Raw genomic sequence first — 55,500 nt, 5'->3', positions numbered from 1 at the left:
ATGCGGAGCTTACATTGTTTTTCTCTTTGCAGAAATCCTTCCGTCCACCAGCTGTTGATAAACCGGCAGGACGCTTCATAGATTTCTTTTTGTTCAACGGAAGAATATTGCTCATGCGTCCAATTGCAAAGATATTCAAAAAAATCGACCGTCAGTTCTTCCTCTTCTTCAGCCGAACGGGCGTTTGCCCTCTGCAAGGACTCACCATAATAGCCAAAGACGCCGAACCGGCCGCCTAATAAATACGCTTCAATTGCAAAATCTATGCATCCTTCACTCAGAATGCCGTTTTCGTCTTGAAGAAAGGGAAACAAAGGGGTAAGACATGCTTTTACGGACTGAATGATCTGCGTCAGTGACAGCTCCTTTAGTAAACTCTTCTCAAGCTCAAAATCCTTCTGCCGTTTCACGTCTGAAAAAGATAATACTTCTGCCATTGCCAGCCACGCTCCTTTTTACTGTTATTTTGAAAGGAAAAGGGAAAAAGCATGCTTTGTTGATAGTGGAAATCCTCCCAAATGAAGGAGTTTTATGTTAACTGGAAGAAGAAAGAGCTGAGGTGACGTGATGAAAAAGCTGTTTCAATACAATTGGACGGTGCGTGACGAGTGGTTTATGATATGTGAAAAGCTGAGCCGGGAGGAACTGACGAAAACCCGGACGGGCGGAATGGAGAGCATCTTGCGGACTTTATTTCATATCATTGATGTCGAGATCAGCTGGGCTCGTGCCATTTTAGGTAAAGATGATGTTTTACCTGCTGAGTCTGACTATACAAGCATTCAGGATCTCAGAAAGCTGTCTGAACAGTATCGGGAGGATGTCATTCATGCGGTCTCCCTCAAAGGACCGGATCTTGTTAAGCCGGACTGGATGGACCAAACCTTTCCTAAAGAAGATATTCTCCGCCACATCCTTGCGCATGAGATTCACCATATGGGACAACTGTCGGTTTGGGCCAGAGACATTGGAATAGAACCGGTTTCGGCTAATGTGATCAGCCGTCCGCAGGAAAAAGCCGCAAAAAAACAGCACCTCTGACGGGATGCCGTTTTTATATTTTAATGCTTCTTGTTACGGAGTATGTATTAATGTATTCATCCAGCACGAGGCCGCCTTTGTCCTCGTAAAAACCGGCAACCATGAAGCCTGCGTCAATCTGACCTTTAATTTGATCCTCCAGCGTATGGCCGAATTCAAGCGCTTCATGATTATCAATAAGTTCCTTTACCTTTTTCTTACTCAGATCTTTTTCATCCGAAAACGGAATGGAATACTTTACTTTTAGTACGCCTTCCTGCTCTAAATCCATATCAAATAAGAACACGACGGGATTTACAAAACCGGAGACTAAAGACCCGCCTTTTTTCAATACGCGATGAGCTTCTTTCCATACCGGAAGAACCGTATCAACAAAGCAATTCGATACCGGGTGCACGATAAAATCAAATGACTCATCATCAAAACAGCTCAGATCATTCATGCTGCCTTTTACAGTCCGAAGCGTAAGATCGTCCCGCTCGGCAACCATTCTGTCTTGCGCAAGCTGTTTTTCCGAATTGTCAAAGATGGTCACGTCCGCTCCTGCAGCAGCAAGGACCGGCCCTTGCTGTCCTCCTCCTGAAGCGAGACAAAGAACCTTCAGACCGTCTATGGGCGGAAACCAATCCGCCGGCACATCTTTTCCGGGGGTCATTCTGATGCTCCAATTGCCTTTTTTCGCTTCACCAATCGTATGAGAATCAACCGCAACCGTCCATTCATTGCCTGTTTCGACTTTTTTATCCCATGCCTTGCTGTTATGTATGACTAACTTATTCATTATAACTGCGCTCCTTATTGGTAATGAATAGAGTATAACAAACAATTCTAGAAAAACATCGGATAACCTCTTGAATATGAGAAAAAAATACAAAAAAACCACAACCAAGAAGTTGTGGTTTTTGCCATCCAAAACGATTAACGTTTTGAGAACTGAGGTGCACGACGAGCGCCTTTAAGACCGTATTTTTTACGTTCTTTCATACGAGCGTCACGAGTCAGAAGACCAGCACGTTTAAGTGTTGCACGGTATTCTGGATCTGCTTCAAGCAAAGCACGAGCGATACCATGACGGATTGCTCCAGCTTGACCAGATAAGCCGCCTCCATGTACGTTTACTAAAACATCATAAGTACCAGCTGTTTCAGTTAAAGTTAATGGTTGTTTGATATCTTCGATTAGAGCTGGAGATGGAATGTGCTCGCTGATTTCACGATTATTAACGACGATACGACCTTCACCTGGAACTAAGCGCACACGCGCTACAGAACTTTTACGACGGCCAGTACCGTAATATTGAACCTGTGCCAAATTGGTAACCTCCTTTTTAATTAACCGCGAAGTTCGTAAACTTCAGGTTTTTGTGCTTCATGTGGATGCTCAGAACCACGGTATACGTTCAATTTCTTGAACATTTGACGACCTAGAGAACCTTTTGGAAGCATGCCTTTGATAGCAAGCTCAAGCATTTTCTCAGGGTAGTTTGTACGCATTTCAAGAGCAGTTCTTGATTTTAATCCGCCTGGATGTTGAGTGTGACGGTAGTAGATTTTGTCAGTTAACTTTTTACCAGTTAACTCGATTTTTTCAGCGTTGATGATGATCACATGATCTCCAGTATCAACGTGCGGTGTGTAAGTCGGTTTGTGTTTCCCGCGAAGGATAGATGCAACTTCTGTAGAAAGACGTCCTAAAGTCTTGCCTGCTGCATCAACAACTAACCACTTGCGTTCAATAGTACTTGCGTTAGCCATAGGTGTTGTACGCATTGAATTTCCCTCCTAAATGATCTGTCATTTTCAATAATCTTCGATTACGTTCTATTTCACAACACAATAAGTTCCGGGGCTTATCGTGGGGTTGAAATACATACCATATGATATCTTATAACTTTATGCAGACTCTGTCAAGAAAATGTTACACCTGGTTTAGTTGTCATAGCAAACGCTCCATAAATACAGCCCGTGCCCCGGTGCGGTGCGCCCCGCGGCTTCACGATCCTTCGCTTCGAGCATTGCTTTTACATCATCGGGAGAAAATTTTCCAGCTCCTGTATCCAATAACGTTCCGGCAATGATTCTGACCATATTATAGAGAAAACCGTTTCCGGTGATCCGCATCTGCAGGCCGTCTCCGGTCTCAGTCCAATCCAGCTCGTAAATCGTTCTGACTTTATCCTGAACCGCGGTATCAGCCGCGCAAAAGCTTGTGAAATCATGTGTCCCGACGAGGTGCCTTGAAGCTTCCCTCATTTTCTGCACATTAAGCTGATATGCAAAATGGTAAGCGTAATGTCGTTTAAATACGTCCGGGTGTTTCTCCGTATATACAAAGTAGCGATATTCCTTTTGGACCGCGCTAAATCGTGCATGGAACCCATCATCCGCAATCTCTGCTGTTTTGACGGCAATATCATCAGGCAGCAGGGCATTGAGCGCAAACGGCCATTTCTCAGCCGGGATGGACAGCGGCGTATCAAAATGAATGACCTGTCCGGCAGCATGAACATCGCTGTCCGTGCGGCCGGATGAGTACACAGGCACTCTGCCGTCCGTTTTATGGATGACGGCCAGCGCTTTTTCCAATTCACTTTGAACGGTCCGTTTTCCAGGCTGAACCTGATATCCGTTAAATAAATGCCCGTCATAAGCAATGGTACATTTCACTCTCATTCAGCAGCACCTCTAACTTCTTAAGAAAAACAATAACACGGCTAATACCATGATGAGCAGAATAGCTCCGGTATCCTTTCCGGTCCAGACGAGCTTTCTGTATTTCGTTCTCCCCTCACCGCCCTGGTAGCCTCTCGCCTCCATGGCGACCGCGAGCTCTTCCGCGCGTTTAAAGGCGCTGACAAACAGCGGGACAAGCAGCGGAACAACCGCTTTGATTCTGTCTTTCACCGGGCCGCTTGTAAAGTCCGCACCCCTCGCCATTTGCGCCTTCATGATTTTATCTGTCTCTTCCATCAATGTCGGGATAAATCGCAATGATATCGACATCATCAATGCGAGTTCGTGTACGGGCAGCTTCACCTTTTTAAAAGGATTCAGGAGCTGCTCCATTCCATCCGTTATTTCAATCGGCGTTGTTGTCAGCGTCAGCAGCGTCGTCATAAAGATAAGGTAAACGAAACGGAGGGAGATAAAAATACCCTGTATAAGTCCGCCCTCATACACTTTAAACCAGCCAAGCTGAAAAATGACAGATCCTTCATGCGTCATGAAAATGTGTAATAAAAAGGTAAACGCCACAATCCAGATAATCGGCTTAAGCCCCTTCAGCAAAAAGCTGAACGGCACGCGAGTCAAGGCGATCACCCCGAATGTAAACAAACCGAGCAAAGCATACGTCTGTACGTTGTTTGCCAAAAAGACGATACATACAAAAAGAAAAATGCTGACAAGTTTTGTTCGCGGGTCCAATCGGTGAATAAGCGATGATCCGGGAACATACTTTCCGATAATCATGCTGTCCATCATTGGTCCTTTTCCTCCTGAAAGAAAGCCTTAATTTCACTGGCGGCATCCTGCAGGGTCAGCATGGGTTTTTCATACTTGACTCCGAGAGCCTTCTCAAGCCGTCTCTGAAACTTCACCGATTCAGGAAGATCCAGTCCCATTTCGGCCATCTCTTCACCTTTTACAAACAAGTCACGCGGACTCCCCGTCGCTTTAATGGTTCCTTTGTGCATGACGATCATTTCGTCAGCGTAGCGGGCGGCGTCCTCCATGCTGTGGGTGACGAGAACGGTAGTCAGGTTTCCCCGCTGATGAAGCGCATAGAACATGTCCATAATGTCCTGGCGCCCTCTCGGATCAAGACCGGCCGTCGGTTCATCCAAAACCAGCACTTCCGGCTCCATCGCGAGAACGCCGGCAATCGCCACTCTGCGCATCTGGCCGCCGCTGAGCTCAAATGGTGAACGATCCAAAATGTCTTCCGGAAGGCCCACAAGCCCCAGCATTTCTTTTGCTTTCCGTTCAGCGTCTTCTTTTTTTACACCGAAATTCATCGGTCCGAATGCGATGTCCTTCAGCACAGTCTCTTCAAACAGCTGATGTTCGGGAAATTGGAAAACGATTCCGACTTTTTTTCGCAAAGTCTTAAGGTCTTTATTCTTTTTACCGACTGCCAGAATCGTGCTCCCGAGTTCAAGCTGTCCTTTAGTCGGTTTCAGCAAACCGTTTAAATGCTGCAGGAGCGTCGATTTGCCCGACCCTGTATGCCCGATGACGGCAACGTAGCTGCCCTCTTTTATCACGGCATTGATATCATACAGAGCCAGCCGTTCAAACGGTGTCTTCATTTGATAGCGGTGTTCTACATCTTTGATTTTAATGTCCACAGCTCATTCACCAGCCCTTCCTGAGTCAGATGGTTTTTCGTTAACGCCAGTCCGCTTTCTTTCAAAAGCAGGCTGAGCTGGAATGAGAAAGGCAAATCAAGACCGATGCGAACCAAGTCTTCGTTTAATTTAAAAATCTCTTCAGGCGTGCCCTCTGCATATTTCCTGCCGCCGTTCATCACAATGATCCTGTCCGCCCTTGCGGCTTCTTCCAGGTCATGTGTTATCGAAATGACGGTGGCCATGCCCTGATCTTTTAAGCGTCTGACAGTATCAAGGACTTCTTCTCTCCCAATCGGGTCAAGCATGGATGTCGCTTCATCCAAAATCATAATATCAGGACGCGCGGCAATAATCCCCGCGATCGCCACTCTTTGTTTTTGACCTCCGGAGAGATGGTGCGGCTCTTGATCAAGAAAATCCTGCATATTGACTTGTGTGACAGCCCAATCTACTCTCTCAATCATTTCTTCGCGCGGAACACCATTGTTTTCTAAACCAAAAGCCACATCATCGCGAACAGTCGTTCCGACAAATTGGTTATCGGGATTCTGAAAGACCATCCCTATTTTTTTTCGCACATCCCACACGGTATCCTCAGTCAGTTTGATGCCGCCGACTTCAATTTCTCCGGCCTCGGGCAAAATCAGCCCGTTCAGCGCTCTGGCCAAAGTCGACTTCCCTGAACCGTTGTGGCCTACGATAGAAAGCCATTCTCCTTCGTATACCTCCAGACTCACACCGTCCAGCGCCGGTCTTTCTGCATCTTTGCGGTAACGGAATAGAATGTCTTTTACGGATATAAGCTGTTTTTGATCCACGGGCGCCTGACCTCCTCTCAGCTATAGCTCTGCTTTTCTGTCTCATGATAAAAAGTTCTGATATCTAAAAAAAGGGCATAGATCCAGTTAGAAACTGTCCCGCCCTTCTTTAGATACACAAAAATATGTGATTAAACCAATTCGATGATTGCCATTGGTGCACCGTCACCACGGCGAGGACCAAGCTTCATAATACGTGTGTATCCGCCTTGGCGCTCCTCGTAACGAGTTGCAATGTCAGAGAATAATTTTTGAAGTGCATCTTGGTTATTTTCTTCATTAGCAACCTCGTTGCGAATGTATGCAGCTGCTTGACGACGAGCATGCAAGTCACCGCGCTTACCAAGAGTGATCATCTTTTCAACAACAGAGCGAAGTTCTTTCGCACGTGTTTCAGTTGTTTCAATTCTTTCGTTGATGATCAAATCTGTTGTAAGATCACGAAGCATAGCTTTACGCTGTGAACTCGTACGTCCTAGTTTTCTGTATGACATGTGATGTCCCCTCCTTTAATGGAATGCTGTTTCTAAATAAAAAACACACGAAAATCCTAGTTCACATGGAAACTAGATCAATCGTCTTTGCGAAGGCCGAGTCCAAGTTCTTCTAGTTTCGCTTTCACTTCTTCAAGTGATTTGCGTCCCAGGTTGCGAACTTTCATCATATCTTCTTCCGTCTTGTTCGCAAGTTCTTGAACCGTGTTAATGCCCGCACGCTTCAAGCAGTTGTAAGAACGGACAGAAAGATCAAGTTCCTCAATCGTCATTTCAAGAACTTTTTCTTTTTGATCCTCTTCTTTTTCAACCATGATTTCAGCATGCTGAGCTTCGTCAGTTAAACCGACGAATATATTAAGGTGTTCAGTTAAAATCTTTGAACCGAGAGCAATTGCTTCCTTCGGTCCAGTGCTTCCGTCAGTCCAAACATCAAGTGTAAGTTTGTCATAGTTTGCAACCTGGCCTACACGAGTGTTTTCTACCTGATAAGATAAACGAGAAACTGGCGTAAAGATTGAATCGATCGGAATCACGCCGATTGGCTGATCGTCTCTTTTGTTCGAATCAGCAGGTGTATACCCACGCCCTCTTTGTGCAGTAAGGCGAACTCGGAAACTCGCATTCTCACCAAGAGTCGCAATATGAAGATCCGGATTAAGGATTTCAACATCGCTGTCGTGTGTAATATCAGCTGCTGTGACAGTTCCTTCGCCCTGTACATCAATTTCAAGCGTCTTCTCTTCATCAGAGTAGATTTTCAATGCAAGCTTTTTAATGTGCAAGATTATCGTTGTAACATCTTCCACAACGCCTTCGATTGTCGAGAATTCGTGCAGTACACCATCTATCTGGATCGATGTTACAGCGGCACCAGGGAGTGAGGATAAGAGGATACGACGTAAGGAGTTACCCAGAGTTGTACCATATCCACGCTCAAGCGGCTCTACGACAAACTTACCAAATTTGGCATCGTCGCTGATTTCAACCGTTTCGATTTTTGGTTTTTCAATCTCGATCATTACTTAAAACCCTCCTTCAAAACGTCGAAACCTCGAATAGAATCATATGAGATTCCATCCGAAATTCCCCATTGTTTAGTCCCGTATGTGCTCAGGCAACGAGTCGGTGCATTCGTTTCATAAATAACTGTATCATAACCCATTATTGACAGGGACACAAAATCTATACAAACAAATTACACGCGGCGACGTTTTGGTGGACGGCATCCATTATGAGGAACAGGAGTTACGTCTCTGATAGCTGTAACTTCAAGTCCGGCAGCTTGTAAAGCACGGATTGCAGCTTCACGGCCAGAACCTGGTCCTTTAACAGTTACTTCAAGAGTTTTAAGTCCGTGTTCGATTGAACCTTTAGCAGCTGTTTCAGCAGCCATTTGCGCAGCAAAAGGAGTAGATTTACGAGAACCTCTGAATCCTAGAGCTCCGGCACTTGACCAAGAAAGAGCATTACCATGAGTATCAGTGATCGTAACGATCGTGTTGTTGAAAGTTGAACGAATATGAGCGATTCCTGACTCAATATTCTTTTTCACGCGACGTTTACGCGTGTTTTGTTTACGAGCAGCAGCCATTGTTTAGGTACCTCCCTTACTTATTTTTTCTTGTTAGCTACAGTACGACGCGGACCTTTACGAGTACGCGCATTGTTTTTAGAGTTTTGTCCGCGAACAGGCAAACCTCTGCGATGGCGGATTCCGCGGTAGCTTCCGATTTCGATCAGACGCTTGATGTTAAGAGAAACTTCACGGCGAAGGTCACCTTCTACTTTCAGTTTGTCAATAACATCACGGATTTTACCAAGTTCTTCTTCAGTAAGATCACGCACACGAGTATCTTCAGAAACACCAGCCTCTTTCAAGACTTGCTGAGCCGTTGTGCGGCCAATTCCGAAGACATATGTTAAAGAAATAACAACACGTTTGTCACGTGGGATATCTACACCAGCAATACGAGCCATTCTCTGGGCACCTCCTTATTAATTATCCTTGTTTTTGTTTATGCTTTGGATTTTCACAGATCACCATTACTTTTCCTTTTCTGCGAATAACTTTACATTTCTCGCAGATTGGTTTAACTGATGGTCTCACTTTCATGTGTTTCCAACCTCCTTCAGTTTCCGGAGTGCTTTATTTGTAACGGTACGTAATCCTGCCACGAGTTAAGTCATATGGAGATAATTCTACCGTAACTTTGTCTCCAGGTAAAATGCGAATGAAGTGCATGCGGATTTTACCAGATACGTGAGCCAAAACCGTATGGCCATTTTCGAGTTCAACTTTGAACATCGCGTTTGGCAGTGTTTCGACAATCGTACCTTCCACTTCAATTACATCGTCTTTCGCCATTCAAGTGTTCTCCCTTCTTCAAATCAGTAACTTGCTCTCTGACAAATTTCAAAAGAGAAAATCTCAGTTATCCGTTTGTCACACGCCCTGTTTCGTTTATACTGTTCTGAACTTCCGGAGATACGCAATCATAAAGGGTGAATGATTGATATTCTTTTTCTAAGGAGAATGAAATGTACGCTTTTCTCCGTCTGCTTTAGTACACGATGATGAATCTTCATTCCGATGACAGCAGCTAGCCGGTTCTTCTTCCGACCAATTGTAAACCTACAATCTGCCCAGGTGCGGAATGAAAAACATATGTCATGGAATTCATTTCATCATCTAGACTTTTGTCAGTATATCAAAACCCGTTTCCGTAATCGCAATCGTATGTTCAAAATGAGCACACTTTTTCCCATCTACCGTTACAACCGTCCAGTTATCAGCCAATGTTTTCACATATCGGCTGCCAGCGTTAACCATCGGTTCTATAGCGAGAACCATACCAGGCTTCAGCCTAGGTCCTTTGTTTGGCGGACCGTAATGAGGAATTTGCGGATCCTCATGCAAGTCTTGACCAACACCATGTCCGACATACTCCCTAACAACTGAAAACTGCTCATTTTCGACATACGTTTGTATTGCGTGGGAAATATTCGACAAACGTTCACCTGGTTTTGCTTCCTTCAAGCCTTTATATAAAGACTCCTCTGTCACTTCCAGCAGTCGTTTATCATCATCACTGATGTTTCCTACCGGATATGTCCAAGCAGAGTCACCATGATAACCATTTAATTTAGCACCGATATCAATGCTGATAATGTCACCGTCACGCAAAACCCTTTTACCGGGAATTCCGTGAACGAGTTCTTCATTAACTGATACACAGATGCTCCCGCGAAACCCATTATACCCCTTAAAAGATGGGATTGCACCCTGCTTCTCAATAAAACGTTCGGCAATTTGATCCAATTCTTTTGTCGAGATTCCTGGTTTAATGTGCTTTTTCATCTCTTCATGAGTCAAAGCCACGATTCGCCCTGCTTCCCGCATGATGCCAAGCTCACGAGGGGTCTTACAGATAATCATTTGCTCAATCCTCCAAGAAGCTCTTTCACATCTTTGTACACGTCGTTAATGTCCTGCTGGCCATTGACGTTGACAAGATACCCTTTCTCAGAATAAAAATCGAGTAAAGGCTGAGTCTGCTTCATGTTGACCTCAAGCCGTTTTGAGACGGTTTCCTCATTATCATCTGCCCGTTGATAAAGGTCTCCTCCGTCTTTATCACAAACACCCGGCGTTTTCGGCGGATTGAAAACCAAATGGTAGGTTGTGCCGCAAACACTGCAAATTCTGCGTCCAGTCAAACGTTCCATTAAAGAGTCTTTGTCTACTTTAATGTTAATGACATAATCAATCGGCTTGCCGTATTCCTCAAGAATGTTTTCAAGAGCTTCAGCCTGAGCGACTGTTCGCGGAAATCCGTCCAGAAGAAAACCTCTTTCACAATCATCTTTGCCGAGTCTTTCTTTGACAATGCCGATTGTGACTTCGTCCGGTACGAGCTCGCCTTTATCAATATAAGACTTTGCTTCGAGTCCGAGTGGTGTTTCTTCTTTCATAGCAGCACGGAACATATCTCCCGTTGAGATATGAGGTATCCCATAATCCTCAACAATTCGTTCTCCCTGTGTGCCTTTACCGGCTCCAGGAAGTCCCATTAAGACTAAGTTCATTCGGATTTCCCCCGTCCTCTCTTATTTAGAGGAATGGTTAAAACCAGTCCTCTAATTTTTCATAAATCCTCGGTAATTACGTTTCACTAACTGGCTCTCCAGCTGCTTCATTGTCTCCAAGGCTACCCCGACGACAATTAACAATGATGTTCCGCCAATCTGTGCACTTTGAGGCAATCCAGCGAATTGAATGAAAAAGATAGGAAGAATGGAAATCACGGCTAAGAATATAGAACCCACAAACGTAAGTCGATACAAAATGCTCGTAATTCTATCTTGAGTCATTTTCCCTGGACGAACCCCCGGGATATAGCCACCCTGTTTTTTAAGGTTATCAGCCATTTGTTCAGGGTTTACCTGCACAAAAGCATAGAAGTACGTAAAGGCGATAATTAATGCGACATAAACCGCCATGCCCACCGGATGTGTATTGTCAAAGTTGGCTTGAATCCACTTTGTCACATCGTTCTCTCCGAAAAATGACGCGATAGTACGCGGCGTAATAAGAAACGCAACCGCAAAGATTACCGGAATAACCCCTGCCGGATTCACTTTAAGCGGAAGGTGAGTTGACTGGCCTCCGCCAACAGGTGAACGACCTTGCCCTTTTGCATATTGAATCGCGATTTTGCGTACGGCCTGCTGAATGAAAATAACACCAACAATAACGGCCAAAATCGCAATCACCAGTAAAGCGATTTTCACAATATGAATAAACAGCTGATCGCTGCTGCCGACAAATTGAGTCTCATAAATCTGCCCAACAGTTTTCGGAATACTAGCCACAATCCCCGCGAAGATGATGATCGAAATTCCGTTACCTACTCCATTGGAAGTAATTTGTTCTCCCAGCCACATTAAAAAAGCAGTTCCTCCAGTGAGTACTAAAGCAATAATCAGATATGTCGATATGCCGGATTTTTCAATCAGCATACCGTTTGCCAGGTTGTTAAACCCGTAAGACATACCTAATGCCTGGATAAAACCAAGCACAATCGTAAAATATCTCGTGAACTGAGCTAATTTACGGCGGCCGACTTCACCTTGCTTAGACCACTCGGTAAACTTCGGCACAACATCCATCTGAAGCAGCTGAATGATGATTGAAGCAGTGATGTAAGGCGTAATTCCCATCGCAAAAATGGAGAACTGATAAAGCGCACCGCCGCCAAATGTGTTAAGGAGATCAAAAACCCCCATCGAACTTTGTGTCTGCAACGCCTGAGCATTTACATATGGCACAGGGATAAACGCACCTATGCGAAAGACGATAAGCATGAGTAATGTAAAAATGATTTTATTCCGAATATCACTCACACGCATAAAGTTGGAGATTGTCTTAAACAAGTTAGATCACCTCAGCTGTACCGCCAGCAGCTTCAACAGCTTCTTTCGCAGAAGCAGAGAATTTATTGGCTTTTACAGTTAATTTTTTCTCTAATTTACCGTTGCCAAGAATCTTTACTCCTGCATTAAGTTTGCTAATAACACCAGTCTCAAGAAGAAGTTCAGGAGTGACTTCCGTTCCTTCCGCAAAACCGTTCAATTTGTCTACGTTCACAATAGCGTAATCCTTACGGTTGATGTTTGTAAAACCGCGTTTAGGAAGACGTTGGAATAAAGGCATTTGTCCCCCCTCGAATCCAGGGCGTACACCGCCGCCAGAACGAGCGTTTTGACCTTTGTGACCTTTACCAGCTGTTTTACCGTTACCAGAACCAATACCACGACCTACGCGATTGCGTACTTTACGTGAACCTTCTGAAGGCTTTAATTCATGAAGTTTCATTAGGACACCTCCTTAGCCTATAATTTATTTTTATTGTTCTTTAACAGAAACTAGATGAGATACTTTATTAATCATACCGCGGATCGCAGCGTTATCTTCATGAACGACAGTTTGGTTTGTTTTCTTTAAACCAAGTGTTCTTACAGTAACGCGCTGATCTTCCGGGCGACCGATTACACTGCGTTTGAGGGTAATTTCTAATTTAGCCATTAATGTTCCCTCCTTATCCTAACAGTTCTTCTACAGATTTTCCACGAAGCTTCGCAACCTCTTCGGCACGTTTAAGCTCACTTAAACCTTGAAGTGTTGCACGGATCATGTTGATCGGTGTGTTAGAACCTAAAGACTTAGAAAGGATATCAGCAACGCCAGCAAGCTCAAGTACCGCACGTACAGGGCCTCCAGCGATAACTCCAGTACCTTCAGAAGCAGGTTTCAACAAGATATTGCCTGCACCGAAACGTCCGATGATTTCGTGTGGAATCGTAGTTCCAACCATTGGTACTTCAATCAAATTCTTTTTCGCATCTTCAACAGCTTTGCGGATTGCTTCAGGTACTTCTTGTGCTTTACCAGTACCGAAACCTACGTGACCGTTTTTGTCACCGACAACGACTAGAGCTGCGAAACGGAAACGACGACCACCTTTAACAACTTTCGCTACGCGGTTAACCGTAACTAAGCGTTCTTCTAACTCTAATTTGCTTGGGTCAATACGACGCATAATCATGTGTCCCTCCTTTTTTTATTAAAATTTCAGTCCGGCTTCACGAGCTGCATCGGCCAGAGCTTTTACACGTCCATGGTATAAGTATCCGCCGCGGTCAAATACTACGTCAGAAACACCTTTCTCAGAAGCGCGTTTCGCAACGAGTTCACCGACTTTAGCAGCAGCAGCGCTGTCACCAGTGCTTTCCACGTTCAAATCTTTATCGAGAGTAGAGGCACTAGCAAGTGTAACGCCATTTACATCATCGATGATTTGAGCATAAATGTGTTTGTTTGAACGGAACACATTCAGACGAGGTCTTTCAGCTGTGCCTGAAAGTTTAGCACGAACACGGGCATGTCTTTTTTGACGAGCAGCATTTTTGCTAGTTTTCGTAATCATCCTTAGGTCACTCCTTTCTTCACTTTAAGCGGTCTTACTTAGCAGATTTACCTTCTTTACGGCGAACAACTTCACCTTCGTAGCGGATTCCTTTACCTTTGTAAGGCTCTGGAGAACGTACAGCGCGGATGTTAGCAGCGATAGCTCCTACACGCTCTTTGTCTGTACCTTTTACAACTACTTTAGTTTGAGAAGGAACTTCGATTTCGATGCCCTCTTCAGGAACGATCTCAACAGGGTGAGAGTATCCAACGTTTAAAACAAGTTTGTTTCCGGATTTAGCCGCACGATAACCGACACCGACTAATTCCAAACCTCTTTCAAATCCTTTAGATACGCCTTCAACCATGTTTCCAAGCAGACTGCGAGTCGTACCATGCAGCGCACGGTGCTCTTTGTGATCAGAAGGACGAGTAACTGTAAGCACGTTGTCCTCAATTTTGATTTCCATATCAGGATGGAAAGTACGAGTTAATTCTCCTTTTGGTCCTTTTACAGCTACAGTGTTGCCTTCGTTCAGCGTTACTGTAACTCCAGAAGGGATCTCAAGCAGTTTTTTACCTACACGAGACATACTAAAACACCTCCATTCTTGTTAAACTTCTTACCAAACGTATGCTAGAACTTCTCCACCAGCTTGTTTTGCACGGGCTTCTTTGTCCGTTAAAACACCTTGTGATGTAGAAATAATCGCGATTCCAAGACCGTTAAGTACGCGAGGTACTTCATTTGATTTAGCGTATACACGCAAACCTGGTTTGCTGATTCTTTTAAGACCAGTGATAACGCGCTCGTTGTTTTGTCCGTATTTCAAGAAAACGCGGATGATACCTTGTTTGCTGTCTTCTACGAACTCAACGTCACGAATGAAACCTTCACGCTTTAAAATGTCAGCAATTTCTCTTTTCAATTTAGAAGCAGGAATTTCAAGCTTCTCATGACGTACCATGTTTGCATTGCGAATACGAGTCAGCATATCTGCAATTGGATCTGTCATAACCATTATATAATTACCTCCTTCCCATTCTTGGGGATTACCAGCTGGCTTTTTTCACGCCAGGAATTTGTCCTTTATATGCAAGCTCACGGAAACAAATACGGCAAAGTTTAAATTTACGAATGACTGAGTGCGGACGTCCGCAGCGTTCACAGCGAGTGTACTCTTGCACTTTAAACTTTGGTGTACGTTGTTGTTTCGCAATCATTGACTTTTTAGCCACGATTTCGCCTCCCTTTCATTGATTATTTCTGGAACGGCATACCTACTTGAGTTAATAGCTCACGAGCCTCTTCGTCAGAGTTAGCAGTCGTTACGATAACGATGTCCATTCCGCGAACCTTTGTTACTTTATCGTAGTCAATTTCAGGGAAGATTAACTGTTCTTTGATACCAAGAGTGTAGTTTCCGCGACCGTCGAAAGATTTCTTAGAAATCCCGCGGAAGTCACGTACACGCGGTAAAGATACAGAAATAAGTTTATCAAGGAAATCATACATGCGCTCTCCGCGAAGAGTTACTTTCGCACCGATAGGCATTCCCTCACGAAGACGGAATCCAGCAATTGATTTCTTCGCACGAGTAACGACAGGTTTTTGACCTGCGATAAACGTTAATTCTTCAACAGCACTGTCGATTGCTTTTGCGTTTTGAACAGCATCACCGACACCCATGTTGATTACGATTTTTTCGATTTTTGGCACCTGCATAACAGAGTCGTAGTTGAACTTCGTCATTAAAGCAGGTGAAATTTCTTTATTGTACTTTTCTTTAAGGCGGTTCATGAGATAGACCTCCCTTCCTTTAAATACTATTTATCTAAGACTTGCCCAGATTTTTTTGCAACACGAACTTTTTTGCCATCTTCCACTTTGTATCCTACGCGAGTCACTTCACCTGTTTTAGGATCGAGCGGCATAACGTTTGATACATGAATTGGCGCCTCTTGATTAGAAATACCGCCTTGAGGGTTTGCTTGAGTTGCTTTAGAGTGCTTCTTCACCATGTTTACGCCCTCAACTAGAACGCGGTCCTTTTTAGGGAAAGCAGCAAGGATCGTACCTTGTTTGCCTTTATCTTTACCAGAGATAACCATTACTTTATCGCCTTTTTTCACATGCATCCTGATCGCACCTCCTTGAGTAAGGCATTTATTTCATTAGATAACTTCTGGAGCCAGAGAAACAATTTTCATGAAGTTGTTTTCACGTAATTCACGGGCAACCGGTCCGAAGATACGAGTTCCACGCGGGCTCTTGTCGTCACGGATGATAACACATGCATTCTCATCGAAGCTGATGTATGATCCGTCAGTTCTGCGTGCTCCGCTTTTTGTGCGAACGATAACAGCTCTTACGACTTCACCTTTTTTGACAACGCCTCCTGGTGTTGCTTGTTTAACCGTGCAAACAATTACATCACCAATGTTAGCCGTTTTACGTCCAGAACCGCCAAGAACTTTAATAGTAAGTACCTCACGCGCACCGGAGTTGTCAGCAACTTTTAAACGAGTCTCTTGTTGAATCATTATTTGTTACCTCCCTTCGGAAAAAGAATTCCGAACTTTATTAGATAATAACAGCTTCTTCGACAACTTCTACTAGACGAAAACGCTTAGTTGCAGATAATGGACGAGTTTCCATGATCTTTACGATGTCTCCGATTTTAGCTTGGTTATTTTCATCATGTGCTTTGAATTTCTTTGAGTATTTTACGCGTTTACCGTAAATAGGATCCTTTTTGTATGTTTCAACAACAACAGTGATGGTTTTATCCATTTTGTCAGAAACAACACGGCCTTGGTAAACTTTGCGTTGGTTACGTTCGCTCATGCTCACGACCTCCCCTCAGTGATTATTTGTTGGCAGCAATTTCTCTTTCACGAATCACAGTTTTCATGCGCGCGATAGCTTTGCGCACTTCACGAATGCGAGCAGTATTTTCAAGTTGTCCTGTCGCTAATTGAAAGCGAAGATTGAAAAGTTCTTCTTTAAGAGACTTTACTTTTTGTTCAATTTCAGCAGTGGTAAGGTCACGAATTTCATTAGCTTTCATTTGATTCACCACCAATTTCTTCACGTTTTACGAACTTCGTTTTAATTGGCAATTTGTGAGATGCAAGACGAAGAGCTTCACGAGCTACCTCTTCAGACACACCAGAAATTTCAAATAAAACTTTGCCCGGTTTTACAACAGCTACCCAGCCTTCAGGAGCCCCTTTACCGGAACCCATCCGTACCTCAAGCGGTTTAGCAGTGTAAGGTTTTGAAGGGAAAATTTTAATCCAAACTTTACCGCCACGTTTCATGTAACGAGTCATCGCAATACGTGCAGCTTCGATTTGACGGTTTGTGATCCAAGAAGCTTCAAGAGCCTGGATACCGTACTCACCAAAATGTACTTCAGTACCGCCTTTAGCGCGACCGCGCATTTTTCCGCGATGCTCTCTGCGATATTTAACGCGTTTTGGTAATAACATATTATTTTCCTCCTTCCTCAGTTTTCTTCTTAGTAGGAAGAACCTCTCCACGATAGATCCAGACTTTTACACCAAGCTTACCGTAAGTTGTGTCAGCTTCAGATGTTGCATAGTCGATGTCAGCACGTAAAGTGTGCAATGGAACAGTTCCTTCACTGTAGTATTCAGAACGAGCAATGTCAGCTCCGCCAAGACGGCCGGAAACCATTGTTTTCACACCTTGTGCTCCAGCACGCATAGTGCGTTGGATTTGTTGTTTCTGCGCACGGCGGAAAGAAATACGGTTTTCTAGTTGACGAGCGATGTTGTCAGCTACAAGCTGAGCATCAAGATCTGCTCTTTTGATTTCAAGAATGTTAATGTGTACACGCTTGCCAGTAAGGCTGTTAAGGGCTTTACGAAGTGCTTCAACTTCAGATCCGCCTTTACCGATTACCATACCAGGCTTAGCAGTGTGGATCGTAATGTTAACGCGGTTTGCTGCGCGCTCGATTTCTACTTTAGAAACAGAAGCGTCAGAAAGGCGTTTGCTAATGAATTCACGAATTTTTAAATCTTCGTGCAGGAAGTCAGCGTAATCTTTACCAGCGTACCACTTAGATTCCCAATCACGAATGACTCCGATACGAAGACCGACTGGATTTACCTTTTGACCCACTACTTATCCCTCCTTCTTTTCTGATACAACGATTGTAATGTGGCTCGTACGTTTGTTGATTTGGCTCGCACGTCCCATAGCACGCGGGCGGAATCTTTTTAACGTTGGGCCTTCGTCAACAAATGCCTGAGAAATAACCAGATTGTTAGCGTCCATCTCGTAGTTGTGCTCAGCATTTGCGATAGCAGATTTTAAAACTTTTTCGATGATCGGAGAAGCAGCTCTCGGAGTTAAGTTCAGGATAGATACTGCTTCGCCTACTTGCTTACCTCGAATCAGGTCCATTACTAGACGTGCTTTACGAGGAGCAATACGGACTGTTCTTGCAACAGCTTTAGCTTGCATTTAAAAGCCTCCTCTCTTAGCGTCTTGTTTTTTTATCGTCACTGGCGTGGCCTTTGTAAGTACGAGTCGGTGCGAATTCGCCCAACTTGTGGCCTACCATGTCTTCAGAAATGAATACAGGCACGTGTTTACGTCCGTCATATACTGCGATAGTGTGACCGATAAATTGTGGGAAAATAGTTGAACGGCGAGACCAAGTTTTTACAACTTGTTTCTTGTCCGTTTCATTTAATTTCTCGATTTTTGTCATCAAGTGTCCATCGACAAATGGTCCTTTTTTCAAGCTGCGAGCCATTTTGGAACCTCCCTTCGTGATTGCACTACGGTCCGAAATGAACCGTAGACAACCCCGTTATTTATTTTTACGACGACGTACGATAAATTTATCAGATTTGTTCTTTTTCTTACGTGTCTTGAATCCAAGAGTCGGTTTGCCCCAAGGAGACATTGGTGATTTACGTCCGATTGGCGCGCGACCTTCACCACCACCGTGCGGGTGATCGTTAGGGTTCATTACAGAACCGCGGACTGTAGGGCGGATGCCTTTCCAGCGAGAGCGTCCTGCTTTACCAACGTTGATAAGTTCGTGCTGCTCGTTACCTACTTGACCGATAGAAGCGCGGCAAGCAGAAAGGATCATGCGAACTTCACCAGAGTTAAGACGTACAAGAACGTATTTGCCTTCTTTACCAAGAACCTGAGCAGATGTACCAGCTGAACGTACAAGCTGTCCGCCTTTACCAGGTTTTAATTCAATGTTATGCACAACTGTACCAACAGGGATGTTGATAAGCGGAAGTGCGTTACCTACTTTGATGTCAGCTTCAGGGCCGGACATGATTTCAGTACCTACTTGAATTCCTTTTGGTGCAAGAATGTAACGTTTTTCTCCGTCTACATAGTTGATTAGTGCAATGTTAGCTGAACGGTTTGGATCGTACTCAACTGTAGCAACGCGTCCAGGTATACCATCTTTATCGCGTTTGAAGTCGATAACACGGTATTGGCGTTTGTGTCCGCCACCTTGGTGACGTACAGTCAATTTACCTTGGTTGTTACGTCCGCCTTTTTTGTGAAGGGGCGCAAGCAAGGATTTTTCCGGCTGGTCAGTCGTGATTTCAGCAAAATCTGAAGTTGTCATGCCACGACGTCCGTTAGAGGTCGGTTTATACTTTTTAATCGCCATTTTGAATTTCCCTCCTTCTTTTTACAGATAATTAAGCTTCAAAAATTTCGATTTCTTTGCTGTCTGCAGTAAGTTTTACGATCGCTTTTCTGCGACGGCTAGTCATACCAGTGTAGCGGCCGACACGTTTTGATTTCCCTTTGTAGTTCATGATGTTGACTTTGTCAACTTTCACTCCAAAGATACTTTCAACTGCATCTTTCACTTCTGTTTTATTAGCTCTTACATCAACTTCAAAAGTATATTTCTTTTCAGTCATTAAATCAGCAGAACGTTCAGTAATGACGGGGCGCTTAAGAACATCACGAGGATCTTTCATTATGCAAGCACCTCCTCTACTTTTTCAACCGCAGCTTTTGTAATCAGAAGCTTCTCGTGGTTGACAACGTCTAACACGTTGATTCCGTTAGCTTGAACAACTGTAACTCCAGGGATGTTGCGTGCAGAAAGAGATACTGCTTCGTTTGCATCCGCAGTTACGATTAAAGCTTTTTTCTCAACAGATAATCCTTTAAGGATAACTGCCATTTCTTTTGTTTTAACCGTATCAAGAGTAAGATCTTCAAGAACAATAATGTTGTTGTCGTTCACTTTAGAAGACAATACTGATTTGATTGCCAAGCGGCGAACTTTTTTAGGTAATTTGTAAGAATAGCTGCGTGGTGTTGGGCCGAATACGACACCACCTCCGCGCCATTGCGGTGAACGGATTGAACCTTGACGGGCACGACCTGTACCTTTTTGACGCCATGGTTTGCGACCTCCGCCGCGTACTTCAGAACGATTTTTTACTTTGTGAGATCCTTGACGTAAGGAAGCTCTTTGCATAAGAATAGCGTCGAATACTACGCTCTCATTTGGCTCAATTCCAAATACAGACGCGTTTAATTCGATATCACCAGCAGTAGAACCGTTTTGGTTGTATAATGCTACTTTTGGCATGATCAATTTCCTCCTTTCCTAAGAGACTTATTTAGATTTAACAGCACTTTTAACAGTGATTAAAGTTTTTCTCGCACCAGGTACGTTACCTTTAATCAAAAGAAGATTGCGCTCAGCATCTACTTTTACGATTTCAAGGTTTTGGACAGTGATTTGATCTCCGCCCATGCGTCCAGGTAATAGTTTACCTTTGAATACACGGTTAGGATCTACAGGTCCCATTGAACCAGGACGACGGTGGTAGCGTGAACCGTGAGACATAGGTCCGCGAGATTGTCCGTGGCGCTTGATTGCACCTTGGAAACCTTTACCTTTAGATACTCCTGTTACATCTACGATTTCTCCTGCAGAGAAAATTTCAACCTTGACTTCCTGACCAATTTCATACGCATCCATATCCACGCCGCGTAATTCTTTAACGAAGCGCTTAGGAGCAGTTTCCGCTTTTGCAACGTGTCCTTTTTCCGGTTTGTTTGAAAGCTTTTCACGCTTATCGTCAAAACCAAGCTGGATCGCTTCATAGCCATCGTTTTCAGCTGTTTTCTTTTGAAGAACAACGTTTGGAGCTGCTTCAATAACAGTTACCGGGATAAGATCACCGTTCTCTGCGAATACTTGCGTCATACCAATTTTTCTTCCTAAGATTCCTTTGGTCATTCGTCACACCTCCTATTAAGATCATTCTATATTTTAGAATTAAAGTTTGATTTCGATATCGACACCAGATGGTAAGTCTAATCGCATGAGAGCATCAACAGTTTGTGGTGTTGGGTTCACAATGTCGATTAAACGTTTATGTGTACGCATTTCAAATTGCTCACGAGAATCTTTGTATTTGTGCACCGCACGAAGGATTGTGTAAACTGATTTTTCAGTTGGCAACGGAATCGGACCAGATACGCTGGCACCAGAACGTTTTGCCGTTTCAACAATCTTCTCTGCAGATTGATCAAGGATTCTATGATCATATGCTTTTAAACGAATACGAATTTTTTGTTTTGCCATTATTTTCCCTCCTTTTCGCCTACATCACGTTAGACAGTTCTCCGTGAGAAAAACCTGATCACCTTGCCATGGCAAAGCGGCCGGGTGTGTCAGCAACCTCTCACTTCATCGCAGTCAAAGACCAACATACACTATTATACAGAAAATAGACGCATGTTGCAAGGTTTATTTAAAGAACCTTGTGGTTTTCACACTTTGATTATTATACAGGTGATACCATGATTAATCAAGGATATGCCTGTTTTCTTTCAGAGATGGAACGATGCGAACCGGCTGACAACTTCGGCAAAGCGATCCGGCTCCTCCAAGTGAGGCGAATGGGCTGAGTTCTCAAACCAATGCCATTCTTTATACGGCGCATCAACCTTCTGATAATATTCATAAGACGTCGTCCCCGGGACCGTCAAATCGTATCTCCCTGACATAAAACAGCACGGTATTATAATAGAAGAAACTGATTCCCCGGCATCAAAGAAAATAAGATCCTCCCACAGGTGTTTCAGGCTGAACATTTGTCCCCGCGCGGCTAAGAAGCTCCCTCTCACACCGTACGGTTCACCAAACAGCATTCGTCCCCCTGCTTTAAGAGCGCCGATCGGATGATGGGTAAAGCCCCCTCCCCTCATCTCGATACAAAGCAGAAACAACGTTCGCTGCAGCTGTTTCTCCCATGGAGGCGCTCCGATAAAGCTAAGCGTCTTTTCCAGCAGGAAATGTTTGCGTCGCCTGCTCCATTCCATCATCAGCCGGTAAGCTTCCGTTTCTTCCTTTTGAATATTAACCACCTGACTGATACCGATATACGCATAATACAAATCAGGTCTCTCTTGAAGAACATGAAGCGCCAGAACTGAACCCCACGAATAACCGGCGATATATATTTTTTGCCTGCTGAATTGCTTGCATAAGCGTTCGGTCAAATGAATGGTATCGGCTGTCAGCTGATCCAAGGTCATAGATGAACCCGGAATTTCCTTTGAATAAGAGAGACCCGCCCCCCTCTGATCCCAGTTCACAACGGTGAAATGCTTTTCCAGCTTATTCTGGTATTTTCTCGCATAGCCGATTTGAGGAGTGCCGGGACCGCCGTGCAAAAACAAAAGCAGCGGATTACTCCTGTCATCACCATTAATCATAATGGTTTGTTCACTGCCATTAATCAGCAATTGCTGAAGCATTGAAATACGATTGGTTTTCTTGAAGTTATCGTTCATCGGTCTGCTCCTAAAATTTGTATACGTTCTATTATACATGGAATCAGCGGGGAAACAAAAAAACGAGGCCCCATAAGGGACCCCGCATTAATGAACGAGTCGATTACTCAGTGATTGTAGAAACAACGCCTGAACCAACTGTACGTCCGCCTTCACGAATAGAGAAACGAGTTCCTTCTTCGATAGCGATTGTAGAGATAAGTTCAACGATCATTTCAGTGTTATCTCCAGGCATAACCATTTCTACGCCTTCTGGAAGATTGATGATACCAGTTACGTCAGTTGTACGGAAGTAGAACTGAGGACGGTAGTTAGAGAAGAATGGAGTATGACGTCCACCCTCTTCTTTAGAAAGAACGTAAACTTCAGCTTTGAATTTGCTATGTGGAGTGATTGTACCTGGTTTAGCAAGTACTTGTCCACGTTGGATGTCTTCACGAGCTACACCGCGAAGAAGCGCACCGATGTTGTCTCCAGCTTCAGCATAGTCAAGAAGCTTACGGAACATTTCAACACCTGTAACAGTTGTTTTGCTGTTTTCTTCTTGAAGACCGATGATTTCAACTTCGTCACCGACTTTAACTTGTCCGCGTTCTACACGGCCAGTAGCAACTGTACCACGACCAGTGATTGAGAATACGTCCTCAACTGGCATCATGAATGGTTTGTCAGTGTCGCGTTCTGGAGTTGGGATGTACTCGTCAACTGCAGCCATAAGTTCAAGAATTTTTTCTTCGTACTCAGCGTCACCTTCAAGAGCTTTAAGAGCAGAACCTTTAACAACTGGTACATCATCACCAGGGAAGTCGTATTCGCTAAGAAGATCGCGAACTTCCATTTCAACAAGCTCAAGAAGCTCTTCGTCGTCTACCATGTCGCATTTGTTAAGGAATACTACGATGTATGGTACACCAACGTTTTTAGAAAGAAGGATGTGCTCACGAGTTTGTGGCATTGGGCCATCAGCAGCAGATACTACAAGGATAGCTCCGTCCATTTGCGCAGCACCAGTGATCATGTTTTTAACATAGTCAGCGTGTCCTGGGCAGTCAACGTGTGCATAGTGACGAGTGTCAGTTTCGTACTCAACGTGTGCAGTAGAGATTGTGATACCGCGCTCACGTTCTTCTGGAGCACCATCAATTTGATCGTACGCCATAGCTGTACCTTTACCAGATTTCTTATGAAGTACTGTTGAGATAGCAGCAGTTAATGTTGTTTTACCATGGTCAACGTGTCCAATTGTACCGATATTGGCATGTGATTTGGAACGGTCGAATTTTTCTTTAGCCATTCTAAAATCCTCCTTAAGAGCTTTTAATTAGTAATGTATAGAGTGATAGAAAGTGAAAGCAAGCTTTCACTTCCTCATCTTACAATAGTAGTTATACTTGAGTTAAGTGGCAAAATCAATTATTCGCCTTTATTTTTTTTGATAATTTCTTCAGCGATGCTCTTCGGCACTTCTTCGTAGTGATCCATGAACATTGTGAACGTACCGCGTCCTTGCGTGTTAGAACGAAGGGCAGTAGCGTAACCGAACATTTCAGCAAGAGGTACCATCGCACGCACAACTTGAGCGTTACCGCGAGCTTCCATACCTTCTACGCGTCCGCGACGAGAAGTAACATCACCCATGATGTCTCCCATGTATTCTTCAGGAATAACAACTTCAACTTTCATGATTGGTTCAAGAAGAACTGGGTTACATTTGCTGACTGCATTTTTCAATGCCATAGAAGCAGCGACTTTAAACGCCATTTCGTTTGAGTCAACATCATGGTAAGATCCATCAAAAAGTTTCGCCTTGATGTCGATTAGCGGGAATCCGGCTAGGACACCATTTTCAAGAGAGTCTTCAAGACCTGCTTGTACGGCTGGGATGTATTCACGAGGAACAACACCACCGACGATTGCGTTTTCGAATTCAAAGCCAGCGCCTTCTTCGTTCGGTTCAAATTCGATCCAAACATGACCGAACTGACCGCGTCCGCCTGATTGACGTACGAATTTACCTTCAACTTTTGCACCGGTACGGAATGTCTCACGGTACGCAACTTGAGGAGCACCAACGTTAGCTTCAACTTTGAACTCACGCTTCATACGATCAACAATGATATCAAGGTGAAGCTCACCCATACCAGAGATGATTGTTTGACCTGTTTCAGGGTTTGTTTGTGTACGGAATGTAGGATCTTCTTCAGCAAGTTTCGCTAAAGCGATACCCATTTTATCTTGGTCAGCTTTTGATTTAGGCTCAATCGCTACGTCGATAACAGGCTCTGGGAATTCCATTGATTCAAGGATTACAAGATCCTTCTCATCACATAGAGTATCTCCAGTAGAAGTATCTTTTAGACCTACAGCAGCTGCGATGTCTCCAGCGTAAACAGTAGAGATCTCTTCACGGCTGTTAGCGTGCATTTGAAGGATACGTCCTACGCGCTCACGCTTGCCTTTTGTAGAGTTCTTTACATATGAACCGGAATCAAGTGTACCGGAATATACGCGGAAGAATGTCAGCTTACCGACATAAGGGTCAGTCATAACTTTAAATGCAAGTGCAGAGAATGGCTCTTCATCAGAAGAATGACGAACGATCTCTTCATCTGTGTCAGGACGTACACCTTTGATTGCAGCAACATCAGTTGGCGCAGGAAGGTAGTCAAGAACAGCATCAAGTACAAGCTGAACACCTTTGTTTTTGAAAGCAGATCCAACAAGTACAGGGTAGAATTCAACATTCAGTGTACCTTTACGGATAGCAGCTTTCAGTTCAGGGATAGTGATTTCTTCACCTTCAAGGTACTTTTCCATAAGCTCTTCATCAAGCTCAGCTACAGCTTCAATCAGGCTGCTGCGAAGCTCTTCAGCTTGCTCTTTGTACTCTTCAGGGATTTCTTTCGCATCTGAACGAGTTCCAAGGTCATCTTCATAGAAATACGCAACGTTTTCTACTAAGTCGATGATACCTTCGAAGTTGTCTTCAGCGCCGATCGGCAATTGAATTGCGTGAGCGTTAGCTTGAAGACGGTCTCTTAAAGTGCCTACAGAGTAAAGGAAGTCTGCGCCGATTTTGTCCATTTTGTTGACAAATACAACGCGCGGCACTCCGTAAGTTGTTGCTTGGCGCCATACTGTTTCTGTCTGAGGCTCAACACCAGATTGAGCATCAAGTACGGCAACCGCACCATCAAGTACACGGAGTGAACGTTCAACTTCAACTGTGAAGTCTACGTGTCCCGGTGTATCGATGATGTTTACACGGTAACCTTTCCACTGTGCAGTCGTTGCTGCAGAAGTGATTGTGATACCGCGTTCTTGTTCCTGCTCCATCCAGTCCATTTGCGAAGCACCTTCGTGAGTTTCGCCAATTTTGTGGATACGGCCTGTGTAGAACAAGATCCGTTCTGTAGTAGTCGTTTTACCGGCATCGATGTGAGCCATGATCCCGATATTACGAGTTTTTTCTAAGGAGAACTCTCTTGCCATTGGGTAATTTCTCCTTCCTTATTAGGGAATTATTATTTTGATTATATGAATCCTACCAGCGGTAGTGAGCAAATGCTTTGTTCGCTTCTGCCATCTTGTGAGTGTCTTCACGTTTCTTAACGGCAGCACCAGTGTTGTTAGCTGCATCAAGAATTTCGTTAGCCAGGCGCTCTTCCATTGTTTTTTCTCCGCGAAGACGCGCATAGTTAACCAACCAGCGAAGACCAAGAGTTGTACGGCGTTCAGGACGAACTTCTACAGGCACTTGGTAGTTAGCTCCACCTACACGGCGTGCTTTTACTTCAAGTACAGGCATGATGTTTTTCAATGCTTGTTCGAAAACCTCCATTGCATCATTGCCAGTGCGTTCTTTAATGATATCGAATGACTTGTATAGGATTGTTTGAGATTTACCTTTTTTACCGTCGATCATCATTTTGTTGATCAGGCGGGATACCAGCTTAGAGTTGTAAAGCGGATCAGGTAAAACATCTCTTTTTGCTACAGGACCTTTACGTGGCATCTGAATATCCTCCCTTCATAGTTTTAATGATTTATTTGATTACTTTGCTTTAGGACGTTTCGTACCGTATTTAGAACGGCCTTGCGCACGGTTTTCAACTCCGGCAGTATCAAGCGCGCCACGAACGATGTGGTAGCGTACCCCCGGTAAGTCTTTTACACGTCCGCCGCGGATCAGTACAACGCTGTGCTCTTGCAGGTTGTGACCGATACCAGGAATGTAGGCAGTAACCTCGATTCCGTTAGTCAAACGAACACGAGCATATTTACGAAGTGCTGAGTTCGGTTTTTTCGGTGTCATTGTACCCACACGAGTACATACCCCGCGTTTTTGTGGAGAAGATACGTTAGTGTGCTCTTTTTTAAAGCTGTTGTATCCTTTGTTTAGTGCAGGTGACTTAGAGTTTTCAACTTTGCTCACGCGTCCCTTGCGAATTAGCTGATTAATTGTAGGCATGTTGTGTTCCTCCCTTCATTACGTTTTATAACCCACATACCCAGGTGGTTCATCATTAGGCAAAAAACAATGTCTTTACACAAGATTGATATCTTATATAAAAACAAAAAGTACGCTATAACATAATGGCAACAGCTGCTGCTCCCACTTCAATTCCGCAGGCTTTGCCGAGCTTTTTCATGGAATCCACCATACAGACAGCGGTATTTTGGTTCTTTGCAAGCTGGATAACGCCAGCTGTAAGAACTGAATCCGCGTCTTTTGCCACGACGACTTCCTTCACTGAACCTCGTTTTAGAGCTTTCACTGTTTGCTTCGTACCAATAATAATTGATTTGGCCTGTGATACTTTATCATAAGACATAAACATATCCTCCAAAGTAACAGGTTTTATTTCGAGCACCTTGGTTATATTATCACTCTGCGGGACGGATGTCAACAACGTATGACATTTTTTAGTGCAGTCCACCGCCAGAATAATTGTAATACTGAGGAAAAGCTGTCGAAACAGCCTTTCCTGCAGCAGTTTCTATTATTCAGCCGGAACCATATCTTCCGAAGGCTGAACGTTTGAAACAGGTTTTACTTTTCTGTAATTCATCATACCGGTACCGGCCGGAACCAGCTTACCGATGATAACATTCTCTTTCAGGCCGAGAAGTTCATCGCGCTTGCCTTTAATCGCAGCATCTGTAAGAACGCGTGTTGTTTCTTGGAATGATGCGGCAGACAAGAATGAATCCGTCTCGAGTGAAGCTTTTGTGATACCGAGAAGGACAGGACGGCCTGTAGCAGGTCGATTGCCTTCAAGCAGCACTTTTTTGTTCGCTTCTGTGAATTGGTGAATATCTAGCAATGTGCCAGGGAGAACATCAGTATCTCCGGCATCGATCACACGGACTTTGCGAAGCATCTGGCGAACCATTACTTCTACGTGTTTATCGCCGATTTCAACCCCCTGCATACGGTAAACCTTCTGAACCTCATGCAGAAGATATTCCTGAACCGTTGTCAGGTCAGTGACTTTAAGAAGTTCTTTCGGATCGATAGAACCTTCTGTCAGCACTTGACCGCGGGTAATCTGATCACCCTCAGCCACTTTCAGGCGTGAGTTGTAAGGTGCCGTGTATGAACGTGTCTCAACAGCGCCCTGAACAACAATCTCCTGCTGTTTGTCGCGGACTTCATTGATTTCGGCAATTGTACCGTCAATCTCAGAAATCGTCGCTTGACCTTTCGGATTACGCGCTTCGAAAAGCTCTTGGATACGCGGAAGACCTTGTGTGATATCGTCTCCGGCAACCCCGCCTGTGTGGAACGTACGCATCGTTAACTGTGTTCCAGGCTCACCGATAGATTGAGCGGCGATAATACCTACTGCTTCGCCGACTTCAACATCAGTTCCGGTTGCAAGGTTACGTCCGTAGCATCGTTTACACACACCATGAGGAGTGTTACATGTGAACGCAGAACGGATCCACACTTCTTCGATTCCGGCTTCAACGATTTCCAGCGCTTTATCTTCATCGATCAATTCATTTTCGTTAATGAGCACAGCACCCGTTTCAGGATGTTTGATCTGTTTTCTGGCGAAACGTCCGATCAGACGCTCTTCCAGACGCTCGATGATTTCCGTGCCTTCTTTGAGCGGTTTTGCAAGAATACCGCGGTCTGTTCCGCAATCTGTTTCACGAATGATAACATCCTGCGCAACATCAACAAGACGGCGTGTAAGGTAACCTGAGTCAGCTGTTTTCAGGGCGGTATCGGCAAGACCTTTACGCGCACCGTGAGTGGAGATAAAGTACTCCAATACTGTCAGACCTTCACGGAAACTTGATTTAATCGGCAATTCAATGATTCGTCCAGCCGGGTTGGCCATCAGACCGCGCATACCCGCAAGCTGTGTAAAGTTAGATGCGTTACCACGGGCTCCTGAGTCACTCATCATGTAGATCGGATTGACTTCGTCTAATGATTTCATCAGTTTGCCTTGGATAACATCTTTCGCTGAACTCCAAATTGAAATGACTCTTTCATAACGTTCTTCTTCGGTGATTAAACCGCGTCTGAACTGTTTCAGGACATTATCAACTTTGCTTTGTGCTTCTTCAAGGATTTCCTGTTTGTCATCGAGAACGACGATATCAGAAACCCCTACTGTGATGCCGGCTTTCGTTGAATATCTGAAACCGAGGTTTTTCATGCGGTCAAGCATTTTAGACGTTTCCGTGATATGGAATCGTTTAAAGATTTCCGCGATGATTTTACCGAGAATGCCTTTTTTAAACGGTGCGTTGATCGGCTGCTCAGCAATCACAGCTTTTACGTCAGCACCTTTATCTAAGAAGAAACGGTCAGGTGTCTTCTCTTCAATGTTGCTCTTCGTTGGTTCATTCATGTAAGGGAATGATTCCGGAAGAATTTCATTGAAGACGAGCTTACCGACAGTTGTAATTAACAATTTTGAACGCTGTTCTTCAGTAAATGTCACATTCTTAAGGGAGTTCGCTGCAACAGCAACTCTCGTATGAAGGTGAACATAACCGTTTTGATAAGCAAGAAGCGCTTCGTCCGTATTTTTGAAAACCATACCCTCGCCGACTGCTCCAGCGCGCTCAAGCGTCAGGTAGTAGTTTCCTAATACCATATCCTGAGACGGCGTAACAACCGGTTTACCATCTTTAGGGTTCAAGATGTTTTGGGCCGCAAGCATCAGAATGCGCGCCTCAGCTTGAGCCTCAGCTGATAAAGGTACGTGAACCGCCATTTGGTCACCGTCAAAGTCAGCGTTATAAGCTGTACATACTAACGGGTGAAGACGGATGGCGCGTCCTTCAACAAGCGTCGGTTCGAAAGCCTGGATACCTAATCTGTGAAGAGTAGGGGCACGGTTCAGTAAGACCGGATGCTCCTTAATGACAGATTCAAGTACATCCCATACTTCAGGCTGCACGCGTTCGATTTTGCGTTTTGCGCTCTTGATATTGTGAGCAAGGCCTTTTTCAACAAGCTCTTTCATGACGAAAGGCTTGAAGAGCTCAAGCGCCATTTCCTTCGGCAAACCGCACTGATACATTTTCAGATGCGGACCTACGACGATAACGGAACGGCCTGAGTAGTCTACACGTTTACCGAGAAGGTTCTGACGGAAACGCCCTTGTTTCCCTTTCAGCATGTGAGAAAGAGATTTAAGCGGACGGTTACCCGGTCCGGTAACCGGACGGCCGCGGCGTCCGTTGTCAATCAGAGCATCGACTGCTTCCTGAAGCATACGTTTTTCGTTCTGAACGATGATGCTTGGCGCGCCGAGGTCTAACAGACGTTTTAAACGGTTATTACGGTTGATGACACGACGGTAAAGGTCGTTCAGATCAGACGTTGCGAAACGTCCGCCGTCAAGCTGAACCATCGGTCTTAATTCAGGCGGAATAACCGGAAGCACGTCGAGGATCATCCAAGACGGCTTGTTTCCTGAATTACGGAAGGCTTCAAGCACTTCAAGGCGTTTGATCGCACGTGTACGGCGCTGTCCTTGAGAAGTCTTCAGCTCTTCTTTTAACATATCAACTTCTTTGACAAGGTCGATGTCCTGCAGAAGTTTATTAATGGCTTCCGCACCCATAGAGGCTTGGAATTTGTTTCCGTACTTATCCAGATACGCACGGTATTCCTTTTCAGATAAAAGCTGTTTCTTTTCGAGCGGTGTATTGGCCGGGTCAGTTACGACGTAAGAAGCAAAGTAAATAACTTCTTCCAGCGCACGCGGTGACATATCCAATACAAGACCCATACGGCTCGGAATACCTTTGAAATACCAAATGTGAGAAACCGGGGCAGCCAGTTCAATATGCCCCATTCTCTCACGACGGACTTTAGCCCGCGTTACTTCAACTCCGCAACGGTCACAAACTACGCCTTTATAACGAACCCGCTTGTACTTGCCGCAATGACATTCCCAGTCCTTAGTCGGTCCGAAAATGCGTTCGCAGAACAGGCCGTCCTTTTCAGGTTTCAACGTACGATAGTTTATCGTTTCAGGCTTTTTCACTTCACCAAAAGACCATGAACGGATTTTATCCGGTGAAGCAAGACCGATGTTCATATACTCAAAATTGTTCACATCTAGCAAGGGGCCTACCTCCCTTTTTATCTTCGGATTAACCGATGTCACTTGCCTTTATCAATCAGAGACTATTCTTTCGTTACTGCGTCACGTTCAACGTCTGGAGATGCTGTTTCTTCCGGCGCTTCATCACCTGATAATGCAAGGCCGTCAGCTTGTTTCGCATCTTCCTCGTCTTCTAGATCTCTCATTTCTATTTCTTCTTCATCGCCTGAAAGGATTTTTACGTCCATACCTAAGCTTTGAAGCTCTTTGATCAATACTTTGAATGATTCCGGAACACCAGGCTCTGGAACATTGTCGCCTTTGACGATGGCTTCATATGTTTTCACACGTCCGACCACGTCATCGGACTTCACAGTCAGGATTTCTTGAAGCGTGTAAGCTGCGCCGTAAGCTTCAAGCGCCCAAACCTCCATCTCACCGAAACGCTGTCCGCCGAATTGGGCTTTACCGCCGAGAGGCTGCTGCGTAACAAGTGAGTAAGGACCTGTAGAACGGGCATGAAGTTTATCATCAACCATGTGTGCCAGTTTGATCATGTACATGATTCCGACAGATACACGGTTGTCAAACGGTTCTCCCGTACGGCCGTCATAAAGAACTGTTTTAGCGTCTCTTGACATGCCTGCTTCTTCAAGTGTTTCCCACACATCTTCTTCACGCGCGCCGTCAAATACAGGTGACGCGATGTGAATGCCGAGGTAGCGGGCAGCCATACCCATGTGAAGTTCTAATACCTGACCGATATTCATACGTGATGGTACACCCAGCGGGTTAAGCATGATATCGATCGGCGTGCCGTCAGGAAGGTAAGGCATATCTTCTTCAGGAAGAATCTTCGAGATAACCCCTTTGTTTCCGTGACGTCCGGCCATTTTATCACCTTCAGAAATCTTACGTTTCTGAACGATATATACGCGTACAAGCTGGTTCACTCCCGGAGGAAGTTCGTCGCCGTCTTCACGGTTGAAGACTTTTACGTCGTGGATAATTCCGCCGCCGCCGTGAGGCACACGGAGAGAAGTATCACGGACTTCACGCGCTTTTTCTCCAAAGATCGCATGCAGAAGGCGTTCTTCAGCCGTAAGCTCAGTTACACCTTTAGGCGTTACTTTACCTACGAGAAGGTCTCCGTCGTTGACTTCCGCACCGATACGGATAATTCCGCGGTCATCAAGATTGCGAAGCGCATCTTCCCCTACGTTTGGAATATCGCGGGTGATCTCTTCCGGCCCAAGCTTTGTATCACGTGCTTCTGATTCATATTCTTCAATGTGAATAGATGTGTATACATCATCTTTCACAAGGCGTTCACTCATGATGATGGCATCCTCATAGTTGTAACCATCCCATGTCATGAAGCCGACCATTACGTTGCGGCCGAGAGCAAGTTCACCAAGCTCCATTGAAGGTCCGTCAGCAAGGATTTCTCCTTTGACTACTTCATCGCCGACACTGACGATCGGACGCTGGTTGTAGCACGTACCTTGGTTGGAGCGGACAAATTTCAGCAAGCTGTACTTATCCAGGTTGCCTTTTACTTTTTGGCCGTCAATTTCTTCATAACGGCGCACCCATACGTTTTTCGCTTCCACCCGTTCAACGATACCAGGGTGTTTACAAATAACGGCTGCACCGGAGTCTTTACCGGATACGTATTCCATACCCGTTCCGACGATCGGAGCTTCCGGCTGCATCAAAGGCACAGCCTGACGCTGCATGTTCGCTCCCATGAGGGCACGGTTCGAGTCATCGTTTTCCAAGAACGGAATACATGCTGTCGCAGCAGATACAACCTGTTTAGGAGATACGTCCATGTAATCCACGCGGTTGCGGGCTACAACGGTGTTTTCCCCTCTGAAACGCGCTACGATGCTGTCATCCAAGAAAGAACCGTCATCGCTCAGCTTAGCATTCGCTTGGGCTACGACATAGTTATCCTCTTCATCAGCAGTCAGGTAGTCGATTCTAGGCGTTACTTTTCCTGTTTCAGGATCAACGCGGCGGTATGGCGTCTCAATGAAACCAAAGCGGTTTACTTTCGCAAATGATGACAATGAGTTGATCAAACCGATGTTCGGGCCCTCAGGCGTTTCAATCGGACACATACGGCCATAGTGAGAGTAGTGAACGTCACGTACTTCCATACCTGCGCGCTCACGTGTCAAACCGCCCGGTCCGAGAGCTGACAGACGGCGTTTGTGTGTCAATTCAGCAAGCGGGTTCGTCTGATCCATGAATTGAGAAAGCTGTGAGCTTCCGAAGAACTCTTTAATAGACGCAATAACAGGTCTGATGTTAATCAGCTGCTGCGGCGTAATTGTATTCGTGTCTTGAATAGACATTCTTTCACGTACGACACGTTCCATCCGGCTTAAACCGATACGGAATTGGTTTTGCAGGAGCTCACCTACAGAACGCAGACGGCGGTTTCCGAGATGGTCGATATCATCAGTGTCGCCCACTCCGTGCAGGAGGTTGAAGAAGTAGCTGATAGAAGAAATAATATCAGCAGGCGTAATGTTTTTAATCGCCTCTTCGATGTAAGCATTGCCGATCACATTGATCGTCTGCTCTCCTTCTGCATCGGTAGGAGCATAGATTTTAATGGATTGAAGCATCACTTCATCCTCGACAACGCCGCCGTTAGGATAAAGTTTTCTGAAGCCGATTCCATTTTCTAAGTATGGCAGTACTTTATCAAGTGTTCTTCTGTCAAGAATCTGCCCTTTTTCAGCGAGAATTTCACCGGTTTCCGGATCCACCAGTGTTTCTGCAAGGCGCTGGTTAAACAGGCGGTTCTTGATATGAAGCTTTTTATTAATTTTATAGCGTCCTACATTCGCAAGGTCGTATCGCTTCGGATCGAAGAAACGGGAATCCAGCAAGCTTTTTGCGTTTTCTACTGTAGGCGGCTCTCCGGGACGAAGGCGCTCATAGATTTCAAGAAGCGCTTTGTCACTGTTTTCAGTGTTGTCCTTATCCAGTGTATTGCGGAGATATTCATTCTCACCAATGAGATCGAGAATCTCTTGGTCGGAACCGAAGCCGAGAGCACGCAAAAGAACCGTAACCGGCAACTTACGTGTGCGATCAATGCGGACATACACAACATCTTTCGCATCAGTTTCGTATTCTAACCATGCGCCACGGTTTGGAATGACAGTCGCGGTAAAACCTTTTTTACCGTTCTTGTCTACTTTACCACTGAAATATACACTTGGAGACCGAACAAGCTGAGATACGATAACACGTTCTGCACCGTTGATGATAAAAGTACCGGTATCTGTCATAATAGGGAAATCACCCATGAAGACATCCTGGTCTTTTACCTCTCCAGTTTCTTTGTTAATTAAACGAACCTTCACTCTCAGCGGAGCTGAGTAAGTCACATCACGTTCTTTTGACTCTTCAACGGGATACTTAGGATCTCCTAAACTGTAGTCAATGAACTCTAGAGAGAGGTTACCAGTGAAATCCTCAATTGGTGATATGTCTTGAAACATCTCTCTAAGACCCTCATCAAGAAACCACTGATAAGAAGAGGTTTGAATTTCAATGAGATTTGGTAATTCTAACACTTCGCTAATGCGAGCATAGCTTCTGCGCTGGCGGTGTCGTCCATACTGAACTAGTTGACCTGTCAACTGATTCACCCCTCAAATCATGCGTATTATATGTGTAATAAGCATCTCTTACGATAAAGAAATACTTTTACAAGACAAAAGAAAAAAGGGTTTCTAATTAAGAAAACCACATCCAAAAACAAATACCGATTTTATTAGCATTTCCATGTTTGTATAATTTATACATGCACTATGATTATTTCAGCATATCATGCAAAATATATACATTGGCATTTTACAATATTAACATAGCTGAAAATTCAAGTCAAACTTTTTTTGCTTTTATGATATAATAGCCTTTCTTTTTTTGAACCACAGAAACTTCGTCAAAAAGCTCCTTCAGTTTTTCAATGGCAGAAGGCCCGCCCTGTTTTTTCTGTATAACGATCCACAATTCACCTGAAGCCCTTAAATGCTCAGCGCTTTTTTCAAAAATGGCATGGACAACTTTTTTTCCGGCGCGGATTGGGGGGTTTGTAATAATAGAAGCAAATGTTTGAGCAGAATCAATATTTGAAAATAAATCACTCTGATAAATCCGAACGTTTTTTATTCCGTTTTTTTCTGCATTTTCATTTGACAGCTCTACGGCTCTTTCATTCACGTCAATCATGTGCACGGTCCGGTCTGTAAATTCACCGGCGAGTGACAGACCGATCGGGCCGTAACCGCAGCCTGCATCCAGGAAGTCACCATCGATCTCCGGCTCTTCAAACGCTTCAATTAAGACACGCGAACCGAAATCAACTTCCTTTTTCGAGAAAACGCCGCTGTCACTTGTGAATGTATAAGATCTGTTCCGCAGTGTAAATGACCATGTCTGTTTATCGCTTTTAACTGAAGGTTTTTCTGAATAATAGTGATCACTCATTATTAGAACCTCCTTTTATAATGGCACTTAAAGAAAAGCAAAGAAAAAGCCCGCCTCATAAAAGCGAGCTTCCCCTACAGGCAAGTGAAGATTACTTAACTTCTACAGAAGCGCCAACTTCTTCAAGTTTAGCTTTAAGCTCTTCAGCTTCTTCTTTCGCAATACCTTCTTTAAGTGGTTTTGGAGTGTTGTCAACAAGTTCTTTAGCTTCTTTCAAGCCAAGACCAGTGATTTCACGAACAACTTTGATAACTTTGATTTTCTGAGAACCTGCACCAGCAAGGATAAGGTCGAATTCGCTTTGCTCTTCAGCAGCGCCGCCAGCAGCAGCTCCGCCAGCTACAGCTACAGGAGCAGCAGCAGTTACGCCAAATTCTTCTTCGATTGCTTTTACTAGGTCGTTCAATTCAAGTACAGTTGCTTCTTTAACGGAAGCAATGATTTCTTCGATATTTAAAGCCATTTGAAATTCCTCCATTTGTTTTATTTTAGGGTAAAATCAGATTAAGCGCCTTGTTCTTCCTTTTGGTCTGCAACTGCTTTAGCTGCAAGTGCAAGGTTGCGAACTGGAGCTTGAAGTACGCTAAGCAACATAGAAAGTAAGCCATCGCGTGAAGGAAGTTCAGCAAGAGCTTTCACTTCTTCAACAGAAGATACTTTTCCTTCGATAACGCCCGCTTTGATTTCCAGAGCTTCGTGATTTTTCGCGAACTCGTTAAGAACTTTTGCCGGAGCGATAACATCTTCAGTACTGAATGCGATCGCATTCGGTCCAGTTAAGACATCATTCAAACCATCAAGTTCAGCTTGTTCAACCGCACGGCGAGTCATTGTGTTTTTGTACACTTTGAACTCTACGTTAGCTTCGCGAAGCTGTTTACGGAGTTCAGTTACTTCAGAAACGTTAAGTCCGCGGTAGTCAACGATGATCGTTGATTTGCTTTCTTTCAGTTTAGAAGCAATCTCTTCAACAACAACTTTTTTTGTATCAATTGCGCTGCTCATGGTTACACCTCCTGTAGATTTTGTGTAACACTTATACCGCTAGGTGATCACGACTGTGACGACGATTTCATATAAAAAGCCTCCATGTGGACATGGAGGCTGTATATACAAGCATACGTAACGTAATAGCTGTGATATATATACACCTCGGCAGGATATTAAGCCTCAACGGCCCCTGCTGTCTACGGTATAAATGACATATTATATTTTACAACATTTTGAATCATATCAGAATGCTGATCTAAAGTCAAATATTATTTTACGTTGAAAGTAGAAGCGTCTACTTTGACACCAGGGCCCATAGTAGAAGTAACGGCAACGTTTTTCACGTAAACACCTTTAGCCGCAGCCGGTTTTGCTTTCAGGATTGTATCATACATTGTTGTGAAGTTCTCAACAAGTTTTTCATCCTCGAAAGAAACTTTTCCGATCGGAACATGGATGTTACCAGCTTTGTCAACGCGGTATTCTACTTTACCAGCTTTGATTTCGCCGATTGCTTTTTCCACTTCGAATGTAACAGTTCCTGTTTTAGGGTTTGGCATAAGACCTTTCGGTCCAAGCACACGACCGATTTTACCGACTTCACCCATCATGTCAGGAGTCGCAACGATTACATCGAATTCGAACCAGCCTTGCTGGATTTTCGCGATGTAATCAGAATCGCCAACGTAGTCTGCACCGGCAGCTTCAGCTTCTTTTGCTTTTTCGCCTTTAGCGAATACAAGCACGCGCTGAGTTTTACCAGTTCCGTTAGGAAGTACAACTGCACCGCGGATTTGCTGATCGTTTTTACGAGGGTCAACCCCTAAACGAAAAGCAACTTCAACTGTAGCGTCGAATTTAGCTGTGTTTGTTTTTTTAGTAAGCGCCACTGCTTCAGCGACATCATAAGCTTTCGCACGGTCTACAAGCTTCGCAGCTTCAACGTACTTTTTACCTTTTTTAGCCATTTTAAAATTTCCTCCTTATGTGGTTATAGCGGAATAACCTCCCACGAATAAGGGTTGCGAACTTGTGAAAACTCGCAACCCGACAAGAAACAAATTAATCCTCGATAACGATACCCATACTGCGGGCAGTACCTTCAACCATGCGCATTGCCGCTTCAACGTCTGCTGCGTTTAAGTCAGGCATTTTCGTTTCAGCGATTTCGCGAACCTTATCGCGCTTAACGGTTGCCACTTTATTACGGTTTGGTTCACCAGAACCAGACTCAATTCCAGCTGCTTTTTTAAGCAATACTGCAGCAGGCGGAGTTTTTGTAATAAATGTAAATGAACGGTCTTCGTAAACCGAAATTTCAACAGGAATGATTAAACCAGCTTGGTCAGCTGTACGAGCGTTAAACTCCTTACAGAATCCCATGATATTTACACCGGCTTGACCTAGTGCAGGTCCAACTGGCGGCGCTGGGTTAGCTTTTCCAGCAGGAATTTGCAATTTTACAACTTTTACTACTTTTTTAGCCACGAGACACACCTCCTTAAGTCCGTGATGTGGTAATAGGGTAAACCCTCCCACTCAAGGTTTCATTCTTTATATGAATGACGAAATATCAAGCTAGCTGCCTTGGATTAGTCCAAGACGTACCTTTGCTATATTATCATTAATATATAGCAATTTCAAGTTTTTTCACATTACAATTTGTCGATCTGGGTAAATTCCAGTTCAACCGGCGTTTCACGGCCGAACATGTTAACGAATACTTTCACTTTGCTCTTATCATAATCAATCTCTTCAATTGATCCTGTAAAGTTGGCGAAAGGTCCGTCTATGACTTTGACTGTCTCATTCAATTCAAAATCAATGTCGGTTTTCCGCTCATCCATGCCCATGCGTTTTAAGATGGTTTCCGCTTCGCCAGGAAGAAGCGGAGTCGGCTTTGAGCCTGAACCGGCTGATCCGACGAATCCGGTAACGCCCGGCGTGTTGCGGACCACATACCAGGAATCATCAGTCATGACGATTTCAACAAGCACATAACCCGGGAACACTTTCTTTTTGACTACTTTTTTCTTGCCGTTCTTAATATCAGTCTCTTCTTCTTCAGGGACGACAACGCGGAAAATTTTATCCTGCATTCCCATTGATTCCACACGTTTTTCAAGGTTCGCTTTTACTTTGTTTTCATAACCGGAATACGTATGAACAACATACCAATTCTTTTCCATTCTATCAGGACTCTGCAGTCCTTCCCTCCCCGCATTTAAAAATGAAGTGTAAAACAAAAAATAGGCTCAGGGCCTATGAATCCTTTTTTCAACAACACAATAAAAAACCCGCTGAACGGGTTTTGGCAAACGATATTATGATCTATTATAGCACGTATTGCTGATCATTATTCAACTATTAAACGAATTAATTGAGAAATTCCTGTATCAAGGAGGGCAAAAAAGATAACAAAAAAGATAACCGTTGAAATCACCGTGATCGTATAGCGCGTTAACTCTTTGCCTTTAGGCCAGCTAACCTTTTTCATTTCTTTCCCAACATCTTTAAAGAAACTCATCATGCGCATGTAAAAGACCTCCACAATTTAAAAAGCGAACACTATTTTGTTTCTAAATGAGCTGTATGTGAATTGCAAGTGCTGCAGTACTTCTTAACTTCTAACCGCTCAGCCGCTGATGCAGAGCTTTTCATTGTCGTATAATTACGATTTCCGCATGTTTTGCATGCCAGCGTAATCTTTTTTCTCATGTCGTTACACCTTTTCCTAAACATTCATTTATCTTAATAAAATAGCACAGTCAGAAAAATTCTGTCAATATGACACAGAAACCTGCTACAGGCTGATCTCTCTTATTTCTAAATACTTTTCAAGCTTGCGCTTCACGCGCTGCAGGGCATTATCGATTGATTTTACGTGTCGGTTTAAGTCATCTGAAATCTCTTGGTAACTTCTTCCGTCCAAGTACAAAACAAGCACCTTTCTCTCCAGATCGCTCAGCAGTTCTCCCATTTTCATTTCGATATCATCAAATTCTTCCTGATTAATAATCATCTCTTCAGGATTTAACGTTTTAGCGCCTGAAATGACATCAAGCAGTGTTCTGTCAGATTCTTCATCAAAAATAGGTTTGTCTAAAGAAACATAGGAATTTAAAGGAATGTGTTTCTGACGGGTAGCTGTCTTTATTGCGGTAATAATCTGGCGGGTAATGCATAATTCTGCAAAAGCTTTAAATGAAGTAAGCTTGTCCTCTCTAAAGTCTCGGATAGACTTATATAAGCCTATCATCCCTTCCTGTACAATATCTTCTCTGTCGGCCCCTATTAAAAAATAAGACCTTGCTTTCGCCCGTACAAAATTACGGTACTTCGTAATCAAGTAATCTAACGCATCACTATCCCCAACATGAACCTTTTCAATGACCTGCTCGTCCTCCAACTGGCAAAATTGCACTTTGTTGAACTTTCCCTTGCTGTTCTGTAGATTCACTGCGATCCCCCCGGCGCACGTAGATAGAAATATTATACATTAATGGGCGAAAAAGCGTCAACCTAATCCAGACCGCCTCGGCGCCACTTTTCAAACGTTTTCAAAACCTCTTCGGACAGCTCGATTTTACCCGGTGGTTTTTCAGAAGTGATCTTTGAAACCCGCCTTTGAATCCGGCGTTCTATCGTATCCACTTCCCTCAGGAGCTCCCGGGCGGATTTACGGAGAGCCCCTTGTCCGAAAATCGCCCACTGCTCCGTATAATCGGAGGTTGCGACATGAATCTGTGTCGCAATATTATTCAGCGCCTGGGCAAGCTTCTCGATCCGCTCATCCGCCGTTTCATTCTCCCGTGTGAAAATCACTTCGACTCTGTGATTCGTTTGTTTTTTCTCTATGCCTTTTACCAGGTGTGCGTCAAACACCACAATGACTCTGATTCCCGTGTAGGACTGATATTCCGCCATCTTCTGGATCAGTACATCTCTCGCTTCTTCAAAACTGTTCGCTTTTAAATCCTTTAGCTGCGGCCAAGCTCCAATCATGTTGTATCCGTCTACTAACAGGATGTCCATCTGTCTTCATTCCCCTAAAGGATTGCGCTTCCGGTAGACTTCATACATGAGAAGGCCGGCCGCTACCGACGCATTCAGAGAAGTGACTTTTCCGGCCATCGGAAGCTTAATGAGAAAATCACATTTCTCTTTCACAAGCCGGCCCATTCCTCTGCCTTCGCTTCCGATAACGAGCGCCAAAGGCATCTTGCCGTCCATAGAGCGGTAGTCTTCCCGGGCGGATGCATCCGTTCCGACGACCCAAATCCCCCGCTCCTTCATTTCATCAAGTGTCCGGGCAATGTTGGTCACCTTCACGACGGGAATGTGTTCAATCGCACCGGTCGAAGCTTTTGCGACCGTCGAAGTCAGTCCGACCGCTCTGCGTTTCGGAATCACGATGCCGTGTGCACCGACAGCGTCAGCCGTTCTCATGATGGAACCGAGATTATGAGGGTCTTCCAGCTCGTCCAGTATGAGAAAGAAAGGCTGTTCGTTTCTCTCTTCCGCTCTTTTATATAATTCGTCTAATTGTGCATATTCATATGCCGCCACCTGGGCGACAACACCCTGATGCTGCCCCTCCACCATCTGATCGAGTTTTTTCCTCGGTACAAATTGAATGGTGACGCCGCGCTTTTTAGCAAGCTCCATAACTTGCTGGGCCTGTCCTTTTACTGTGTTTTCCGCCATCCATAACTTATACAGCTTGCGATCTGACTTCAACGTCTCAATCACCGCGTTTTTTCCTATGACGTAATCATGTTGCTGACTCATTTGTTTTCCTCCCTGACGTCCCGACTTGTATAGCCTCAGCAATCAGCTGATTCAGTCTTTCTTCTCTTTTCTCAAGAAAAAGGTATCCGAGTAAAGCCTCAAAAGCTGTACTATGGCGGTACGTCTGTACATCTGTGTTTTTAGGCGTCGTCCCTGATTTCGCGTTTCTGCCTCTTCTCAGCACGGCTTCCTCTTCCTCCGTGAAAAAGGATTCGTCCTGAAGGCGGAACAATATGTCTGCCTGTGATTTTGCCGATACAATCCGGCTCGCCTTCTTATGAAGGTCATTCGGTTTCGTAAAGCCCTGCTTAAGCAGGTGATGCCGGACGTATATTTCAAAAATGGCATCACCCATATAAGCAAGCGCAAGACCGTTTAACTGCTTTGAATCTTTGATTTGTTCAAATTGAAGCATCCGCTTACTCTCCCCGCTTCCAGCGAGTTCCCTGGGCCGTATCTTCAAGAATGATATTCATGCTTTTCAGCTGATCGCGAATCTGGTCTGACAAAGCAAAATCGCGATTGCGGCGGGCTTCATTTCTCTTCTCAATCAACTCTTCAATCTCTTCGTCGACAAGCTCTTCTTCGCCGAGCGTAAGTCCGAGAACAGATCCGATTCTGTCAAACATGCTGATAAAGGCTTTAATGACGTGATCCGCCGTATTGTCTTCCTGCATGTAGTAATTGGCGAGCTTCGCCAGATCAAACCAAACGGAAATCGCATTCGCCGTATTAAAATCATCATCCATTGCTTCTTCAAACGCAGTGCGGTGCTCTTCGATTTTAGCAAGCCATTCCTCATCATTGTCAGTCAGATTCGTGCTGCTAATCAAACGATGGTTTAAATTACTGTAGGCCGTCTTCAGGCGGTTAAACGCGTTTTTTGTTTTCTCAAGCAGCTCTTCCGAATAGTTGATCGGGTGGCGGTAATGAACGGACAGCATGAAAAATCTCAAAAGCTGCGGGTCATATTGCTTAATGATATCGTGCACCAAAACAAAGTTGCCGAGCGATTTTGACATTTTCTCATTATCGATATTGATATATCCGTTGTGAAGCCAGTATTTTGCGAATGTCTTGCCTGTTAATGCTTCAGATTGGGCGATTTCGTTTTCATGGTGCGGGAATGTCAGGTCCTGACCGCCGGCATGAATATCGATTTCGTCACCCAAATACTTTTTCACCATTGCGGAGCATTCAATATGCCAGCCCGGGCGGCCTTTTCCCCAAGGGCTATCCCATGAAATTTCTCCGTCCTTAGCAGCTTTCCAAAGAGCAAAGTCCAGCGCATCCTCTTTCTTCTCGCCGACACGGATACGCGCGCCTGATCTGAGTTCATCAATTGATTGCTGAGATAGCTTGCCGTACCCTTCGAAGGCCCTTGTTTTGAAATAGACGTCGCCTTCTGATTCATAAGCGTAGCCTTTTTTAATCAGTTCGCTGACAAATTCAATAATGGCACCCATGTTTTCCATGACCCGGGGGTGAAGATCCGCTTTCCGGCATCCGAGGGCGCCCACATCTTCAAAATACGCTTTAATGAACCGTTCAGAAACGGTCGGGACGTCCTCGCCGAGCTCGTTGGCCGCCTTAATCAGTTTGTCGTCAACATCGGTGAAATTCGATACGTATTGAACATCGTATCCTTTATACTCTAAATAGTTGCGTACTGTATCATACACAATCGCCGGACGGGCGTTGCCGATATGAATATAGTTGTATACAGTCGGTCCGCACACGTACATTTTTACTTTGCCTTCCTCAAGAGGAACGAATGTTTCTTTTTTCCGTGTCAATGTATTATAAAGTGTAATGGTCATTTTTGGTTGATCCTTTCTTTTTTATCTTCCAGTTCAGCCTGCAGTTCAAAAATCTGCTGCTCCAATGCTCTTAACCGGTCAGCAACCGGATCGGGCAAGTCTTGGTGATTGAGATCGCGTTTGATTTTTCTTCCGTTCTGAATGACGACTTTCCCCGGTATGCCGACAACGGTTGAAAAGTCGGGAACATCACGAAGCACAACGGAGCCGGCCCCTACTTTAGAACCCTGCCCGACCGTAATAGAGCCGAGCACCTTCGCTCCGGTTGCAATTAAAGCATCATCTTTTATGGTCGGATGCCGCTTCCCCTTTTCTTTTCCCGTTCCCCCGAGAGTGACACCTTGGAATACCGTCACGTTATTGCCGATTTCACATGTTTCCCCTATGACGACCCCCATACCGTGGTCAATGAAAAACCTTCTCCCGATGGTCGCGCCGGGATGGATTTCAATTCCGGTAAAGAAACGGGCAATCTGTGATATCAGGCGCGCCAGGAAGAAAAATCTCCGTTTATATAAAGCATGTGCAATCCGATGCGCCCATATAGCATGTAAACCAGAATAAGTTAAAACAACTTCGAAATAGCTTCTTGCTGCCGGATCTTGATCGAACACTGTATCTATGTCTTCTTTTAGCATTTTAAAAAACACATGCTTCCCCCCATTCTCTCCCCGCTCCAGTCTGTTTTTCCGCCTATAAAAAAAGCGTCTCTGCATGTAAACATGACAGAGACGCTTTTACCGCGCGGTTCCACTCTGTTTGAAAAACAAGTCACTGTTTTCCCAACTTAAAAGCCGGTAACGGCGGCGGCCGCCTTTAAATACTGATTTCCGCAGAAATGTTCTTCAAAGGTCTTAAGGGCGCACTTCTAAAACATGACGCATGAATCTCTCTCAGCCGATGAAGATTCTTTCTGTAATGGTCATTGTTTTATACTCTTCCCTGTCAACAATCGTATATTTAAATGCTTTTCAGGCGTCTGACGGCTGTTTCTCTGCCGATCAGCTCAATGGCCTGCGGAAGCTCAGGACCGTGTGTCTGACCGGTAACCGCTACGCGAATCGGCATGAACAGCTTTTTGCCTTTATGACCTGTTTCTTTCTGAACAGCTTTGATTGAGGCTTTGATCAGCTCAGGCGTAAATTCTTCAAGCTCTTCAAGCTTCGCAGCAAATACGCTGAGCACTTCAGGCACCTGTTCCTCTTCCAGAACGGCTTTTGCCTCTTGATTATACTCGATCTCATCTTTAAAGAACAAATCAGTCAGCTCGACAATTTCAGCGCCGTAGCTCAATTGCTCATGGTAAAGAGAAATTAATTTACGAACCCATTCCTGCTCCTCGGCAGAAAGCTCAGTGCCGACTTTTCCTGCTTTTTGCAGGTGCGGCAGGGTCAGCTCAACCACTTGATCAAGATCCAGCGCTTTGACGTATTGGTTGTTGACCCATTTCAGTTTATGCATATCAAACAGAGCCGGTGACTTAGACAAACGATTTACATCAAAAATTTCAATGAATTGTTCTCTTGTGAAAAGCTCTTCTTCACCGACGGGAGACCGGCCGAGAAGTCCGATAAAGTTAAACAGCGCTTCAGGCAGGTAACCCAGCTCATCATACTGCTCAATAAACTGGATAATTGATTCATCACGTTTACTTAATTTTTTGCGGCTTTCGTTTACGATAAGCGTCATATGTCCGAAGACAGGAACATCCCAGCCGAATGCCTGGAAAATCATGATCTGTTTCGGTGTATTTGAAATGTGATCCTCACCGCGGAGCACGTGCGTCATTTTCATTAAGTAATCGTCAATCGCGACGGCAAAGTTATACGTCGGTGTTCCGTCTTTTTTGACGATGACAAAGTCGCCGATGCCGTCTGATTCAAAAGAAATCTCGCCTTTTACGATATCGTTAAATGCGATGATTTTCCCTTCCGGCACGCGGAAACGGATGCTCGGCTGTCTGCCTTCGGCTAAAAACTGCTCCTGCTCTTCCTGAGTCAGGTTTCTGTGTTTGCCGGAATAGCGCGGCATTTCCCCGCGGGCGATTTGCTCTTCACGTTCTTTCTCAAGTTCTTCTTCCGTACAGAAACATTTATAAGCAAGCCCTTTTTCAAGAAGCTCTTCATAGTACTTTTTGTAAATGTCGTTACGCTCAGACTGGCGGTACGGGCCGTATTCTCCGCCGATATCCACACTTTCATCCCAGTCCATGCCGAGCCATTTCAAATAGTTGAGCTGGCTTTGCTCTCCGCCTTCAATATTTCGCTTTTTGTCCGTATCCTCAATCCGGATAATAAACTTTCCGCCTTGGCTGCGGGCAAATAAATAGTTAAAAAGCGCCGTTCTGGCGTTACCGATATGCAAATGTCCGGTCGGACTCGGTGCATAACGAACGCGTACTTCATTTCCCATGTTCAAATACTTCCTTTCATCTCGTCTGTAGCCTCTAGCCGAATATATGTATCTATTCTACCACCAAATAGACCGGGCATCAAAACAATGATCAGGCTTTTTGGATCAGAACGGTCGCCTGAGCGGCAATTCCTTCGGCTCTTCCGGTAAACCCGAGCTTTTCTGTTGTCGTCGCTTTTACGTTTACTTGAGAGACGTCCGCCTCAAGGCCTTCCGCTATCCGTTTTCTCATAGCATCAATATGCGGCGCCATTTTCGGCTTTTGCGCAATAATCGTGCAGTCTATATTTCCGAGTACGTACCCTTTTTCTTTTACAATGTTCCAGACATGCTGAAGCAGCTTAAAAGAGTCCGCATCCTTGAATTCCGGATCAGTATCCGGGAAATGCTTGCCGATATCTCCTTCACCTGCCGCTCCGAGACACGCGTCTGCGACTGTATGCAGCAATACATCAGCATCTGAATGTCCGAGCAGCCCCTTTTCATAAGGAATTTCAATTCCGCCGATGATGAGAGGACGGCCTTCCGTTAATTGATGCACATCAAATCCTTGTCCGATTCTAAACATTATGATTCCCACTTTCCGCTTTCATGATTGCTTCCGCAAATATCAGGTCATCCGGCGTTGTCAGCTTAATATTGGTATAGCTGCCTTCAACGATACTCACCTGATATCCATCAAGACGCTCGACGAGGCTGGCGTCATCCGTCCCTAAGAAGCCTTTGTTTTCCGCTTCCATATGCGCCGTCTTCAATAAAGAAAGACGAAAAGCCTGCGGCGTTTGAACGGCCCACAAGCTTGAACGATCAAAGGTCTCCGCAACCCGGGAGCCTTCCGCCCGTTTTATCGTGTCTTTCACAGGAACAGCCAGGACAGCCGCTCCCGCCTCCTCTGCTGTTTCCACGAGCTTATCGATATGCTGATGTGTGACAAACGGGCGCGCTCCGTCATGAACAAGGACGACCCAGTCCTTATCAATCACTTTCAGTCCTTCGTATACACTGTGCTGACGCTCCGCACCTCCGGTAACAAGCTCAATTTCCGTCTGAATCGGAAATTGGGCCAGCAGCTGGCGAAAATCTTCCCGTTCACTCTCGTTTATCACCAGGATTATTTTCTGACAGGGTGCGTGACTTTCAAAAACCCGCAGTGTGTGTATAATAACAGGTGCACCTTTTAAGCTGATGAACAGCTTATTTTTCCCGGCCTTCATCCGTTTTCCTTGTCCGGCAGCCGGAATAACGACAACATACTCCATATGAACTCCCTCTTAAAGAGCTTTCTCAAGCAGCTTGGGCTTGGCAAAAATCATTCGTCCCGCCGCTGTCTGCAGTACGCTGGTTACGAGCACATCAATATGTTTCCCTATATAATTGCGGCCTTCTTCCACAACAATCATCGTCCCGTCATCCAAGTAAGCCACACCTTGATTATGCTCTTTCCCGTCCTTAATCACCTGCACATTCATCTCTTCGCCCGGAAGCACAACCGGCTTCACCGCGTTTGCAAGGTCATTAATATTCAGTACCGCAACCTTCTGAAGCTCACATACTTTATTTAAATTAAAATCATTCGTCACAACGACGCCGGATGTCAGCTTCGCAAGTTTGACAAGCTTGCTGTCAACCTCCTGAATGTCCTCGAAGTCGCCTTCATAAATTTCAACCGTAATATCCAGTTCCTTTTGAATGCGATTCAAGATATCCAGTCCGCGGCGTCCTCTGTTACGTTTTAAAACATCTGAAGAATCAGCGATATGCTGTAATTCCTCCAGCACAAATTGAGGAATGACAATGACGCCTTCTAAAAAGCCCGTCTGACAAATATCTGCAATTCTCCCATCAATAATAACACTTGTATCCAAGATTTTCAGCCTTTTATCCTGTTCCTCCTGCTCCTCATCAGCACTTCCCTTTTTCTTCTGCATTCTTGCAGAAATGGAGAAAAGACTGATCAGTTCATCCTTTTTCTTAAATCCGACTTGGAAGCCCAGGTAACCGAGAAAGAAAGCCAGAAAGACCGGAATGATCGTGCTGAATATACGGTACGGAATATTGTCCAGCGGAATCACGTTTACAATGAGATATGCGATGATAAGTCCAAAAACCAATCCGAGACTCCCGAATAACAGATCCGGCACCGGAGCTCTCAGCAAAGAATCTTCAATCCATTTTACCCAATTAATCACATATTCTGTCGTCCATATACTGATGAGAAAAAAGATAATAGCACCAATTGCAGCAGACGTATATGCGTTTGTTATTAAAGGTATGTCCTGTATATTTGACAGTACAAACAATTCAGGTATTAAAAAGATACCGACAACGCCGCCCACAATAATGAAGAACGCCTGAACTATTCGTTTTAACATACCTCCACCTCCTTTTAAGTAGCATTTTTTCAGCAGACTGGGTCAGAGCCTACAAATTCAGAATAAACAAAAACTAACAATAATATACCCGTATTCCGACAGGTTTAAGCGATTCTTAAAGCTGTCTATCTATATAGTGTTTTTCCTGAAGGCGTTTTAAGCCTTTTTTGATTTTTTTGGCGCGCACTTCGCCGATACCTTCGACATCATCAAGCTCTTCTACAGTGGCTTCCGTTATGCTTGGCAAAAATCCGAACGCCTCAACCACATTTTCAACAATCGGCATCGGCAGACGCGGAATTTTGTTCAGCAGCCTGTATCCTCTCGGGAGCACATAATCATCAAGATTGGTAGAAGCCGGATATCCAAGCAGCTTAAACAGAATGGAATCATCAAGCAGATCATAGCTGGACATATCCTGAAGCTCTTTTAACAGCACGAACGGATCTTTGATTTTTTCTTTGACATAGTCTTTAATGAAAAGTGCCGCCTCTTCTTCCATGTCCGTAATCAGTTCAATCACCTGCAGACGGATTAAGTGGCCTTCCGTTCCGAGTTCTTTAATATACATATTGATTTCATTTTTTATTCGGAGCACCATTTCATATCGATGCATGACGGACAGCACGTCACTGAATGTCACAAGCTCCTCAAACTCTAATGCGTTTAAAGCCGTAATCGTTTTGTCTAAGATGGTTTTATACTTCTCGAGCGTTTGAATGGCCTGATTTGCCTTTGTTAAAATAAAACCTATGTCCTTTAGTGTGTACTTCATGCTGTCCTGATATAACGTAATGACATTTCTGCGCTCTGAAATGGCGATGACGAGACAGCCGGTCTGCTTCGCCACCCGTTCCGCCGTACGGTGCCTCATTCCCGTTTCTGAAGAAGAAATGGTCGCCTCCGGCATAAGCTGCGTATTCGCATAAAGAATTTTCTGGCCGGAATCACTTAAAATAATGGCACCGTCCATTTTGGCCAGCTCGTATAAGTGAGCGGGCGCAAATGATGTATTAATATGAAAACCGCCATCCACGACTTGCTTTACCTTATCATTGTATCCGACAACAATCAGGCCGCCTGTATTTGCCCGAAGTACATTCTCTATCCCGGCTCTGAGCGGGGTGCCCGGTGCAACGAACTGCAGAATTGCAGACAGGTCAAGCTCTTGTTTCGCCCCTTTTTTCTCTTTTTCCATCTATTATGATCCTCCTAATGAAGTACGAAGCGCTTCTGCAACATTTGCTACTCCGACAACCTCAATCCCTTTTGGTATTGTCCACCCGTCTGCATTCGCCTCAGGTATAATCATGCGCTTGAAGCCGAGTTTTGCCGCTTCCTTTACGCGCTGTTCGATTCTTGACACCCTGCGGACTTCTCCTGTCAGACCCACTTCACCGATAAAGCAATCTGCGGGATTCGGCGGTGTATCTCTGAAGCTTGAGGCAATGCTGACGGCTACTGCCAAATCAATCGCCGGTTCATCCAGTTTGACCCCGCCGGCGACCTTTAAATACGCATCTTGATTTTGAAGCAAAAGACCCACCCGCTTCTCAAGCACAGCCATAATTAACGATACCCTGTTGTGGTCAATGCCTGTAGCCATGCGGCGCGGGTTTCCAAAACTGGTCGGTGAAATGAGCGCCTGGATTTCAACCAGAATCGGTCTCGTTCCTTCCATTGACGCAACGATACTCGAACCCGATGCCCCGGCAGAACGCTCTTCCAAGAAAATTTCAGAAGGGTTCAGCACTTCCGTAAGCCCCTCTTCCCGCATTTCAAAGATGCCCATTTCATTTGTGGAGCCGAAACGGTTTTTTACGGCCCGCAAAATACGGAATGTATGGTGCCGCTCTCCTTCAAAGTATAGAACGGTATCGACCATGTGCTCAAGCAATCTCGGCCCCGCGATCGATCCTTCTTTTGTGACGTGCCCGACGATAAAAATAGGTATGCCGTTTGTTTTCGCAATTTTCATCAATTCGGCCGTACACTCTCTTACTTGTGATACACTGCCGGGAGCTGAGGTGATATCACTTTGGTAAACGGTCTGAATGGAGTCTACGACAACAAATGCGGGTTTCATCTCTTGTATAGCAGACGAAATATACTCCATATCGGTTTCAGATAAAACATGTAACATTTGGCTGTTGATTCCAAGTCTGTCGGCGCGCAGCTTCGTTTGCTTCACGGATTCTTCCCCTGAAATGTAAAGCACGCTGCCGGCCGTATCAGCTAATTGTGCGGATACTTGGAGAAGGAGCGTTGATTTTCCGATCCCGGGATCGCCGCCGATTAATACTAACGAGCCTTTCACAACGCCGCCGCCAAGCACTCTGTTGAATTCTTCGAGCTTTGTTTGAACGCGGGGTTCTTCCGATGTTTCAATTGATGTAATGGGTGATGGTTTCTGGACGGTTTGAACGGAGTGGGAGAAAGCCGCCCGCCGATTCGCCGGCGCTTTTTTTATGGTTTCTTCCACCATTGTATTCCAAGCCCCGCAGCCCGGGCACTTTCCCATCCATTTTGCGGATTCATAACCGCATGAGTGGCAGATGAATTTTGTTTTTGATTTAGCCATATATGTGTAAGACCTCTTCCTTATCGAATATTTCTCTATATAACAAAGTGAGGCATACACTTGCTTACGTATGCCTCATGTTTGTCACTATATTAGTTCGTTTTAGCAGTTGTTTTTACGACAAATTCGCCGTCCTCAACATCAAGAACAATGTGCTGGCCTTTATCAATATTGCCTCTGAGGAGTTCTTCTGATAACCGGTCCTCCACATGCTTTTGAATCGCTCTTCTTAACGGACGTGCGCCGTATTCCAAATCGACGCCCTCTTCTGCCACTTTTGCTTTTGCAGCATCCGTCAGCTCGATAGAGAGATCTTGTTCTTTCAGACGTTTTGTTAACTGATCAGACATAAGCGACACGATGTCTGTAAGATGTTTTTTCTCAAGGGAGTGGAAGACGATAATTTCGTCAATCCGGTTGATAAACTCAGGTCTGAAGGCACGCTTCAGCTCTCCCATTACTTTGTCTTTCATGTCTTTATGGTTTTGTGATTCATCCTGCACATTGAAGCCCACATATTTGTTGCGTTTCAGCTCGCTCGCTCCGACGTTTGACGTCATAATCAGGATCGTGTTGCGGAAATCCACAGTGCGTCCTTTTGAATCAGTCAAGCGTCCGTCTTCAAGCACTTGCAGGAGTATGTTAAACACATCAGGGTGCGCTTTTTCAATTTCATCAAGCAGTACGACAGAGTAAGGTTTTCTTCTCACTTTTTCTGTCAGCTGGCCGCCTTCATCATAGCCGACATATCCCGGAGGAGAACCGACAAGACGTGAAGTTGAGTGTTTCTCCATGTATTCGGACATATCCACTCTGATCATCGCTTCCTCATCACCGAAAATGGATTCCGCCAGCGCTCTTGCCAGCTCTGTCTTCCCAACGCCTGTAGGGCCTAGGAAGATGAATGAACCAATCGGGCGTTTCGGGTCCTTCAGACCGGCTCTTGCACGTCTGACGGCCTTTGCAACGGCTACAACAGCTTCATCCTGGCCGATGACGCGGGAGTGCAGAATGCTTTCCATATTGAGAAGCTTATCTGTTTCCGTTTGGGCAATTTTAGATACAGGCACCCCGGTCCAGCTGGATACAACCATCGCGATATCCTCTACAGAAACTTCGGAGTTCTCCTGGCCTTGTTTTTCTTTCCAGGTTTTTTTCGTGTCTTCCACCTGTTCTCTCAGGCGCTGCTCCGTATCACGAAGGGAAGCCGCTTTTTCAAACTCCTGGCTCTGAACGGCAGCGTCTTTTTCCTTGCGAACTTCATCGAGTTTCTGCTCAAGCTCTTTTAAGTTCGGAGGCGTTGTGAACGAACGGAGACGCACTTTTGAACCGGCTTCATCAATTAAATCGATCGCTTTATCCGGAAGGAAGCGGTCAGAAATATAACGGTCGGACAATTTTACCGCCGCTTCAATCGCTTCATCGGTAATGGATACGCGGTGATGCGCTTCATAGCGGTCACGAAGCCCTTTTAAAATTTGAATGCTTTCATCGGCTGAGGGCTGATCCACCTGAATCGGCTGGAAACGGCGCTCGAGAGCGGCGTCTTTTTCGATATATTTACGGTATTCATCAAGCGTTGTCGCACCGATGCATTGAAGCTCTCCGCGGGCCAGTGAAGGTTTTAAGATATTCGACGCGTCAATCGCACCTTCTGCTCCCCCCGCACCGATCAGTGTATGCAGTTCGTCAATGAATAAAATAATATTGCCGGCCTGACGTATTTCATCCATTACTTTTTTCAAGCGGTCTTCAAATTCTCCGCGGTATTTCGTACCGGCTACAACCGTACCCATGTCTAATGTCATTACGCGTTTATCACGTAAAATTTCCGGCACTTCATTATTGATGATCTGCTGTGCGAGGCCTTCAGCAATCGCAGTTTTACCTACACCCGGTTCTCCGATAAGAACGGGGTTATTCTTCGTTCTGCGGCTTAATACCTCAATAACACGCTGAATTTCTTTGCTTCGGCCGATAACCGGATCAAGACTGTCTTCCTTCGCAATCGCAGTTAAATCACGCGCCAGACTGTCCAGCGTCGGCGTGTTTGCATTGCTGTTCGTACCGGATGCAGAAGATCCCGTCTCATTGCTTCCCAGAAGCTGCAGCACTTGCTGTCTCGCCTTATTCAAGCTGACACCGAGATTATTCAGAACTCTCGCCGCTACGCCTTCTCCTTCACGAATCAGTCCGAGAAGTATGTGTTCTGTTCCCACATAAGAATGTCCTAGCTTTCTGGCTTCATCCATGCTGAGCTCAATGACTTTTTTTGCTCTTGGCGTATAATGAATCGTTTGAGACATTTCCTGTCCCCGTCCGATTAAGCTCTCCACTTCTTTCTGAATTTTATCCGAACCGAGTCCGAGTGCTTGGAGTGCTTTAGCCGCAATCCCTTCTCCTTCACGAACCAGACCTAATAAGATATGTTCAGTTCCAATATTGTTATGGCCTAAGCGCAGTGCTTCTTCCTGTGCCAGTGCCAATACCTTTTGAGCTCGCTCTGTAAACCTTCCAAACATCATATCGAATCATCCTCCTGTCTATTTGCACTCATTTCTAAATGCAGCCTTTCCCTGATAAGAGCCGCTCTTCTCGCGTCTCTTTCGTTCGGCCGTAATGCACCGCCCGAATATTGCTGGAGAAAACCCGGCTGTGTCAAAATCATCAGTTCATTAAGTATATTGCTTGATAGCCCTTTAATGATCCCCAGGTCTATCCCCAGCCGAACGTCAGAAAGGCATTTCGCCGTTTCCTTTGATTCAATCATACGGCAGTTGGATAAAACACCGTAAGACCTGAATACCCGGTCCTCCAATTCAATTTTCGAGGTTTGGTAAAGCGCTTCTCGGGCTGAACGTTCCTGCTCAATCAGCTGGGCAGCCACACTGTTTAAATCATCTACAATGTCCTGTTCTGATTTTCCGAGTGTGATTTGATTTGAAATTTGAAAGATATTTCCTAATGCTTCGCTGCCTTCACCGTAAATTCCTCTAACAACTAAACCTAATTGGTTAATTGCCGGTATAATTCGATTCATTTGCCTAGTTAATACAAGGCCCGGCAAATGCATCATGACTGAAGCCCTTAGTCCCGTCCCTACATTTGTAGGACAGCTTGTTAAGTACCCTCTCTTCTCTCCAAAGGCGTAATCCACTTTCTCCTCAATCCAGTCATCAACCTGGTTTGCCGCTTTTATGGCATTGAGAAGCTGGAAGCCGGGGAAGAGGCATTGAATTCTGATATGATCTTCTTCATTTAACATAATGCTGACTTCTTCATTTTCAGAAAGCAGACAGCCGCCAAAAGGGGATTCCGTTAAATTCGGGCTGATCAGATGTTTCTCCATCAGCACCCGTTTTTCCAAAGGCTGAGCTTCACTCATTCTGATTAAATGAAATTGACCGATATCAGGCAGTTCTTTTCCTGAAAAGTGATCTTCGAATTGCTGAATGATGGATGAGGCTTCTTCATTCGTATACCGGGCGGGAAACTTTATATTTTCAAAGTTTCGGGCCAACCGTATACGGCTGCTGAGTACAATGTCACTTTCAGGTCCCTTTTGCTTCATCCAATTGCTTAGTGCGTCCTGAATAAAATGCTTGAGCGACATTACCCTTGTTCCCCCTCACTGTCTTTACTTTTTAACTTCTGCTCTAACGATCGGATCTGATCCCTGACCTCCGCTGCTCTTTCAAACTCTTCGTGGTGTATTAAAGATTCAAGTTCTTTTTTTAACATTTCCATTTGCCGTCTTACATGCAGGTTTCCGCCTATTCGTTTTGGAATTTTCCCGGCATGCACCGTATTCCCGCTGTGAACTTTTCGCAAGATCGGCGTAATTTGGCTGTAGAACGTATCGTAACATTCCGCACAGCCGAAACGCCCTGTTTTTCTCAGCTGCTGAAACGTCATACCGCATTTCTTACAAGCTGTCCCTTGCTCTGAATAGCCGAACATTTGAGAACCGGTGTTTTGAAATGAAGACTCCATATTCAGCAGCCCTGATAATAAATTATGGATCGAGAACCCTTGGTTTCCACTTATACTGTATGAATCGCTATTTTCTTTTGCACATTGTTCACAAATATGAACTTCTTGTTTTTCTCCATTAACAACTTTCGTAAAGTGAAAAGTGGCCGGTCTCTCATTGCATTCTTGACAAATCAATCTTTTCACCCGCTTACTTTAGTTTTAAAGATGTGAGCATTGCTTTCATCATTCTGGCTCTTAGTTCATCCCGTTCGGGCAAATCAATATATAGAACTGAACGATCCATTACACTCACCATCATTTTAGCTTCTCTTTCCGAAATAACTCCGTCCTCTAACAGTCTGAGAATAATGTCATCAGAGGCTGCCTGGGACAAGTGGGTATGAATCTGCGAAATAATATTATTGATGAGGACGACTTCGTTATTCATTTTAATTTTGATAATACGAATATAACCGCCGCCTCCCCGTTTACTTTCAACAATATATCCTCTTTCACTTGTAAATCTGGTGTTGATGACATAATTTATTTGGGAAGGAACACATTGAAATTTATCAGCGATTTCACTGCGTTTGATCTCTAAAATTTCTTTGCCATTTTGATCTAATACTTGTTTCAAGTACTGTTCAATGATGTCAGAAATATTATGTCCCACTCAACCCCCTCCTTCATTGACTTTGACTATATTTGACTTTAACCTTACTATAAGGTGTTTCGCAAAATTTTTCAACTGTATCGCTCTATCTCTATTATTTCCACTTTGCACAAGCATAAAACCTGCTTTTGCAAAAAGGCATATCGTTACGTTTCTCATATTATATAATGTATGCAGAAAAACACAAAAAAGGCAGCTCATAATGAGCTGCCTTTACCGTAATGATAGCTTGGCGGCGTCCTACTCTCACAGGGGGAAACCCCCGACTAC

General features: G+C 44.7%; 71 protein-coding genes, 1 pseudogene and 2 other annotated features (1 of these 74 only partly in view). Of the genes and pseudogenes, 1 reads left to right on the top strand and 71 read right to left on the bottom strand.

Translation table 11 applies throughout. The annotated features are described in order from the left end of the window. On the bottom strand, positions 1 to 437 hold the 5' portion of the coding sequence (locus BGM27_RS19110; protein WP_007410416.1) for a DUF2521 family protein. The gene continues 7 nt to the left of window position 1, outside the view; 437 of the gene's 444 nt are visible here — the first part of the coding sequence; the start codon lies at positions 435 to 437; its stop codon lies off the left edge, out of view. Between the two features lie 130 nt (positions 438 to 567). On the opposite strand from BGM27_RS19110, the gene BGM27_RS19105 reads away from it, so the two are divergent. Further along, positions 568 to 1,041 carry a DinB family protein gene (locus BGM27_RS19105; protein ID WP_007410415.1) on the top strand — a complete coding sequence of 158 codons (474 nt, stop codon included), beginning with the start codon at positions 568 to 570 and terminating at the stop codon, positions 1,039 to 1,041. Between the two features lie 13 nt (positions 1,042 to 1,054). Here the strand turns inward: BGM27_RS19105 and BGM27_RS19100 are convergent, their stop codons facing one another. From BGM27_RS19100 to ctsR, 70 genes and pseudogenes are all read right to left on the bottom strand, one after another. Beyond that, entirely contained in the window at positions 1,055 to 1,822 is a 768-nt protein-coding gene (locus tag BGM27_RS19100; protein ID WP_007410414.1) for a class I SAM-dependent methyltransferase, read from the bottom strand. A gap of 137 nt (positions 1,823 to 1,959) precedes the next feature. Then, entirely contained in the window at positions 1,960 to 2,352 is a 393-nt protein-coding gene (gene rpsI / locus BGM27_RS19095) for a 30S ribosomal protein S9 (protein ID WP_003225846.1), read from the bottom strand. Between the two features lie 20 nt (positions 2,353 to 2,372). Then, positions 2,373 to 2,810, bottom strand: a complete 438-nt coding sequence (gene rplM / locus BGM27_RS19090) for a 50S ribosomal protein L13 (RefSeq protein ID WP_003225844.1) — start codon at positions 2,808 to 2,810, stop codon at positions 2,373 to 2,375. Between the two features lie 159 nt (positions 2,811 to 2,969). After that, positions 2,970 to 3,713: a tRNA pseudouridine(38-40) synthase TruA gene (gene truA / locus BGM27_RS19085; RefSeq protein ID WP_007410413.1), complete on the bottom strand. Its 744-nt coding sequence runs from the start codon at positions 3,711 to 3,713 to the stop codon at positions 2,970 to 2,972. A 12-nt stretch (positions 3,714 to 3,725) separates the two neighbouring features. Beyond that, entirely contained in the window at positions 3,726 to 4,523 is a 798-nt protein-coding gene (locus tag BGM27_RS19080) for an energy-coupling factor transporter transmembrane component T family protein (protein WP_007410412.1), read from the bottom strand. Then, positions 4,520 to 5,389, bottom strand: coding sequence for an energy-coupling factor ABC transporter ATP-binding protein (locus tag BGM27_RS19075; protein ID WP_007410411.1), 870 nt, complete (start codon positions 5,387 to 5,389; stop codon positions 4,520 to 4,522). Before BGM27_RS19075 ends, BGM27_RS19080 begins: the two co-directional genes overlap by 4 nt. Continuing rightward, on the bottom strand, positions 5,365 to 6,210 hold the full coding sequence (locus BGM27_RS19070; RefSeq protein ID WP_007410410.1) for an energy-coupling factor ABC transporter ATP-binding protein: 846 nt from the start codon (positions 6,208 to 6,210) through the stop codon (positions 5,365 to 5,367). Before BGM27_RS19070 ends, BGM27_RS19075 begins: the two co-directional genes overlap by 25 nt. Positions 6,211 to 6,341: 131 nt before the next feature. Further along, positions 6,342 to 6,704 (bottom strand): 50S ribosomal protein L17, encoded by a 363-nt coding sequence (gene rplQ / locus BGM27_RS19065; protein WP_003156550.1) that lies wholly within the window; start codon positions 6,702 to 6,704, stop codon positions 6,342 to 6,344. A gap of 77 nt (positions 6,705 to 6,781) precedes the next feature. Further along, the gene (locus BGM27_RS19060) at positions 6,782 to 7,726 is read right to left on the bottom strand and encodes a DNA-directed RNA polymerase subunit alpha (protein ID WP_003156549.1); all 945 of its coding nucleotides are present in this window, start codon (positions 7,724 to 7,726) and stop codon (positions 6,782 to 6,784) included. A 176-nt stretch (positions 7,727 to 7,902) separates the two neighbouring features. Continuing rightward, positions 7,903 to 8,298 (bottom strand): 30S ribosomal protein S11, encoded by a 396-nt coding sequence (gene rpsK, locus BGM27_RS19055; RefSeq protein WP_007410409.1) that lies wholly within the window; start codon positions 8,296 to 8,298, stop codon positions 7,903 to 7,905. 20 nt (positions 8,299 to 8,318) lie between these two features. Further along, entirely contained in the window at positions 8,319 to 8,684 is a 366-nt protein-coding gene (rpsM, locus tag BGM27_RS19050; protein WP_003156545.1) for a 30S ribosomal protein S13, read from the bottom strand. Between the two features lie 22 nt (positions 8,685 to 8,706). Then, a complete protein-coding gene (rpmJ, locus tag BGM27_RS19045) occupies positions 8,707 to 8,820 on the bottom strand; it encodes a 50S ribosomal protein L36 (RefSeq protein ID WP_003156543.1) in 114 nt (37 codons plus the stop codon). Positions 8,821 to 8,853: 33 nt separating this feature from the next. Beyond that, complete coding sequence (gene infA, locus BGM27_RS19040; protein ID WP_003156508.1) at positions 8,854 to 9,072, bottom strand: translation initiation factor IF-1; 219 nt, start codon at positions 9,070 to 9,072, stop codon at positions 8,854 to 8,856. Then, positions 9,050 to 9,374: pseudogene (locus BGM27_RS20655) on the bottom strand (KOW domain-containing RNA-binding protein). Before BGM27_RS20655 ends, infA begins: the two are co-directional and overlap by 23 nt. Before the next feature lie 22 nt (positions 9,375 to 9,396). Further along, positions 9,397 to 10,143 (bottom strand): type I methionyl aminopeptidase, encoded by a 747-nt coding sequence (map, locus tag BGM27_RS19035; protein WP_007410408.1) that lies wholly within the window; start codon positions 10,141 to 10,143, stop codon positions 9,397 to 9,399. After that, entirely contained in the window at positions 10,140 to 10,793 is a 654-nt protein-coding gene (locus BGM27_RS19030; protein WP_007410407.1) for an adenylate kinase, read from the bottom strand. Before BGM27_RS19030 ends, map begins: the two co-directional genes overlap by 4 nt. A gap of 51 nt (positions 10,794 to 10,844) precedes the next feature. Beyond that, positions 10,845 to 12,140, bottom strand: coding sequence for a preprotein translocase subunit SecY (secY, locus tag BGM27_RS19025; protein ID WP_007410406.1), 1,296 nt, complete (start codon positions 12,138 to 12,140; stop codon positions 10,845 to 10,847). 1 nt (position 12,141) lies between these two features. Next, positions 12,142 to 12,582, bottom strand: coding sequence for a 50S ribosomal protein L15 (gene rplO / locus BGM27_RS19020; protein ID WP_007410405.1), 441 nt, complete (start codon positions 12,580 to 12,582; stop codon positions 12,142 to 12,144). 30 nt (positions 12,583 to 12,612) lie between these two features. Continuing rightward, complete coding sequence (gene rpmD / locus BGM27_RS19015) at positions 12,613 to 12,792, bottom strand: 50S ribosomal protein L30 (RefSeq protein ID WP_003156497.1); 180 nt, start codon at positions 12,790 to 12,792, stop codon at positions 12,613 to 12,615. A 13-nt stretch (positions 12,793 to 12,805) separates the two neighbouring features. Then, positions 12,806 to 13,306 (bottom strand): 30S ribosomal protein S5, encoded by a 501-nt coding sequence (gene rpsE, locus BGM27_RS19010; RefSeq protein ID WP_003156493.1) that lies wholly within the window; start codon positions 13,304 to 13,306, stop codon positions 12,806 to 12,808. Positions 13,307 to 13,330: 24 nt separating this feature from the next. Further along, the gene (rplR, locus tag BGM27_RS19005) at positions 13,331 to 13,693 is read right to left on the bottom strand and encodes a 50S ribosomal protein L18 (RefSeq protein ID WP_003156492.1); all 363 of its coding nucleotides are present in this window, start codon (positions 13,691 to 13,693) and stop codon (positions 13,331 to 13,333) included. A gap of 34 nt (positions 13,694 to 13,727) precedes the next feature. Next, positions 13,728 to 14,267 carry a 50S ribosomal protein L6 gene (gene rplF, locus BGM27_RS19000; RefSeq protein ID WP_003156490.1) on the bottom strand — a complete coding sequence of 180 codons (540 nt, stop codon included), beginning with the start codon at positions 14,265 to 14,267 and terminating at the stop codon, positions 13,728 to 13,730. Positions 14,268 to 14,297: 30 nt separating this feature from the next. Then, positions 14,298 to 14,696, bottom strand: a complete 399-nt coding sequence (gene rpsH, locus BGM27_RS18995; RefSeq protein ID WP_003156489.1) for a 30S ribosomal protein S8 — start codon at positions 14,694 to 14,696, stop codon at positions 14,298 to 14,300. A gap of 31 nt (positions 14,697 to 14,727) precedes the next feature. Then, the gene (rpsN, locus tag BGM27_RS18990; RefSeq protein WP_003156488.1) at positions 14,728 to 14,913 is read right to left on the bottom strand and encodes a 30S ribosomal protein S14; all 186 of its coding nucleotides are present in this window, start codon (positions 14,911 to 14,913) and stop codon (positions 14,728 to 14,730) included. A gap of 22 nt (positions 14,914 to 14,935) precedes the next feature. After that, positions 14,936 to 15,475, bottom strand: a complete 540-nt coding sequence (gene rplE / locus BGM27_RS18985; RefSeq protein ID WP_003156487.1) for a 50S ribosomal protein L5 — start codon at positions 15,473 to 15,475, stop codon at positions 14,936 to 14,938. Positions 15,476 to 15,501: 26 nt separating this feature from the next. After that, on the bottom strand, positions 15,502 to 15,813 hold the full coding sequence (rplX, locus tag BGM27_RS18980; protein ID WP_020953852.1) for a 50S ribosomal protein L24: 312 nt from the start codon (positions 15,811 to 15,813) through the stop codon (positions 15,502 to 15,504). Positions 15,814 to 15,849: 36 nt separating this feature from the next. Beyond that, positions 15,850 to 16,218: a 50S ribosomal protein L14 gene (gene rplN / locus BGM27_RS18975; RefSeq protein WP_007410404.1), complete on the bottom strand. Its 369-nt coding sequence runs from the start codon at positions 16,216 to 16,218 to the stop codon at positions 15,850 to 15,852. A 40-nt stretch (positions 16,219 to 16,258) separates the two neighbouring features. After that, positions 16,259 to 16,522, bottom strand: a complete 264-nt coding sequence (rpsQ, locus tag BGM27_RS18970) for a 30S ribosomal protein S17 (RefSeq protein WP_003156484.1) — start codon at positions 16,520 to 16,522, stop codon at positions 16,259 to 16,261. Positions 16,523 to 16,544: 22 nt separating this feature from the next. Further along, entirely contained in the window at positions 16,545 to 16,745 is a 201-nt protein-coding gene (rpmC, locus tag BGM27_RS18965) for a 50S ribosomal protein L29 (RefSeq protein ID WP_003156482.1), read from the bottom strand. After that, positions 16,735 to 17,169, bottom strand: coding sequence for a 50S ribosomal protein L16 (gene rplP, locus BGM27_RS18960; protein ID WP_003156478.1), 435 nt, complete (start codon positions 17,167 to 17,169; stop codon positions 16,735 to 16,737). Before rplP ends, rpmC begins: the two co-directional genes overlap by 11 nt. A 1-nt stretch (position 17,170) precedes the next feature. Next, complete coding sequence (rpsC, locus tag BGM27_RS18955) at positions 17,171 to 17,827, bottom strand: 30S ribosomal protein S3 (protein ID WP_003156476.1); 657 nt, start codon at positions 17,825 to 17,827, stop codon at positions 17,171 to 17,173. Between the two features lie 3 nt (positions 17,828 to 17,830). Continuing rightward, on the bottom strand, positions 17,831 to 18,172 hold the full coding sequence (gene rplV / locus BGM27_RS18950) for a 50S ribosomal protein L22 (RefSeq protein WP_003156475.1): 342 nt from the start codon (positions 18,170 to 18,172) through the stop codon (positions 17,831 to 17,833). A 16-nt stretch (positions 18,173 to 18,188) separates the two neighbouring features. After that, the gene (rpsS, locus tag BGM27_RS18945) at positions 18,189 to 18,467 is read right to left on the bottom strand and encodes a 30S ribosomal protein S19 (protein WP_003156472.1); all 279 of its coding nucleotides are present in this window, start codon (positions 18,465 to 18,467) and stop codon (positions 18,189 to 18,191) included. 57 nt (positions 18,468 to 18,524) lie between these two features. Next, complete coding sequence (gene rplB / locus BGM27_RS18940) at positions 18,525 to 19,358, bottom strand: 50S ribosomal protein L2 (protein WP_003156470.1); 834 nt, start codon at positions 19,356 to 19,358, stop codon at positions 18,525 to 18,527. A gap of 31 nt (positions 19,359 to 19,389) precedes the next feature. After that, entirely contained in the window at positions 19,390 to 19,677 is a 288-nt protein-coding gene (rplW, locus tag BGM27_RS18935) for a 50S ribosomal protein L23 (RefSeq protein ID WP_003156467.1), read from the bottom strand. Continuing rightward, positions 19,677 to 20,300 (bottom strand): 50S ribosomal protein L4, encoded by a 624-nt coding sequence (rplD, locus tag BGM27_RS18930; RefSeq protein ID WP_007410403.1) that lies wholly within the window; start codon positions 20,298 to 20,300, stop codon positions 19,677 to 19,679. Before rplD ends, rplW begins: the two co-directional genes overlap by 1 nt. Before the next feature lie 27 nt (positions 20,301 to 20,327). After that, a complete protein-coding gene (rplC, locus tag BGM27_RS18925; protein WP_007410402.1) occupies positions 20,328 to 20,957 on the bottom strand; it encodes a 50S ribosomal protein L3 in 630 nt (209 codons plus the stop codon). Positions 20,958 to 20,996: 39 nt separating this feature from the next. Then, positions 20,997 to 21,305 (bottom strand): 30S ribosomal protein S10, encoded by a 309-nt coding sequence (rpsJ, locus tag BGM27_RS18920; protein ID WP_003156464.1) that lies wholly within the window; start codon positions 21,303 to 21,305, stop codon positions 20,997 to 20,999. A 248-nt stretch (positions 21,306 to 21,553) separates the two neighbouring features. Then, a complete protein-coding gene (locus tag BGM27_RS18915; RefSeq protein ID WP_007410401.1) occupies positions 21,554 to 22,519 on the bottom strand; it encodes an alpha/beta fold hydrolase in 966 nt (321 codons plus the stop codon). A 103-nt stretch (positions 22,520 to 22,622) separates the two neighbouring features. Next, positions 22,623 to 23,813: an elongation factor Tu gene (gene tuf / locus BGM27_RS18910; protein ID WP_007410400.1), complete on the bottom strand. Its 1,191-nt coding sequence runs from the start codon at positions 23,811 to 23,813 to the stop codon at positions 22,623 to 22,625. A 119-nt stretch (positions 23,814 to 23,932) separates the two neighbouring features. Continuing rightward, positions 23,933 to 26,011 carry an elongation factor G gene (gene fusA / locus BGM27_RS18905; protein ID WP_007410399.1) on the bottom strand — a complete coding sequence of 693 codons (2,079 nt, stop codon included), beginning with the start codon at positions 26,009 to 26,011 and terminating at the stop codon, positions 23,933 to 23,935. 52 nt (positions 26,012 to 26,063) lie between these two features. Next, positions 26,064 to 26,534, bottom strand: coding sequence for a 30S ribosomal protein S7 (rpsG, locus tag BGM27_RS18900; RefSeq protein WP_003156447.1), 471 nt, complete (start codon positions 26,532 to 26,534; stop codon positions 26,064 to 26,066). A 39-nt stretch (positions 26,535 to 26,573) separates the two neighbouring features. Then, positions 26,574 to 26,990, bottom strand: coding sequence for a 30S ribosomal protein S12 (gene rpsL / locus BGM27_RS18895; protein WP_003156445.1), 417 nt, complete (start codon positions 26,988 to 26,990; stop codon positions 26,574 to 26,576). 115 nt (positions 26,991 to 27,105) lie between these two features. Then, complete coding sequence (locus BGM27_RS18890; RefSeq protein ID WP_003156443.1) at positions 27,106 to 27,354, bottom strand: 50S ribosomal protein L7ae-like protein; 249 nt, start codon at positions 27,352 to 27,354, stop codon at positions 27,106 to 27,108. Positions 27,355 to 27,522: 168 nt separating this feature from the next. After that, a complete protein-coding gene (rpoC, locus tag BGM27_RS18885) occupies positions 27,523 to 31,122 on the bottom strand; it encodes a DNA-directed RNA polymerase subunit beta' (protein WP_007410398.1) in 3,600 nt (1,199 codons plus the stop codon). Positions 31,123 to 31,184: 62 nt separating this feature from the next. Then, a complete protein-coding gene (gene rpoB, locus BGM27_RS18880) occupies positions 31,185 to 34,766 on the bottom strand; it encodes a DNA-directed RNA polymerase subunit beta (protein WP_003156440.1) in 3,582 nt (1,193 codons plus the stop codon). Between the two features lie 244 nt (positions 34,767 to 35,010). Then, a complete protein-coding gene (locus BGM27_RS18875) occupies positions 35,011 to 35,616 on the bottom strand; it encodes a class I SAM-dependent methyltransferase (RefSeq protein WP_007410397.1) in 606 nt (201 codons plus the stop codon). A 91-nt stretch (positions 35,617 to 35,707) separates the two neighbouring features. Next, positions 35,708 to 36,079: a 50S ribosomal protein L7/L12 gene (gene rplL / locus BGM27_RS18870; protein WP_003156436.1), complete on the bottom strand. Its 372-nt coding sequence runs from the start codon at positions 36,077 to 36,079 to the stop codon at positions 35,708 to 35,710. A 41-nt stretch (positions 36,080 to 36,120) separates the two neighbouring features. Beyond that, a complete protein-coding gene (gene rplJ, locus BGM27_RS18865; protein WP_007410396.1) occupies positions 36,121 to 36,621 on the bottom strand; it encodes a 50S ribosomal protein L10 in 501 nt (166 codons plus the stop codon). 63 nt (positions 36,622 to 36,684) lie between these two features. Next, positions 36,685 to 36,827 (bottom strand) — a sequence feature (ribosomal protein L10 leader region). 48 nt (positions 36,828 to 36,875) lie between these two features. Beyond that, positions 36,876 to 37,574, bottom strand: coding sequence for a 50S ribosomal protein L1 (gene rplA, locus BGM27_RS18860; protein WP_003156431.1), 699 nt, complete (start codon positions 37,572 to 37,574; stop codon positions 36,876 to 36,878). Positions 37,575 to 37,668: 94 nt separating this feature from the next. Continuing rightward, positions 37,669 to 38,094, bottom strand: a complete 426-nt coding sequence (gene rplK, locus BGM27_RS18855) for a 50S ribosomal protein L11 (RefSeq protein ID WP_003156430.1) — start codon at positions 38,092 to 38,094, stop codon at positions 37,669 to 37,671. Between the two features lie 167 nt (positions 38,095 to 38,261). Next, on the bottom strand, positions 38,262 to 38,795 hold the full coding sequence (nusG, locus tag BGM27_RS18850; protein WP_003156423.1) for a transcription termination/antitermination protein NusG: 534 nt from the start codon (positions 38,793 to 38,795) through the stop codon (positions 38,262 to 38,264). 167 nt (positions 38,796 to 38,962) lie between these two features. Beyond that, entirely contained in the window at positions 38,963 to 39,142 is a 180-nt protein-coding gene (gene secE / locus BGM27_RS18845) for a preprotein translocase subunit SecE (RefSeq protein ID WP_003156422.1), read from the bottom strand. Between the two features lie 32 nt (positions 39,143 to 39,174). After that, the gene (rpmG, locus tag BGM27_RS18840; RefSeq protein WP_003156421.1) at positions 39,175 to 39,324 is read right to left on the bottom strand and encodes a 50S ribosomal protein L33; all 150 of its coding nucleotides are present in this window, start codon (positions 39,322 to 39,324) and stop codon (positions 39,175 to 39,177) included. Between the two features lie 85 nt (positions 39,325 to 39,409). After that, entirely contained in the window at positions 39,410 to 40,066 is a 657-nt protein-coding gene (sigH, locus tag BGM27_RS18835) for an RNA polymerase sporulation sigma factor SigH (RefSeq protein WP_003156415.1), read from the bottom strand. A gap of 62 nt (positions 40,067 to 40,128) precedes the next feature. Next, positions 40,129 to 40,641 carry a ribosome-dependent mRNA decay endonuclease Rae1/YacP gene (rae1, locus tag BGM27_RS18830; protein WP_003156414.1) on the bottom strand — a complete coding sequence of 171 codons (513 nt, stop codon included), beginning with the start codon at positions 40,639 to 40,641 and terminating at the stop codon, positions 40,129 to 40,131. Between the two features lie 6 nt (positions 40,642 to 40,647). Beyond that, on the bottom strand, positions 40,648 to 41,397 hold the full coding sequence (gene rlmB / locus BGM27_RS18825; RefSeq protein ID WP_007410395.1) for a 23S rRNA (guanosine(2251)-2'-O)-methyltransferase RlmB: 750 nt from the start codon (positions 41,395 to 41,397) through the stop codon (positions 40,648 to 40,650). After that, on the bottom strand, positions 41,381 to 41,812 hold the full coding sequence (locus tag BGM27_RS18820) for a Mini-ribonuclease 3 (protein ID WP_003156412.1): 432 nt from the start codon (positions 41,810 to 41,812) through the stop codon (positions 41,381 to 41,383). Before BGM27_RS18820 ends, rlmB begins: the two co-directional genes overlap by 17 nt. 4 nt (positions 41,813 to 41,816) lie before the next feature. After that, entirely contained in the window at positions 41,817 to 43,217 is a 1,401-nt protein-coding gene (cysS, locus tag BGM27_RS18815) for a cysteine--tRNA ligase (RefSeq protein WP_007410394.1), read from the bottom strand. Next, positions 43,214 to 43,867, bottom strand: a complete 654-nt coding sequence (gene cysE, locus BGM27_RS18810) for a serine O-acetyltransferase (protein WP_007410393.1) — start codon at positions 43,865 to 43,867, stop codon at positions 43,214 to 43,216. Before cysE ends, cysS begins: the two co-directional genes overlap by 4 nt. A gap of 74 nt (positions 43,868 to 43,941) precedes the next feature. Beyond that, positions 43,942 to 44,175, bottom strand: a binding site (T-box leader). A 2-nt stretch (positions 44,176 to 44,177) separates the two neighbouring features. Continuing rightward, positions 44,178 to 45,629: a glutamate--tRNA ligase gene (gene gltX / locus BGM27_RS18805; RefSeq protein ID WP_020953851.1), complete on the bottom strand. Its 1,452-nt coding sequence runs from the start codon at positions 45,627 to 45,629 to the stop codon at positions 44,178 to 44,180. A gap of 91 nt (positions 45,630 to 45,720) precedes the next feature. Then, positions 45,721 to 46,197 carry a 2-C-methyl-D-erythritol 2,4-cyclodiphosphate synthase gene (gene ispF, locus BGM27_RS18800; RefSeq protein ID WP_003156407.1) on the bottom strand — a complete coding sequence of 159 codons (477 nt, stop codon included), beginning with the start codon at positions 46,195 to 46,197 and terminating at the stop codon, positions 45,721 to 45,723. Then, positions 46,190 to 46,888: a 2-C-methyl-D-erythritol 4-phosphate cytidylyltransferase gene (gene ispD, locus BGM27_RS18795; protein WP_007410391.1), complete on the bottom strand. Its 699-nt coding sequence runs from the start codon at positions 46,886 to 46,888 to the stop codon at positions 46,190 to 46,192. The genes ispF and ispD overlap by 8 nt, the downstream gene beginning before the upstream one ends. Before the next feature lie 12 nt (positions 46,889 to 46,900). Beyond that, a complete protein-coding gene (locus BGM27_RS18790; protein WP_003156403.1) occupies positions 46,901 to 48,001 on the bottom strand; it encodes a PIN/TRAM domain-containing protein in 1,101 nt (366 codons plus the stop codon). Positions 48,002 to 48,116: 115 nt separating this feature from the next. Continuing rightward, on the bottom strand, positions 48,117 to 49,199 hold the full coding sequence (gene disA / locus BGM27_RS18785; RefSeq protein WP_007410390.1) for a DNA integrity scanning diadenylate cyclase DisA: 1,083 nt from the start codon (positions 49,197 to 49,199) through the stop codon (positions 48,117 to 48,119). A 3-nt stretch (positions 49,200 to 49,202) separates the two neighbouring features. Then, the gene (radA, locus tag BGM27_RS18780) at positions 49,203 to 50,582 is read right to left on the bottom strand and encodes a DNA repair protein RadA (protein WP_014304212.1); all 1,380 of its coding nucleotides are present in this window, start codon (positions 50,580 to 50,582) and stop codon (positions 49,203 to 49,205) included. A gap of 92 nt (positions 50,583 to 50,674) precedes the next feature. After that, complete coding sequence (clpC, locus tag BGM27_RS18775; RefSeq protein WP_007410388.1) at positions 50,675 to 53,107, bottom strand: ATP-dependent protease ATP-binding subunit ClpC; 2,433 nt, start codon at positions 53,105 to 53,107, stop codon at positions 50,675 to 50,677. Continuing rightward, on the bottom strand, positions 53,104 to 54,195 hold the full coding sequence (mcsB, locus tag BGM27_RS18770) for a protein-arginine kinase McsB (RefSeq protein ID WP_003156398.1): 1,092 nt from the start codon (positions 54,193 to 54,195) through the stop codon (positions 53,104 to 53,106). The genes clpC and mcsB overlap by 4 nt, the downstream gene beginning before the upstream one ends. Further along, complete coding sequence (mcsA, locus tag BGM27_RS18765) at positions 54,195 to 54,752, bottom strand: protein-arginine kinase activator protein McsA (RefSeq protein WP_007410387.1); 558 nt, start codon at positions 54,750 to 54,752, stop codon at positions 54,195 to 54,197. Before mcsA ends, mcsB begins: the two co-directional genes overlap by 1 nt. 13 nt (positions 54,753 to 54,765) lie before the next feature. Then, positions 54,766 to 55,230 carry a transcriptional regulator CtsR gene (gene ctsR, locus BGM27_RS18760; protein WP_003156396.1) on the bottom strand — a complete coding sequence of 155 codons (465 nt, stop codon included), beginning with the start codon at positions 55,228 to 55,230 and terminating at the stop codon, positions 54,766 to 54,768. Between the last annotated feature and the right edge of the window lie 270 nt (positions 55,231 to 55,500).

It is taken from the genome of Bacillus sp. FJAT-27001 (assembly GCF_019039175.1).
GTDB classification, from domain to species: domain Bacteria; phylum Bacillota; class Bacilli; order Bacillales; family Bacillaceae; genus Bacillus; species Bacillus velezensis.
Note: the sequence above shows the minus strand (reverse complement) of the source record. Positions and strands in the feature narration are given on the sequence as shown.

Bases quoted from the DNA above. Each gene is read 5' to 3' on its own strand.
- BGM27_RS19105 (WP_007410415.1), top strand. From the start codon at position 568: ATGAAAAAGCTGTTTCAATACAATTGGACGGTGCGTGACGAGTGGTTT.
- BGM27_RS19100 (WP_007410414.1), bottom strand. From the start codon at position 1,822: ATGAATAAGTTAGTCATACATAACAGCAAGGCATGGGATAAAAAAGTC.
- rplM (WP_003225844.1), bottom strand. From the start codon at position 2,810: ATGCGTACAACACCTATGGCTAACGCAAGTACTATTGAACGCAAGTGG.
- truA (WP_007410413.1), bottom strand. From the start codon at position 3,713: ATGAGAGTGAAATGTACCATTGCTTATGACGGGCATTTATTTAACGGA.
- BGM27_RS19080 (WP_007410412.1), bottom strand. From the start codon at position 4,523: ATGATGGACAGCATGATTATCGGAAAGTATGTTCCCGGATCATCGCTT.
- rplQ (WP_003156550.1), bottom strand. From the start codon at position 6,704: ATGTCATACAGAAAACTAGGACGTACGAGTTCACAGCGTAAAGCTATG.
- BGM27_RS19060 (WP_003156549.1), bottom strand. From the start codon at position 7,726: ATGATCGAGATTGAAAAACCAAAAATCGAAACGGTTGAAATCAGCGAC.
- rpsK (WP_007410409.1), bottom strand. From the start codon at position 8,298: ATGGCTGCTGCTCGTAAACAAAACACGCGTAAACGTCGCGTGAAAAAG.
- rpsM (WP_003156545.1), bottom strand. From the start codon at position 8,684: ATGGCTCGTATTGCTGGTGTAGATATCCCACGTGACAAACGTGTTGTT.
- rpmJ (WP_003156543.1), bottom strand. From the start codon at position 8,820: ATGAAAGTGAGACCATCAGTTAAACCAATCTGCGAGAAATGTAAAGTT.
- infA (WP_003156508.1), bottom strand. From the start codon at position 9,072: ATGGCGAAAGACGATGTAATTGAAGTGGAAGGTACGATTGTCGAAACA.
- map (WP_007410408.1), bottom strand. From the start codon at position 10,143: ATGATTATCTGTAAGACCCCTCGTGAGCTTGGCATCATGCGGGAAGCA.
- BGM27_RS19030 (WP_007410407.1), bottom strand. From the start codon at position 10,793: ATGAACTTAGTCTTAATGGGACTTCCTGGAGCCGGTAAAGGCACACAG.
- rplO (WP_007410405.1), bottom strand. From the start codon at position 12,582: ATGAAACTTCATGAATTAAAGCCTTCAGAAGGTTCACGTAAAGTACGC.
- rpmD (WP_003156497.1), bottom strand. From the start codon at position 12,792: ATGGCTAAATTAGAAATTACCCTCAAACGCAGTGTAATCGGTCGCCCG.
- rpsE (WP_003156493.1), bottom strand. From the start codon at position 13,306: ATGCGTCGTATTGACCCAAGCAAATTAGAGTTAGAAGAACGCTTAGTT.
- rplR (WP_003156492.1), bottom strand. From the start codon at position 13,693: ATGATTACGAAAACTAGCAAAAATGCTGCTCGTCAAAAAAGACATGCC.
- rplF (WP_003156490.1), bottom strand. From the start codon at position 14,267: ATGTCTCGTGTAGGTAAAAAACTGCTTGAGATCCCTTCTGGAGTTACA.
- rpsH (WP_003156489.1), bottom strand. From the start codon at position 14,696: ATGGTTATGACAGATCCAATTGCAGATATGCTGACTCGTATTCGCAAT.
- rplE (WP_003156487.1), bottom strand. From the start codon at position 15,475: ATGAACCGCCTTAAAGAAAAGTACAATAAAGAAATTTCACCTGCTTTA.
- rplX (WP_020953852.1), bottom strand. From the start codon at position 15,813: ATGCATGTGAAAAAAGGCGATAAAGTAATGGTTATCTCTGGTAAAGAT.
- rplN (WP_007410404.1), bottom strand. From the start codon at position 16,218: ATGATTCAACAAGAGACTCGTTTAAAAGTTGCTGACAACTCCGGTGCG.
- rpsQ (WP_003156484.1), bottom strand. From the start codon at position 16,522: ATGAGCGAACGTAACCAACGCAAAGTTTACCAAGGCCGTGTTGTTTCT.
- rpmC (WP_003156482.1), bottom strand. From the start codon at position 16,745: ATGAAAGCTAATGAAATTCGTGACCTTACCACTGCTGAAATTGAACAA.
- rplP (WP_003156478.1), bottom strand. From the start codon at position 17,169: ATGTTATTACCAAAACGCGTTAAATATCGCAGAGAGCATCGCGGAAAA.
- rplV (WP_003156475.1), bottom strand. From the start codon at position 18,172: ATGCAAGCTAAAGCTGTTGCAAGAACAGTCCGTATTGCTCCTCGTAAA.
- rpsS (WP_003156472.1), bottom strand. From the start codon at position 18,467: ATGGCTCGCAGCTTGAAAAAAGGACCATTTGTCGATGGACACTTGATG.
- rplB (WP_003156470.1), bottom strand. From the start codon at position 19,358: ATGGCGATTAAAAAGTATAAACCGACCTCTAACGGACGTCGTGGCATG.
- rplW (WP_003156467.1), bottom strand. From the start codon at position 19,677: ATGAAAGATCCTCGTGATGTTCTTAAGCGCCCCGTCATTACTGAACGT.
- rplD (WP_007410403.1), bottom strand. From the start codon at position 20,300: ATGCCAAAAGTAGCATTATACAACCAAAACGGTTCTACTGCTGGTGAT.
- rplC (WP_007410402.1), bottom strand. From the start codon at position 20,957: ATGACCAAAGGAATCTTAGGAAGAAAAATTGGTATGACGCAAGTATTC.
- rpsJ (WP_003156464.1), bottom strand. From the start codon at position 21,305: ATGGCAAAACAAAAAATTCGTATTCGTTTAAAAGCATATGATCATAGA.
- BGM27_RS18915 (WP_007410401.1), bottom strand. From the start codon at position 22,519: ATGAACGATAACTTCAAGAAAACCAATCGTATTTCAATGCTTCAGCAA.
- tuf (WP_007410400.1), bottom strand. From the start codon at position 23,813: ATGGCTAAAGAAAAATTCGACCGTTCCAAATCACATGCCAATATCGGT.
- fusA (WP_007410399.1), bottom strand. From the start codon at position 26,011: ATGGCAAGAGAGTTCTCCTTAGAAAAAACTCGTAATATCGGGATCATG.
- rpsG (WP_003156447.1), bottom strand. From the start codon at position 26,534: ATGCCACGTAAAGGTCCTGTAGCAAAAAGAGATGTTTTACCTGATCCG.
- rpsL (WP_003156445.1), bottom strand. From the start codon at position 26,990: ATGCCTACAATTAATCAGCTAATTCGCAAGGGACGCGTGAGCAAAGTT.
- BGM27_RS18890 (WP_003156443.1), bottom strand. From the start codon at position 27,354: ATGTCTTATGATAAAGTATCACAGGCCAAATCAATTATTATTGGTACG.
- BGM27_RS18875 (WP_007410397.1), bottom strand. From the start codon at position 35,616: ATGAGTGATCACTATTATTCAGAAAAACCTTCAGTTAAAAGCGATAAA.
- rplL (WP_003156436.1), bottom strand. From the start codon at position 36,079: ATGGCTTTAAATATCGAAGAAATCATTGCTTCCGTTAAAGAAGCAACT.
- rplJ (WP_007410396.1), bottom strand. From the start codon at position 36,621: ATGAGCAGCGCAATTGATACAAAAAAAGTTGTTGTTGAAGAGATTGCT.
- rplA (WP_003156431.1), bottom strand. From the start codon at position 37,574: ATGGCTAAAAAAGGTAAAAAGTACGTTGAAGCTGCGAAGCTTGTAGAC.
- nusG (WP_003156423.1), bottom strand. From the start codon at position 38,795: ATGGAAAAGAATTGGTATGTTGTTCATACGTATTCCGGTTATGAAAAC.
- secE (WP_003156422.1), bottom strand. From the start codon at position 39,142: ATGCGCATGATGAGTTTCTTTAAAGATGTTGGGAAAGAAATGAAAAAG.
- rpmG (WP_003156421.1), bottom strand. From the start codon at position 39,324: ATGAGAAAAAAGATTACGCTGGCATGCAAAACATGCGGAAATCGTAAT.
- rae1 (WP_003156414.1), bottom strand. From the start codon at position 40,641: ATGGACATCCTGTTAGTAGACGGATACAACATGATTGGAGCTTGGCCG.
- rlmB (WP_007410395.1), bottom strand. From the start codon at position 41,397: ATGAGTCAGCAACATGATTACGTCATAGGAAAAAACGCGGTGATTGAG.
- BGM27_RS18820 (WP_003156412.1), bottom strand. From the start codon at position 41,812: ATGCTTCAATTTGAACAAATCAAAGATTCAAAGCAGTTAAACGGTCTT.
- cysS (WP_007410394.1), bottom strand. From the start codon at position 43,217: ATGACCATTACACTTTATAATACATTGACACGGAAAAAAGAAACATTC.
- gltX (WP_020953851.1), bottom strand. From the start codon at position 45,629: ATGGGAAATGAAGTACGCGTTCGTTATGCACCGAGTCCGACCGGACAT.
- ispF (WP_003156407.1), bottom strand. From the start codon at position 46,197: ATGTTTAGAATCGGACAAGGATTTGATGTGCATCAATTAACGGAAGGC.
- ispD (WP_007410391.1), bottom strand. From the start codon at position 46,888: ATGGAGTATGTTGTCGTTATTCCGGCTGCCGGACAAGGAAAACGGATG.
- BGM27_RS18790 (WP_003156403.1), bottom strand. From the start codon at position 48,001: ATGTTAAAACGAATAGTTCAGGCGTTCTTCATTATTGTGGGCGGCGTT.
- disA (WP_007410390.1), bottom strand. From the start codon at position 49,199: ATGGAAAAAGAGAAAAAAGGGGCGAAACAAGAGCTTGACCTGTCTGCA.
- radA (WP_014304212.1), bottom strand. From the start codon at position 50,582: ATGGCTAAATCAAAAACAAAATTCATCTGCCACTCATGCGGTTATGAA.
- clpC (WP_007410388.1), bottom strand. From the start codon at position 53,107: ATGATGTTTGGAAGGTTTACAGAGCGAGCTCAAAAGGTATTGGCACTG.
- mcsB (WP_003156398.1), bottom strand. From the start codon at position 54,195: ATGTCGCTCAAGCATTTTATTCAGGACGCACTAAGCAATTGGATGAAG.